This is a genomic window from Halobellus ruber, from assembly GCF_014212355.1.
Classification (GTDB): Archaea; Halobacteriota; Halobacteria; order Halobacteriales; family Haloferacaceae; genus Haloquadratum; species Haloquadratum rubrum.
This window is the reverse complement of the sequence record NZ_JACKXD010000001.1, coordinates 448,275-502,274: the sequence shown is the minus strand read 5'-3', so window position 1 is coordinate 502,274 and position 54,000 is coordinate 448,275. Positions and strand designations below refer to the sequence as shown.

60 protein-coding genes and 2 pseudogenes (2 of these 62 running past the window's edge) are annotated in these 54,000 nt (G+C 67.8%); 37 read left to right on the top strand and 25 right to left on the bottom strand.

Annotation, left to right across the window (positions count from 1 at the left end):
* The 3 genes in view from H5V44_RS02610 to rpl12p are tightly spaced (at most 16 nt apart) and all read left to right on the top strand, a layout consistent with a single transcriptional unit that may run on beyond the window.
* Positions 1-246 carry the final stretch of a 50S ribosomal protein L1 gene (locus H5V44_RS02610; RefSeq protein ID WP_185191571.1) on the top strand. Its footprint begins 393 nt before the window's first position, so only the last 246 of its 639 coding nucleotides appear in the window; its start codon lies beyond the left edge, outside the window; its stop codon occupies positions 244-246.
* The gene (locus tag H5V44_RS02605; RefSeq protein ID WP_185191570.1) at positions 243-1,289 is read left to right on the top strand and encodes a 50S ribosomal protein L10; all 1,047 of its coding nucleotides are present in this window, start codon (positions 243-245) and stop codon (positions 1,287-1,289) included. The genes H5V44_RS02610 and H5V44_RS02605 overlap by 4 nt, the downstream gene beginning before the upstream one ends.
* Before the next feature lie 16 nt (positions 1,290-1,305).
* Positions 1,306-1,650: a 50S ribosomal protein P1 gene (gene rpl12p / locus H5V44_RS02600; RefSeq protein WP_185191569.1), complete on the top strand. Its 345-nt coding sequence runs from the start codon at positions 1,306-1,308 to the stop codon at positions 1,648-1,650.
* Between the two features lie 89 nt (positions 1,651-1,739).
* On the opposite strand, the gene H5V44_RS02595 is transcribed toward rpl12p, so the two are convergent.
* Positions 1,740-2,537 carry a hypothetical protein gene (locus tag H5V44_RS02595; protein ID WP_185191568.1) on the bottom strand — a complete coding sequence of 266 codons (798 nt, stop codon included), beginning with the start codon at positions 2,535-2,537 and terminating at the stop codon, positions 1,740-1,742.
* Between the two features lie 190 nt (positions 2,538-2,727).
* Between H5V44_RS02595 and phnD the strand changes: the two genes are divergently transcribed.
* The 8 genes from phnD to H5V44_RS02555 all read left to right on the top strand — a co-directional run bounded on the left by phnD (position 2,728) and on the right by H5V44_RS02555 (position 8,977).
* Positions 2,728-3,972: a phosphate/phosphite/phosphonate ABC transporter substrate-binding protein gene (gene phnD / locus H5V44_RS02590; protein ID WP_246403627.1), complete on the top strand. Its 1,245-nt coding sequence runs from the start codon at positions 2,728-2,730 to the stop codon at positions 3,970-3,972.
* Positions 3,973-4,803: a phosphonate ABC transporter ATP-binding protein gene (phnC, locus tag H5V44_RS02585; RefSeq protein WP_185191567.1), complete on the top strand. Its 831-nt coding sequence runs from the start codon at positions 3,973-3,975 to the stop codon at positions 4,801-4,803. It abuts the gene before it with no gap.
* Positions 4,804-5,604, top strand: coding sequence for a phosphonate ABC transporter, permease protein PhnE (phnE, locus tag H5V44_RS02580; RefSeq protein ID WP_185191566.1), 801 nt, complete (start codon positions 4,804-4,806; stop codon positions 5,602-5,604). It abuts the gene before it with no gap.
* Complete coding sequence (gene phnE / locus H5V44_RS02575; RefSeq protein ID WP_185191565.1) at positions 5,605-6,399, top strand: phosphonate ABC transporter, permease protein PhnE; 795 nt, start codon at positions 5,605-5,607, stop codon at positions 6,397-6,399. It abuts the gene before it with no gap.
* Positions 6,396-7,136, top strand: coding sequence for an HAD family hydrolase (locus tag H5V44_RS02570; RefSeq protein WP_343067670.1), 741 nt, complete (start codon positions 6,396-6,398; stop codon positions 7,134-7,136). Before phnE (H5V44_RS02575) ends, H5V44_RS02570 begins: the two co-directional genes overlap by 4 nt.
* 78 nt (positions 7,137-7,214) lie before the next feature.
* Positions 7,215-8,477, top strand: a complete 1,263-nt coding sequence (locus H5V44_RS02565) for a tripartite tricarboxylate transporter permease (protein WP_185191564.1) — start codon at positions 7,215-7,217, stop codon at positions 8,475-8,477.
* A gap of 51 nt (positions 8,478-8,528) precedes the next feature.
* Positions 8,529-8,708: an HVO_2753 family zinc finger protein gene (locus H5V44_RS02560; RefSeq protein WP_185191563.1), complete on the top strand. Its 180-nt coding sequence runs from the start codon at positions 8,529-8,531 to the stop codon at positions 8,706-8,708.
* Positions 8,709-8,710: 2 nt separating this feature from the next.
* A complete protein-coding gene (locus H5V44_RS02555; RefSeq protein ID WP_185191562.1) occupies positions 8,711-8,977 on the top strand; it encodes an elongation factor 1-beta in 267 nt (88 codons plus the stop codon).
* A gap of 49 nt (positions 8,978-9,026) precedes the next feature.
* On the opposite strand, the gene H5V44_RS02550 is transcribed toward H5V44_RS02555, so the two are convergent.
* Positions 9,027-9,293 carry a hypothetical protein gene (locus H5V44_RS02550; RefSeq protein WP_185191561.1) on the bottom strand — a complete coding sequence of 89 codons (267 nt, stop codon included), beginning with the start codon at positions 9,291-9,293 and terminating at the stop codon, positions 9,027-9,029.
* Between the two features lie 108 nt (positions 9,294-9,401).
* Here H5V44_RS02550 and H5V44_RS02545 point away from each other — a divergent pair, with 108 nt between their 5' ends.
* The 8 genes from H5V44_RS02545 (at position 9,402) to H5V44_RS02510 (ending at position 15,632) form a co-directional block, all read left to right on the top strand.
* Positions 9,402-9,692 (top strand): 50S ribosomal protein L21e, encoded by a 291-nt coding sequence (locus H5V44_RS02545; RefSeq protein WP_185191560.1) that lies wholly within the window; start codon positions 9,402-9,404, stop codon positions 9,690-9,692.
* 12 nt (positions 9,693-9,704) lie between these two features.
* Complete coding sequence (locus tag H5V44_RS02540) at positions 9,705-10,061, top strand: RNA polymerase Rpb4 family protein (RefSeq protein WP_185191559.1); 357 nt, start codon at positions 9,705-9,707, stop codon at positions 10,059-10,061.
* Positions 10,062-10,129: 68 nt separating this feature from the next.
* Positions 10,130-10,729: a DUF655 domain-containing protein gene (locus H5V44_RS02535; protein ID WP_185191558.1), complete on the top strand. Its 600-nt coding sequence runs from the start codon at positions 10,130-10,132 to the stop codon at positions 10,727-10,729.
* Positions 10,730-10,844: 115 nt separating this feature from the next.
* On the top strand, positions 10,845-11,711 hold the full coding sequence (locus H5V44_RS02530; RefSeq protein WP_185191557.1) for a 16S ribosomal RNA methyltransferase A: 867 nt from the start codon (positions 10,845-10,847) through the stop codon (positions 11,709-11,711).
* 10 nt (positions 11,712-11,721) lie between these two features.
* Positions 11,722-12,870: a mechanosensitive ion channel family protein gene (locus tag H5V44_RS02525; protein ID WP_343067669.1), complete on the top strand. Its 1,149-nt coding sequence runs from the start codon at positions 11,722-11,724 to the stop codon at positions 12,868-12,870.
* A complete protein-coding gene (locus tag H5V44_RS02520; protein WP_185191556.1) occupies positions 12,867-13,493 on the top strand; it encodes a HemK2/MTQ2 family protein methyltransferase in 627 nt (208 codons plus the stop codon). The genes H5V44_RS02525 and H5V44_RS02520 overlap by 4 nt, the downstream gene beginning before the upstream one ends.
* A 64-nt stretch (positions 13,494-13,557) precedes the next feature.
* Positions 13,558-14,568: a 5-methyltetrahydropteroyltriglutamate--homocysteine methyltransferase gene (locus H5V44_RS02515; protein WP_185191555.1), complete on the top strand. Its 1,011-nt coding sequence runs from the start codon at positions 13,558-13,560 to the stop codon at positions 14,566-14,568.
* Positions 14,568-15,632, top strand: coding sequence for a methionine synthase (locus H5V44_RS02510; RefSeq protein ID WP_185191554.1), 1,065 nt, complete (start codon positions 14,568-14,570; stop codon positions 15,630-15,632). Before H5V44_RS02515 ends, H5V44_RS02510 begins: the two co-directional genes overlap by 1 nt.
* Positions 15,633-15,640: 8 nt before the next feature.
* Here the strand turns inward: H5V44_RS02510 and H5V44_RS02505 are convergent, their stop codons facing one another.
* The 5 genes and pseudogenes from H5V44_RS02505 to rpl7ae form a co-directional block, all read right to left on the bottom strand.
* On the bottom strand, positions 15,641-15,922 hold the full coding sequence (locus H5V44_RS02505) for a hypothetical protein (RefSeq protein ID WP_185191553.1): 282 nt from the start codon (positions 15,920-15,922) through the stop codon (positions 15,641-15,643).
* Between the two features lie 68 nt (positions 15,923-15,990).
* Positions 15,991-16,461: a nucleoside-diphosphate kinase gene (gene ndk / locus H5V44_RS02500; RefSeq protein WP_185191552.1), complete on the bottom strand. Its 471-nt coding sequence runs from the start codon at positions 16,459-16,461 to the stop codon at positions 15,991-15,993.
* Positions 16,462-16,552: 91 nt separating this feature from the next.
* Positions 16,553-16,726, bottom strand: a pseudogene (locus H5V44_RS02495) (50S ribosomal protein L24e); the annotation flags it as partial.
* Between the two features lies 1 nt (position 16,727).
* Positions 16,728-16,952 (bottom strand): 30S ribosomal protein S28e, encoded by a 225-nt coding sequence (locus H5V44_RS02490; protein WP_185191550.1) that lies wholly within the window; start codon positions 16,950-16,952, stop codon positions 16,728-16,730.
* A gap of 6 nt (positions 16,953-16,958) precedes the next feature.
* Positions 16,959-17,321, bottom strand: coding sequence for a 50S ribosomal protein L7Ae (rpl7ae, locus tag H5V44_RS02485; RefSeq protein WP_185191549.1), 363 nt, complete (start codon positions 17,319-17,321; stop codon positions 16,959-16,961).
* 281 nt (positions 17,322-17,602) lie between these two features.
* On the opposite strand from rpl7ae, the gene tmcA reads away from it, so the two are divergent.
* Positions 17,603-19,879, top strand: coding sequence for a tRNA(Met) cytidine acetyltransferase TmcA (tmcA, locus tag H5V44_RS02480; RefSeq protein ID WP_185191548.1), 2,277 nt, complete (start codon positions 17,603-17,605; stop codon positions 19,877-19,879).
* 194 nt (positions 19,880-20,073) lie between these two features.
* A complete protein-coding gene (locus tag H5V44_RS02475) occupies positions 20,074-20,553 on the top strand; it encodes a DUF456 domain-containing protein (protein ID WP_185191547.1) in 480 nt (159 codons plus the stop codon).
* 163 nt (positions 20,554-20,716) lie between these two features.
* Here the strand turns inward: H5V44_RS02475 and H5V44_RS02470 are convergent, their stop codons facing one another.
* Entirely contained in the window at positions 20,717-21,175 is a 459-nt protein-coding gene (locus H5V44_RS02470; RefSeq protein ID WP_185191546.1) for a universal stress protein, read from the bottom strand.
* A 137-nt stretch (positions 21,176-21,312) separates the two neighbouring features.
* Between H5V44_RS02470 and H5V44_RS02465 the strand changes: the two genes are divergently transcribed.
* From H5V44_RS02465 to H5V44_RS18050, 3 genes and pseudogenes are all read left to right on the top strand, one after another.
* The gene (locus H5V44_RS02465) at positions 21,313-21,804 is read left to right on the top strand and encodes a GNAT family N-acetyltransferase (RefSeq protein ID WP_185191545.1); all 492 of its coding nucleotides are present in this window, start codon (positions 21,313-21,315) and stop codon (positions 21,802-21,804) included.
* A 38-nt stretch (positions 21,805-21,842) separates the two neighbouring features.
* Positions 21,843-22,025, top strand: a pseudogene (locus H5V44_RS02460) (Gfo/Idh/MocA family oxidoreductase); the annotation flags it as partial.
* A gap of 158 nt (positions 22,026-22,183) precedes the next feature.
* Entirely contained in the window at positions 22,184-22,729 is a 546-nt protein-coding gene (locus H5V44_RS18050; RefSeq protein ID WP_185191544.1) for an AN1-type zinc finger domain-containing protein, read from the top strand.
* A gap of 120 nt (positions 22,730-22,849) precedes the next feature.
* Here the strand turns inward: H5V44_RS18050 and H5V44_RS02450 are convergent, their stop codons facing one another.
* The 3 genes from H5V44_RS02450 to H5V44_RS02440 all read right to left on the bottom strand — a co-directional run bounded on the left by H5V44_RS02450 (position 22,850) and on the right by H5V44_RS02440 (position 25,012).
* A complete protein-coding gene (locus tag H5V44_RS02450; protein ID WP_185191543.1) occupies positions 22,850-23,698 on the bottom strand; it encodes a translation initiation factor eIF-2B in 849 nt (282 codons plus the stop codon).
* A gap of 195 nt (positions 23,699-23,893) precedes the next feature.
* Positions 23,894-24,196 carry a DUF5822 domain-containing protein gene (locus H5V44_RS02445; RefSeq protein WP_185191542.1) on the bottom strand — a complete coding sequence of 101 codons (303 nt, stop codon included), beginning with the start codon at positions 24,194-24,196 and terminating at the stop codon, positions 23,894-23,896.
* A 45-nt stretch (positions 24,197-24,241) separates the two neighbouring features.
* Positions 24,242-25,012, bottom strand: a complete 771-nt coding sequence (locus tag H5V44_RS02440; protein WP_185191541.1) for an alpha/beta fold hydrolase — start codon at positions 25,010-25,012, stop codon at positions 24,242-24,244.
* A gap of 168 nt (positions 25,013-25,180) precedes the next feature.
* On the opposite strand from H5V44_RS02440, the gene H5V44_RS02435 reads away from it, so the two are divergent.
* Positions 25,181-25,429, top strand: a complete 249-nt coding sequence (locus tag H5V44_RS02435; protein ID WP_185191540.1) for a DUF7127 family protein — start codon at positions 25,181-25,183, stop codon at positions 25,427-25,429.
* Positions 25,426-27,687 carry a CDC48 family AAA ATPase gene (locus tag H5V44_RS02430; RefSeq protein WP_185191539.1) on the top strand — a complete coding sequence of 754 codons (2,262 nt, stop codon included), beginning with the start codon at positions 25,426-25,428 and terminating at the stop codon, positions 27,685-27,687. The genes H5V44_RS02435 and H5V44_RS02430 overlap by 4 nt, the downstream gene beginning before the upstream one ends.
* Positions 27,688-27,793: 106 nt before the next feature.
* Here the strand turns inward: H5V44_RS02430 and bcp are convergent, their stop codons facing one another.
* Positions 27,794-28,270, bottom strand: a complete 477-nt coding sequence (bcp, locus tag H5V44_RS02425; protein ID WP_185191538.1) for a thioredoxin-dependent thiol peroxidase — start codon at positions 28,268-28,270, stop codon at positions 27,794-27,796.
* A 163-nt stretch (positions 28,271-28,433) separates the two neighbouring features.
* Between bcp and H5V44_RS02420 the strand changes: the two genes are divergently transcribed.
* Positions 28,434-28,775 (top strand): winged helix-turn-helix transcriptional regulator, encoded by a 342-nt coding sequence (locus H5V44_RS02420; protein WP_185192006.1) that lies wholly within the window; start codon positions 28,434-28,436, stop codon positions 28,773-28,775.
* A gap of 19 nt (positions 28,776-28,794) precedes the next feature.
* Here H5V44_RS02420 and H5V44_RS02415 read toward each other — a convergent pair whose 3' ends face one another.
* A complete protein-coding gene (locus tag H5V44_RS02415; protein WP_185191537.1) occupies positions 28,795-29,241 on the bottom strand; it encodes a DUF371 domain-containing protein in 447 nt (148 codons plus the stop codon).
* Positions 29,242-29,584: 343 nt separating this feature from the next.
* On the opposite strand from H5V44_RS02415, the gene H5V44_RS02410 reads away from it, so the two are divergent.
* On the top strand, positions 29,585-30,508 hold the full coding sequence (locus H5V44_RS02410; RefSeq protein WP_185191536.1) for a coiled-coil protein: 924 nt from the start codon (positions 29,585-29,587) through the stop codon (positions 30,506-30,508).
* Between the two features lie 125 nt (positions 30,509-30,633).
* Entirely contained in the window at positions 30,634-31,746 is a 1,113-nt protein-coding gene (locus H5V44_RS02405) for a DUF373 family protein (RefSeq protein ID WP_185191535.1), read from the top strand.
* 20 nt (positions 31,747-31,766) lie between these two features.
* On the opposite strand, the gene H5V44_RS02400 is transcribed toward H5V44_RS02405, so the two are convergent.
* Positions 31,767-31,961, bottom strand: a complete 195-nt coding sequence (locus H5V44_RS02400) for a DUF7333 family protein (RefSeq protein ID WP_185191534.1) — start codon at positions 31,959-31,961, stop codon at positions 31,767-31,769.
* A gap of 301 nt (positions 31,962-32,262) precedes the next feature.
* Between H5V44_RS02400 and H5V44_RS02395 the strand changes: the two genes are divergently transcribed.
* The 4 genes from H5V44_RS02395 to H5V44_RS02380 are packed head-to-tail and all read left to right on the top strand — an operon-like array spanning position 32,263 to position 40,009.
* Positions 32,263-34,332, top strand: a complete 2,070-nt coding sequence (locus H5V44_RS02395) for a PrkA family serine protein kinase (RefSeq protein ID WP_185191533.1) — start codon at positions 32,263-32,265, stop codon at positions 34,330-34,332.
* 7 nt (positions 34,333-34,339) lie between these two features.
* On the top strand, positions 34,340-36,634 hold the full coding sequence (locus H5V44_RS02390; RefSeq protein ID WP_185191532.1) for a PrkA family serine protein kinase: 2,295 nt from the start codon (positions 34,340-34,342) through the stop codon (positions 36,632-36,634).
* A complete protein-coding gene (locus H5V44_RS02385; RefSeq protein ID WP_185191531.1) occupies positions 36,625-37,974 on the top strand; it encodes a YeaH/YhbH family protein in 1,350 nt (449 codons plus the stop codon). Before H5V44_RS02390 ends, H5V44_RS02385 begins: the two co-directional genes overlap by 10 nt.
* A gap of 19 nt (positions 37,975-37,993) precedes the next feature.
* Positions 37,994-40,009 carry a SpoVR family protein gene (locus H5V44_RS02380; RefSeq protein WP_185191530.1) on the top strand — a complete coding sequence of 672 codons (2,016 nt, stop codon included), beginning with the start codon at positions 37,994-37,996 and terminating at the stop codon, positions 40,007-40,009.
* A 36-nt stretch (positions 40,010-40,045) separates the two neighbouring features.
* Here H5V44_RS02380 and H5V44_RS02375 read toward each other — a convergent pair whose 3' ends face one another.
* A complete protein-coding gene (locus tag H5V44_RS02375; protein ID WP_185191529.1) occupies positions 40,046-40,318 on the bottom strand; it encodes a ubiquitin-like small modifier protein 1 in 273 nt (90 codons plus the stop codon).
* A 38-nt stretch (positions 40,319-40,356) separates the two neighbouring features.
* Positions 40,357-40,491, bottom strand: a complete 135-nt coding sequence (locus tag H5V44_RS17745) for a hypothetical protein (RefSeq protein WP_281381239.1) — start codon at positions 40,489-40,491, stop codon at positions 40,357-40,359.
* A 251-nt stretch (positions 40,492-40,742) separates the two neighbouring features.
* On the opposite strand from H5V44_RS17745, the gene H5V44_RS02370 reads away from it, so the two are divergent.
* Positions 40,743-41,429 (top strand): metallophosphoesterase, encoded by a 687-nt coding sequence (locus H5V44_RS02370; protein WP_185191528.1) that lies wholly within the window; start codon positions 40,743-40,745, stop codon positions 41,427-41,429.
* Between the two features lie 36 nt (positions 41,430-41,465).
* Here the strand turns inward: H5V44_RS02370 and ppk1 are convergent, their stop codons facing one another.
* The 6 genes from ppk1 to H5V44_RS02340 all read right to left on the bottom strand — a co-directional run bounded on the left by ppk1 (position 41,466) and on the right by H5V44_RS02340 (position 49,410).
* Complete coding sequence (ppk1, locus tag H5V44_RS02365; protein ID WP_185191527.1) at positions 41,466-43,781, bottom strand: polyphosphate kinase 1; 2,316 nt, start codon at positions 43,779-43,781, stop codon at positions 41,466-41,468.
* 82 nt (positions 43,782-43,863) lie between these two features.
* On the bottom strand, positions 43,864-44,550 hold the full coding sequence (phoU, locus tag H5V44_RS02360) for a phosphate signaling complex protein PhoU (protein ID WP_185191526.1): 687 nt from the start codon (positions 44,548-44,550) through the stop codon (positions 43,864-43,866).
* A gap of 3 nt (positions 44,551-44,553) precedes the next feature.
* Positions 44,554-45,486 carry a phosphate ABC transporter ATP-binding protein PstB gene (gene pstB / locus H5V44_RS02355; RefSeq protein ID WP_185191525.1) on the bottom strand — a complete coding sequence of 311 codons (933 nt, stop codon included), beginning with the start codon at positions 45,484-45,486 and terminating at the stop codon, positions 44,554-44,556.
* Positions 45,479-47,089 (bottom strand): phosphate ABC transporter permease PstA, encoded by a 1,611-nt coding sequence (pstA, locus tag H5V44_RS02350; protein ID WP_185191524.1) that lies wholly within the window; start codon positions 47,087-47,089, stop codon positions 45,479-45,481. Before pstA ends, pstB begins: the two co-directional genes overlap by 8 nt.
* Complete coding sequence (gene pstC / locus H5V44_RS02345; protein ID WP_185191523.1) at positions 47,089-48,213, bottom strand: phosphate ABC transporter permease subunit PstC; 1,125 nt, start codon at positions 48,211-48,213, stop codon at positions 47,089-47,091. Before pstC ends, pstA begins: the two co-directional genes overlap by 1 nt.
* 63 nt (positions 48,214-48,276) lie before the next feature.
* Positions 48,277-49,410, bottom strand: a complete 1,134-nt coding sequence (locus tag H5V44_RS02340; RefSeq protein WP_185191522.1) for a phosphate ABC transporter substrate-binding protein — start codon at positions 49,408-49,410, stop codon at positions 48,277-48,279.
* A gap of 197 nt (positions 49,411-49,607) precedes the next feature.
* Here H5V44_RS02340 and H5V44_RS02335 point away from each other — a divergent pair, with 197 nt between their 5' ends.
* The gene (locus tag H5V44_RS02335; protein WP_185191521.1) at positions 49,608-50,534 is read left to right on the top strand and encodes a halo transducer protein; all 927 of its coding nucleotides are present in this window, start codon (positions 49,608-49,610) and stop codon (positions 50,532-50,534) included.
* 13 nt (positions 50,535-50,547) lie between these two features.
* Here the strand turns inward: H5V44_RS02335 and H5V44_RS02330 are convergent, their stop codons facing one another.
* The 3 genes from H5V44_RS02330 to H5V44_RS02320 are packed head-to-tail and all read right to left on the bottom strand — an operon-like array spanning position 50,548 to position 52,543.
* Positions 50,548-50,985 (bottom strand): arsenate-mycothiol transferase ArsC, encoded by a 438-nt coding sequence (locus tag H5V44_RS02330; protein WP_185191520.1) that lies wholly within the window; start codon positions 50,983-50,985, stop codon positions 50,548-50,550.
* Between the two features lie 9 nt (positions 50,986-50,994).
* Positions 50,995-52,149, bottom strand: a complete 1,155-nt coding sequence (gene arsB, locus H5V44_RS02325; RefSeq protein WP_185191519.1) for an ACR3 family arsenite efflux transporter — start codon at positions 52,147-52,149, stop codon at positions 50,995-50,997.
* Positions 52,142-52,543 carry an ArsR/SmtB family transcription factor gene (locus H5V44_RS02320; RefSeq protein ID WP_185191518.1) on the bottom strand — a complete coding sequence of 134 codons (402 nt, stop codon included), beginning with the start codon at positions 52,541-52,543 and terminating at the stop codon, positions 52,142-52,144. Before H5V44_RS02320 ends, arsB begins: the two co-directional genes overlap by 8 nt.
* A gap of 245 nt (positions 52,544-52,788) precedes the next feature.
* Here H5V44_RS02320 and H5V44_RS02315 point away from each other — a divergent pair, with 245 nt between their 5' ends.
* Positions 52,789-53,016, top strand: a complete 228-nt coding sequence (locus tag H5V44_RS02315) for a DUF7511 domain-containing protein (RefSeq protein ID WP_185191517.1) — start codon at positions 52,789-52,791, stop codon at positions 53,014-53,016.
* Between the two features lie 50 nt (positions 53,017-53,066).
* A protein-coding gene (locus H5V44_RS02310; RefSeq protein ID WP_185191516.1) for an NAD-binding protein crosses the window boundary here: on the top strand, positions 53,067-54,000 show its 5' portion. Its footprint extends 380 nt past the window's final position; only the first 934 of its 1,314 coding nucleotides appear in the window; its start codon is at positions 53,067-53,069; its stop codon lies off the right edge, out of view.

Below are 54,000 nucleotides of genomic sequence, written 5' to 3'. Positions count from 1 at the left end.
CTGCAGCCCGACGACGACGTGGTCGAGACGGTGAACAGGATGAAGAACACGGTGCAACTCCGTTCCCGCGATCGCCGGACCTTCCACACCCGCGTGGGTGCTCAGGACATGGACTCCGAGGAGATCGCGGACAACATCGACGTCATCATCCGTCGACTCGAGGCGGACCTGGAGAAGGGTCCCCTCAACATCGATTCGATGTACGTCAAGACCACGATGGGACCGGCCGTGGAGGTGCCCGCATGAGCGACAGCGCGGCCGCGCGTCGTACGGACACCATCCCCGAGTGGAAGCGCGAGGAGGTCGCCGAACTGGTCGAGTTCCTCGAACGCTACCAGTCGGTCGGCATCGTCGACGTGGCCGGCATCCCGAGCCGCCAGCTGCAGAGTATGCGTCGGGACCTCCACGGCAGCGCGGAGATCCGGATGAGCCGCAACACGCTCACCGTCCGCGCCCTGAAGGAGGTCGACGACGGGCTGGAGGAGCTCACCGACTACGTGTCGGGACAGGTGGCGTTCGTCGGCACCAACGACAACCCCTTCGGGCTGTACAAGCAGCTCGAAGCCTCGAAGACGCCCGCGCCGATCAGCGCGGGGGAGATCGCCCCCAACGACATCGTCATCCCCGAGGGTGACACCGGGGTCGACCCCGGGCCGTTCGTGGGCGAACTCCAGCAGGTCGGCGCGGCCGCCCGGATTATGGACGGGTCGATCCACGTCACCGAGGACTCGAAGGTCCTCGAGGCGGGCGAGCCCGTCTCCGAGGAGCTCGAGGGCGTGCTCTCGGAGCTCGGCATCGAACCCAAGGAGGTCGGACTCGACCTCCGCGGCGTCTTCTCCGAAGGCGTGCGGTTCGAGCCCGACGAGCTCGCGATCGACGTAGAGGAGTACCGCTCGGACGTCGCCGCCGCGGCGTCGGCCGCGCGGAACCTCTCGGTCAACGCGGCGTTCCCGACGGCCGGGACGACGCCGACGCTGCTCGCGACCGCCGCGGGCGACGCAAAGGCGCTCGGCGTCTTCGCCGCGATCGAGGACCCCGACGTCCTGCCCGACCTGATCGGGAAAGCGGACGCACAGGTCCGTTCGATCGCCGCACAGATCGACGACGAGGAGGCGCTCCCCGAGGAACTTCGGGGCGTCGAGGCGCCGGCCGAACCCGCCACGGAGGCGGACGACGCCGACGAGGAACCGACTGACGAAGACGACACGACAGAGGCCGAGACCGAGACCGACACCGACGACGACGATGACGACGACGGTGCGGAGGGGCTCGGCGCGATGTTCGGATAATCAGAGGTACACGACAATGGAATACGTTTACGCTGCGCTCATCCTGAACGAATCGGGCGAGGAGATCAACGAGGACAACGTCACCGCGGTACTGGACGCCGCCGGCGTCGACGTCGAGGAGTCCCGCGTGAAGGCGCTCGTCGCCGCACTCGAGGACGTCGACATCGAGGAGGCCGTCGACACGGCCGCCGCCGCACCCGCGCCCGCCGCGGGCGGTGGCGCCGCCGAGGCCGAGATCGAGGAGGCCGACGACGCCGACGAAGAGGAGGCCGACGAGGGCGACGACGAGGAAGAAGCCGCTGACGACGGCGACGACGACGAGGAAGCCTCCGGCGAGGGGCTCGGCAACCTCTTCGGCTGAGTTCGACGCTCGAACTCGCGCCGACCCGCGAAGCGACCCGATCTTTTATTCGGACACGCGTCCCGCGGAGCCGTGCGGCCGGTTCGCCGTCACCGCCCGGGGGCGAACGTCGCCGGCGACGGGTCGAACTCCGCGAGCCGCGCCGAGCAGTCCGGGCAGGTGACGGCCACGACCTCGGCCGAGCCACAGCAGGAGTCGACGGTGTCCTCGGAAACGGTCGTGGCGGCGTCACAGACGGGGCAGGTCGCCGCCAGCGCCCGGATCCGCGCCGCGAGGTCCGCCCGCTCGGTCCGTTCCAGCCCGGTCCACCCCGAGTCCGAGAGGGTCAGTTCGGTGGCGAGGTCGGCCGCGAGCGCCGTCCGCGAGGGCCACTGTCCGGTCCACTCGCCGCCGACGGTGAGGGTGACGCCGTCGCCGTCGTCGTCGAGTGCGACCTCTGCCGACGGCGACGAGAGGGTTTCCGCGGCCGCCCGCCGGATCGCCCGGTCGTCGCCCGCTAAGGCGGCGGCGGTGGTCGCCCAGGGGTCGCGAAACCCCGGCGCCAATTGCGGGTCGTCGGAGCGGAGCACACCCAGTTGAGCCAGGCGGTCGGCCGGAGCTGCGGCGTCGGGGGAACGCCGGCTCGGCGCCTTCCCGAACCACCCCCGAACCGACGCCGGGAGATACCGGCGGGTCAGCGTCGGCGTCCCGGGGACGACGTAGCCGCGGAGCCAGACCGCCGCGAGCCCGATGACGCCGACGGCGACCCCGGCGGCCGGCGCCACGACGTCCGCAGTGACCGCCCCGAGCGCGACGAGAACGAGGTTCGCAACCGAGCACGGCCAACACCGGTTGGGGCCGGTGTAGACGGGGTCACGGAGCCGCGTGATGAACGAACTGAGAGCCATACGCTACTCCCCGTCCGACGGCGTGAAATTTCTATCGGAAATTCGAAACTACCACGGTCTCTGCATCCGTAGTTTTACTATATATCGATATTTACCCGTCTAAAACGTACCATTCAGGGCGGAGTGGTACTGTGGGGTAAATATAAATTTCTCGATAGTTTCAAGTGAAAAGAAACGGTTGATACCAGTGATGTCTGACAAAGACAGATCGCGACGACGTGTGTTTCTGAAGGGGTCGGCGGCTGCGCTGGCTGCGGGGCTAGCCGGCTGCACCGGCGGCGGAAGCAGCGGTTCGGGCGGCTCCGACGGCTCCGGCGGTTCTGAGGGCTCCGACGGCTCCGGCGGTTCCGAGGGCTCCGACAGCTCGGGCGACTCGAGCGGCTCGACGACATCCGGCTCGGAAGGCGATCCGAAACTGGCGCCAAACAGCGAGTTCGACCCTGCGAGCCCGGCCTGGGAGGAGAACAACTACCTGTCGACGGCGCTGACCGACGCGGGCTACCAGCGCGGGTCGACGACGGACCTGAAGAACATGCGGAACAGGGAGGTCGAGGAGGTCCCCCACGGCGATCCCGTCCAAGAGACCCCCGACGACGAGAGCGAACTGCTCGATCCCGACACCCTCGTGTTCACCGAGAGCCCCAGCGAGGACGTCCAGGGCCGGTTCGAGGAGGACTTCAAGGCCGTCTTCGACCGCATCGAGGAGGAGACCGGGAAGCCGGTCGAGTTCAGCAAGGTCGACAGCTACGCGGCGTCCGTCGAGGCGATGCGCTCGGAGCGGGCTCACATCGCGAACTTCTCGACCGGGACGACCGCGTTCGCGGTCAACCTCGGCGGCGCGGTCCCGTTCGGGGTCGGGCTCACCCCCGAGGAGGAGTTCGGCTACCGCCTGTTCGCGACCACGCGGGCCGACGCCGACAGCATTCAGAGCGTCAACGACTTCGCCCGTGAGGACGTGAAGATCGGCCACTCCGAGCCCGCGTCGAACTCCGGCCACCAGGCCCCCTCGGCGCTGTTCGATCAGTACTTCGACGTGACCGCCGGGGAGGACTACGAGGTCAACTTCTCGGGCGGCCACGGCAACACGACCCGCGGGATCGCCGCGGGCGACTACGACGCCGGCCCGATCTGTTCGACCTGTTTCGTCGACACCGTCGAGGCCCAAAGCGACCTCAGCTTCGACGACTTCAAAGTGGTGTGGGCGTCGGCGCCGTTCCCGAGTGGCCCGGTCGCCTACCGGTACAACCTGAAGCCCGAGATCCAGGAGGGCATCAAGCGTGCATACCTCGACTCGGACTTCTCGGACACGGCCTACCAGGAGCGGACGGGGTACAACAAGTTCGTCCCGATCGACTACAAGACCGTCTGGAAGGACATTATGATCATCCAGCGGTACAACGGCGTCAAGTACGAACGGAGCGCGCTCGGGTCGTAGATGCTGCGAGTCACCGACCTGCGGAAGACCTACCCGACCGGCGACGAGGCCCTGAAGGGCGTCACGATGTCGGTCGAGGGCAGCGAGACCGTCGCGATGATCGGCCCCAGCGGGGCCGGCAAGTCCACGTTCATCCGGTGTGTCAACCGGCTGACCGAGCCCAGCGGCGGCGAGGTCTCCCTCGACGACACGGAGCTAACCGGGCTCGGTAACGACGCGCTGCGGTCGGCCCGCCGCGACATCGGGATGATCTTCCAGGAGTACAACCTGGTCGAGCGGCTGACCGTGATGGAGAACGTCCTCACGGGCCGGCTGGGGTACGTCTCCGCGTGGCAGGCGTTCCGGCGGTCGTTCCCTCCCGAGGACGTCGAGCGGGCCTACGAGATCCTCGATCGGGTCGGCTTAGACGAGATGGAGAACAAACGGGTCGACGAGCTCTCCGGCGGCCAGCGCCAGCGGGTCGGGATCGCTCGGGCGGTGATCCAGCAGCCGAAGATCCTGCTTGTCGACGAGCCCACGTCGAGCCTGGATCCGGAGACCTCGAACACGGTGATGCGGCTCCTGACCGACATCGCCGCCGAGCGCGAGGTGCCGGTGTTGATCAACATCCACGAGGTCGACCTCGCGATGGAACACGCCGACCGGATCGTCGGCCTCCACGACGGCGAACTCGTGTTCGAGGGGCCGCCCTCTGAGCTCGACCAACGGGGGCTCGATCAGGTGTACCGCGGCGCGGAGATCCCCGAGAACACCGACACGGAGCAGCCGAAACGGGAGTCCAACGGTGACGTGCTGGCGGATACGGACCGGCCGCTCGCGGGGGAGACGTAGATGGCTGCCGGCAACCGCACCTGGGAACGGCCGACCGTCTTCCCGCGCCGTGGGGTGAAGTGGGCGGTGTACGCCGGCATCGTCGGGTTCTTCGTCTGGTCGGGGTTCGGCGTCGGCGCCGACCCCGGACGGATCGCCCAAGGGCTCGGGAGCGCCGCCTCGCTCGTCGGTGACTTCCTGCCGCCGACGGCGACCCCGCGGCAGGCCCAGCGGATCCTCGACAAGATGCTCGAAAGCGTCGCGATGGCGATGGTCTCGACGCTCACCGGCATCGTGCTCAGCGTTCCGATCGCGTTTATGGCCGCCGAGAACCTCTCGCCGAAGCCCCTGTACGCGATAAACAGGGGATTCATCTCCATCTCACGGGCGTTCAACGCGATCATCGTCGGCATCATCGCGGTCAAGGCCATCGGGTTCGGGCCGCTCGCCGGCATCCTCACGATCACGTTCAAGACGGTCGGCTTCTTCTCGAAGCTCCTGGCCGAGGACATCGAGGACATCGATATGGGATCCGTCGACGCGGTCCGGGCCGTCGGCGCGTCGCCGCTACAGACGCTCCTGTACGGGGTGGTCCCGCAGATCATCCCGCGGTTCGCCGGGCTCTCGGTGTACCGGTGGGACATCAACATCCGCACCTCGACCATCATCGGCATCGTGGGTGCGGGCGGGATCGGATCGGTGCTCCTGACCGCGTTCAACCGCTACGACTACCAGTACGTCACGGCCATCCTGCTCGCGATCATCGCGGTCGTGCTGGTGGCCGAGGGCGTGAGCGCAGTCGTCCGACGGAGGTACAACTGAATGGCGACCGAACAACGGAGTTGGGAACGGTTCGACCGACGGCGGCGGATCAGCCGGTTCGCTCTCCTCTTGATCGCCGGCGTCACCGTGATCGCGTCGTGGCGGTTCATGGACACGGGGATCGTGCGGCCGGAGACGATCCCGCGGGAGGTTGGCGACCTCCTGACGCGGATGTACCCGCCGGACGTGGCGTACACCACGCAGATCGTCCAGCCGCTGATCGAGACGATCCAGATTGCCGCTCTGGGCACGCTCGGCGCGTTGGTGCTCGCGATCCCCGTGGCGCTTCTGGCCGCCGAGAACACCACGCCCAACGCCGCGACCTTCTGGCTCGGGAAGTTCATCGTGACCACGAGCCGGTCGGTCAACACCATCATCTGGGCGCTGTTCTTCGTCGTGCTGTTCGGGTCGGGGCCGCTCGCCGGCGCCGTCGCCATCGTGTTCCGCTCGGTCGGCTTCCTCGGGAAGCTGCTCGGCGAGGAGATCGAGGAGATCGACTTCGGCCAGGTGGAGGCGGTGCGGGCCTCCGGCGCCTCACAGGCGCAGGTGCTGCTCTACGGCATCCTCCCGCAGGTGAAGCCCGCCGTAGTCGGGTTGTCGATCTATCGGTGGGACATCAACATCCGGGACTCGACGGTGCTCGGGTTCGTCGGCGCGGGCGGCATCGGCGTCGAACTGTTCCGCGCGGTCAACGCCTTTGCCTGGCAGTCGGTCGCGATGGTGCTGATCGTGATACTGGGAGTCGTTGTCGTCACCGAGAGCCTGTCGGCGTACACCCGGGGGCTGGTTCGGTGACCGCAGCCGACTCCGGCACCGATCCGTGGAGCGACGTCGGGCGGGTCGCGGTGCTCTTCGATATGGACGGCGTGCTCCTCGCCGGCCGCGGGACCGACGAGTCGATCCACGAGCGTGCGCTCGACGGGGCGCTCTCCGAACGCGGCCGCAGTCCCGACCCCGAGACCCGGTCCCTGCTCGCCGGGCACGAGTACGACGTCAACTTCGTTCGCGGGTGTCGCCAGTTGGGCCTCGATCCGGTGTCGTTCTACGGTCTCCGGGAGCGGTACGCCGCACGGCTTGCGATCGACCGTCTCGCCGCCGGGTCGCGGACCCTCCACGACGTGACGGCGCTCGAAGCGCTCGCGGACCGCTACCCCCTCGGCGTTGTCAGCAACAACTACCAGGGCGTCGTCCGGTTCGTGGTCGACCACCACAGGCTCGACCTCTTCGATCACGTTCGGGGACGGGAGACGGGCGTCGGCGGGTTCTACAACCGGAAACCGAACCCCCACTACCTGCTCGAAGCGATGGCCGAACTGGACGCCGTCGACGGGATCTACGTCGGCGACCGGGCGACCGACGTGCTCGCGGCGACCCGGGCCGGGCTGGATTCCGCGTTCGTCGACCGCTCGCACAACGGCGACGAAACCTTCCCCGTGGAGCCGACCCTGCGCGTCGGGTCGCTCGCGGAACTCGTCAACCGGCTCCGCGGGGATCGGAACCCGGCGTCGCGGACACGCGCCGACGGCTCCTGACCGGCCACCCGGCGCCGCGACCGGGGTACCGTTCGGGGTGCGAACGTTCAAATACCGAACCGGGACCACTCCGTCGCGATGGCGTCGCCGCTCGCGGTCGTCGGCTACGCGTGTCTCGGCGTCGGTCTCGGCACAGTAACGGGGCTGGTGCCGGGACTGCACGTCAACAGCGTCGCGTTCATCCTCGTCGGGATCGCCCCGGGGCTCGACGGGCCGGCAGCGGCGGTCGCCGCGGCGATCCTCGCCGCCGGGGTGGTGCATACGTTCCTCTCGATCGTCCCGGGACTGGTGCTCGGGGTCCCCGAGGCCGCGACCGCGCCGGGTGCGCTTCCGGGGCATCGGCTCGTCCTCGCCGGGCGGGGTCGGGAGGCGATCCGGCTCTCCGCGCTCGGAAGCGGAATCGCGCTGGCCGGGTCGGTGGCGGTTGCGCTCCCGCTGTCACGCTTGGTCGCCGCCGGGCGCGAGTGGCTGTTGGCTGCGCTGCCCGTGCTGCTGGCGGCGATCGCCGGCCTGCTGATCCTCGCGGAGCCGACCCGCCGGGGGAAGGTCGGCGGCGCGGTCTGTCTCGCGGTTGCGACTGGGTTGGGGCTCCTCGCGCTCGATCTCCCCGCGTCCGGACCGCTGAGCCCCGAGGGGGCGGCGTCGATGCTCGCGCCGATCTTCGGCGGGCTGTTCGGCGCGCCGATCCTGCTGGACGCGCTCGACGCCCGCGGGGCGATCCCGCCGCAGGACGGGACCGGCCTCGGGCTTTCGCCGCTCGGGGTGGCGCGGGCCGCGCTCTCGGGCGTCGCCGGCGGGACGCTCGTAGGGTACCTTCCCGGCGTCTCCGCGGGGGTGGCCGCGGTGCTCGCGCTCGGGGGCGCGGGCGGGAGCGGACCCGCCGGGGAGGGGTCCGACCGGGCGTACGTCGTGGCAACGAGCGGCGCCGACACCGCGACTGCGGTGTTCGCGGTCGCGTCGCTCGCGGTGCTCGGCGCGCCCCGGAGCGGCGTGACCGTCGCCGTCGCCGAACTCGGCGGCGGGAGCGGGCCGGGCGCCGCGTCGGCACCGGGCATCGGCCTCGCCGGGATGCTCCTCGTGGTCGTGTTCGCCGCCGGGCTGGGGATCTGTCTCCTGGTCACGGTCGGCGACCGGTATCTCTCCGTGGTTCGTCGGCTCCCGCGCCGCCCGCTCGTGGCCGGGGTGTTCGGCCTCCTGTTCGCCCTGTCCGTGGGGTTCGCCGGCATCCTCGGGGGGGCGGTGTTCTGCATCGCCGCGGTCGTCGGGCTGGTGCCGCCGCGGGTCGGCGCCCGGCGGGTGCATCTTATGGGCGTGTTGATCGGGCCGGTGGCGCTGGGGTGAGGAGGGATCGGAAAGACAACCGTTAAACCTCGCGCCCGGATCCGATACGGTATGAGTCAGTCCGAACAGCGACGCACCAGACAGTGTGTGTCCTGTGGCATCAACATCTCCGGCATCAGCGCGGCGACCTTCGACTGCCCGGACTGCGGTCACGAGATCTCCCGTTGTGCGAACTGCCGGAAGCAGAGCAACCTGTATGAGTGCCCCGATTGCGGGTTCACGGGACCGTAACGATGGGGAAGGTAGCCGCCAAGATCAAGGTGATGCCGAGCGGGACCGAGATCGACCTCGACGAACTCCAAGAGCGGCTCGAACAGTCGCTGCCCGAGGGTGCGAAGATCAACGGGTTCGAGCGCGACGACGTCGCGTTCGGCCTGGTTGCGCTCCTGCCGACGGTGATCGTCCCCGACGACGCCGGCGGGACCGAGGCGGTCGAAGAGGCGTTCACCGACGTCGAGGGCGTCGAGAGCGTCGCGGTCGAGAACGTCGGCCGGATCTGACGGCGGCGACGGCCGGTTGAGGTCGCCCTTTCGGAAGGGGAGCCGGTGGTTACCCGCGCCACCACAGGATGACCAGTCCGACGACCGGCGAGAGCAGGAACCCGAGCCCCAGGGCGACGAGCAGGGGGGTTGCGCCGGCGCTGAGCGACCACGTCGCCGCGACGCCGACGACGGCACCGAGGAGGATGCTGGCGGAGACGCCGAGCCCGAAGCGTTCGAGCCGCGAACTGGAGTCCTCGTGTTGCGAGCCGCCGTCGCCGATCACGGCGTCGGCCTCGTCGGGAACCTGCCCGCCGGAAGCGTGCGTGCCTGCCATACGGTGCGATACACGACCCCGGGGTTTCAATTTTGTCGAGTCCGACCACGGCGGCGATCCCGGAGCGTGCGTTTTATAACCGCGTCAGGTGTAAGCCGGATAACGACTATGCCTAGCTCCAACGGTCCACTCAAGGGAACGCGGAAGAAGCTCTCGAACGATCCACGCGACCGTGGCACCTCGCCGCCGCAGCGGTCGATCGCGGAGTTCGACGAGGGACAGAAGGTCCACCTGGCGATCGACCCGAGCGTGCGGGAGGGTCGGTTCCACCCCCGGTTCAACGGGCAGACCGGCGAGGTCACCGGCAAACAGGGCCGGGCGTTCACGGTGCAGATCGTCGACGGCGGCAAGGAGAAGACGATCATCGCCAACCCCGCTCACCTCCGCGCCCAGGAGTAACCCCCGCCCCCGATGACCATCTTCAAGCAGAAGGAAAGCGAGGAGTATCTGACCGTCTCGGAGGTCAAAGCGTTCCTGGAGGACGTCGAGGCCGAGCGCGCAGCCGACGAGGACCGCGAACTCCGGTACGAGCTGGCCCGCGCGATCGAGCACGTCAACCGCTTTGCCCACCTCGACCCCGAGGAGTCCCGGGAACTGGTCGAGAAACTCCTCGAACTGGAGAAGGTCGACGCGCCGACCGCGATCAAGATCGCCGACCTCCTGCCGCAGAGCAGGGACGAACTCCGCGCGGTCTACGCCCAGGAGCGGTACGCCTTAGACGGCGACGAACTCGACGAGGTCCTGAACGTCGTCGCGAAGTACGTGTGACTCCTCGCGGGGGACCGGTCGGCCACCGCGGCCAACTGTTTAAATAGAGCCTGGTCGTAGGTCGTGGTATGACTACGACCGAGAGCGGAGACGTCGACGGCGACGACTCCGAAGACCTGCGTCGGGCGGTCGTCCTGGATCACCTCCCGCACGGCCGCGCCGACGACGATCGGCCCCGACACCGGAAGTCGCCGCTGGCGTACGCCTTGGGCGAGCGGGACTTCCGGCTGTTCGAGCTCACGCTGGCCGACGACGCCGACGTCTCGATCGGCGACCGCGTCGTGATCGGCCCGACCGGGAAGCGCGTTGCCGTCGACGGGTTCAAACAGGTGACCTACGACGACCTCTCGAACACCGCCGTAGGGGAACTCGAGTACGCGGTCGAGGCGATCGTCGACGCCGACGAGAAGCGGTTCGTGGACTTCTACAACGACGCCCAGCCGATCACGCTCCGACTCCACCAGCTGAACCTGCTGCCCGGCATCGGGAAGAAGCTCCGGAACAACGTCTTAGACCAGCGGAAGCGCGGCCCCTTCGAGAGCTTCGAGGAGGTCGAGGAGCGCGTCTCGGGGCTTCACAACCCGAAGGAGGTCCTCGTCGAGCGGATCCTGGAGGAACTCCGCGACGACGACCTGAAGTACAAGACCTTCGTGGGCCGGAACGGGTGAGCGGCGCCGGCGGCAGAGACAGGGGTGAGAAAGGCGGTATCGGCCCGTGATCCGTGCGTACCGCCCGCGTCGACGAGTCGAGATGTTTACACGGGCGCGGCTACAACCGCCGTCGATGACCGATTCGACGCCCGACTCGGCGGCCGGGTCCCGCGATCCCGACGCCCTCCGTCGGCGGGCAGGGGTCCGGGGGGACCCCGACCGCGACCAGCATTTCCTGGTCGACGACCGCATCATAGACCGGATTCCGGGGTATCTGCCGCCCGGGACCGACACCGCCCACATCCTGGAGATCGGCGGCGGCACCGGCGGACTCACAGACCGCCTCCTCCGGACCGGAGAGCGGGTGACCGCGATCGAACGCGACCCCTCGCTCGCGGCGTTCCTCCGCGAGGAGTTCAGCGACGAGGTCGAGGCGGGCCGCCTCCACGTGGTCGAGGGCGACGCGGTCGAGGTCGACCTCCCGGAGTTCTCGGCGTGCGTCTCGAACCTGCCGTACGGGGTCTCCTCGCCGATCGCGTTCCGACTGCTCCCCCGGTCGCGACCGCTCGTCCTGACGTTCCAGCGGGAGTTCGCCGAGCGAATGGCGGCCGACCCCGACACCGACGACTACGGTCGGCTGTCGGTCACCGCCGGCCACTACGCCGACGTCGAGATCGTAGAGGTGATCCCGCCGTCGGCGTTCGACCCCCAGCCGGAGGTCGAGAGCGCGGTCGTCCGCGTGAGGCCCCGCGACCCCGACTACGAGGTCGGAGACGAGGGGTTCTTCTTCGACTTCGTGAAGGCGCTTTTCACCCAGCGCCGGAAGACCGTCAGGAACGGGATCCGGAACACGGCGCACATCTCGGGGCTCTCGGACCCCGAGGCCGTCGTCGACGCGGTCGCCGCCGAGGACGAGGACTTGCTACGCGCCCGGCCCGGGTCGCTGGCGCCGTCGGAGTTCGCGGCGTTGACCACCATCGCGGCCGACCACGGCCGGTGAGGTGACACGGGTGTTCTCCACAGTGGTGCTCCAGGGCGTCCTCGCCCGGGTCGAGACCGCGCTGTCGTCGCTGTCGCAGGTGATCCCCTCGACCACCGGTCGGGCGGTCGTCACCTTCGGCATCGCGGTCGCGGTCACGGCGATCCTGAGCCGCACCGACCGGCTCCACGCAATCGACCCCGACCGACTCCCCCAGACCGGCTGGCACCTCCTCGTAACGCTCGGGACGATGTTCGTCGCCGCAGTCGGCGGTCTGGTGATCGTGGCTGTGTGGGGGCTCTCGAGCCAGCTTCTGGGCGTGTTTACAGCCAACCTCGGGCCCGAGACGCTGGTGCGGTTCGGGATCTCGATCCTGTTTCTGATCGGCGCGTACACGATGACCGGGCTGATCAGACAGTTGGTCGAGGAGGTCGCCCGGGCGCGGGGGTCGCTGGGGGAGCACGAACGCGAGATCGCGTTCCGCGTCGGGCAGGTCTCGCTGTACGTGATCTCCTTCCTACTGATCCTCACGCTGTGGCAGGTCAACATCGGCGGGATCCTGGTCGGGGCAGGCTTCCTGGGGATCGTGGTCGGGATGGCGGCCAGACAGACCCTCGGCGCCCTGCTCGCGGGGTTCGTGCTGATGTTCTCCCGGCCCTTCGAGATCGGCGACTGGATCGAGGTCGGGGACAACGAGGGGATCGTGACAGACATCACGATCGTCAACACCCGGATCCAGACGTTCGACGGCGAGTACGTGATGATCCCCAACGACGTGGTCTCCTCACGGAGCCTGATCAACCGCAGCCGGAAGGGGCGGCTCCGGATCGAGGTGGAGGTCGGCGTCGACTACGACACCGACGCCGAACGGGCCGCCGAGGTGGCACGGGACGCGGTGAAGGCGCTGGACGAGCCGATGACAGTGCCGACCCCGCAGGTCGTCCTCAAGCGGTTCGACGACTCCGCAGTGATCCTGGGCGTCAGATACTGGATCGACAACCCCAGCGCACGCCGTCGGTGGCGGTCGCGGACCGCGGTGCTCGGCGCGGTCAAGAGCGCCTTCGAGGCCGAGGGGATCAAGATCCCGTTCCCGCAGCGCGAACTGATGGGTCGCGAGGAGGCCGAGGGGTTCGTGCTCGCCGGTGCGGACGGCGACGCCACCGAGGCACGGGAGTCGTGACCGACGGATCGCGGGACGACCTCGCCGCCCGGCGGGGGATGTCGCGGAAGGTCTACGAACCGGCGGAGGACTCCGGACTGCTCGCGTCGGCGATCGAGAAGCGCGGCCACGGCCGGCTGCTGGAGGTGGGGACCGGTTCGGGGTGGGTCGCCGAACGGGCCGCCGCGACCGACGGCGTGACCGAGGTGGTCGCCAGCGACCGCAGTCCGCACGCCTGTCGGGCGGCACAGGACCGGACGGGAGCCGACGGGGGACCGGCGTTTGCGGTCGTCCGGGCCGACCTGGTCGCCGCCTTCACCCACGACGCCTTCGACACTGTGGCGTTCAATCCGCCGTACTTGCCGACGGATCCCGAAAACGAGTGGGACGACTGGATGGAGCGGGCGCTGTCCGGCGGGGAGTCCGGCCGCGAACTGATCGAGCCGTTCTTGGAGTCGGTCCCACGCGTGCTTCGGCCCGACGGGATCGTGCTCCTGCTCGTGAGTTCGCTTGCGGGGTACGACGCGGTACTCGACTACGCGACCGACCGGGGATTCGACATCGACGACGGGGCGGTCGTCGAGGAGTCGTACCCGTTCGAGACCCTCTCAGTCGTTGCGTTGCGCCCGTCGAACGCCCCGTAAAATAACTTACAAGCATACTACGGTTTAGTAAATATTAAGCGACGGCATTTCCTACTGGTTCACGATGACGGAATTCGTCGCGACGACACCCAGCTTGTTCCCGCTGCCGGATCCCGCGAAGTCCGAGTTGGCGGATCTGAAAGGCCACCAGAAGGGCGACCTGATCTCCGGCGACGAGTCCGAGGCGGTCGTAGACGTCTACGACGACGCCCGGTCGACGGTCGTCGACGAACAGCTCGACGCCGGCCTCGACCGCGTCGTCGAGGGGAGCCTCCGGTGGGACGACATGCTCGCACACCCGCTTGCGGTCCACGACAACGTCGAGACCGGCGGGATCGTGCGGTACTACGACAACAACAACTTCTACCGCGATCCCCGCGTCACCGGGGAGCTGACGTCCTCCGGCGACGTGCCGGCCGACCTCGCGGCCGCCGCCGACCTGCTTGACGACGAGGCCCCGCTGCAGGCGGTCCTCCCGGGGCCATACTCGCTTGCGGACCTCGCGACCGACGAGTTCTACGGCGACGAGCGGGAGTTCCTCGACGCGGTGGCGTCGTTTCTCGCCGGCGAGGTCGAATCGTTCCCGGCCCACGAGACGCTGTTCCTGCTGGATCCCTCCCTCGTGGCGGCCCCGCCCGACGACGACCTCGCGGGGGTCGTCCCCGAGGCGATCGACACCGTCGCGGGCGCGACCGACGCCGACGTGGTCGTCTACACCTACTTCGGCGCGCTCGACGAGAAGACCTACGCCCACCTGCTGGACGCCGACATCGACGCCGTGGGGCTGGACGTCGTCGCCGCCGACAGGGAGGGGACGGTCTACAACGCCGTCGAATACGGGATCACCGACGACGTCGCGCTCGGCGTGGCCGACGGCCAGAACACCCTGGTCGAATCGCCCGAGACCCTCCGGGAGCGCGCGGCGTGGTTCACCGAGCAGGTCCCGGCGACCGACTTCGAGCGGGTCTACCTGAGCACCAACACCGAGCCGTTCTACCTGCCCGTGAACAAACACCGGGCGAAACTCGACGGGGTGGGAGCCGCGGCCGACCTCGAACGGGAGGTGCACGCATAATGGCTCGCGAGGCCGACAACCGCGCGCAGTTCCGGCCCGACGACCACGACGCCGATCACTTCCTTCTGACCACCGTGGTCGGGAGCTACCCCAAGCCCACGTGGCTCAACCGCGCGACGGAGCTCGCGGCGGACGACGACGCCAGGTTCGACGACGACGACCTCCAGGAAGCCCACGACGACGCCGCCCGACTGATCACCGAGGAACACGAGCGGGCGGGGCTGGACACGGTCGTCGACGGCGAGATGCGCCGCGAGGAGATGGTGGAGTACTTCGCCCACCGGATTCCGGGCTACGAGTTCAACGGGCCCGTGAAGGTGTGGGGCCACAACTACTTCGACAAGCCCTCCGTGGTCTCGGAGGTCGCCTACGACGAGCCGTGGCTGGTCGAGGAGTTCGAGTTCACACAGGGCGTCGCCACCAAGCCGGTGAAAGTACCGATTACGGGGCCGTACACCCTGGCCCGGTGGTCGTTCAACGAGGCGTACGACGACGAGGAGTCGCTGGCGTACGACCTCGCGGATCTGGTGAACCAGGAGATCGGCAAGCTGGTGGATGCGGGCGCCCGGTACATCCAGATCGACGAGCCCGCCCTCGCGACGACGCCGGACGATCACGCGATCGTCGGGGAATCGCTGGAACGCATCGTCGACGGGATCGCCGACGAGGTCCGGATCGGGCTCCACGTCTGCTACGGCGATTACTCCCGGATCTACCCCGAGATCAACGACTTCCCGATCGACGAGTTCGACGTGGAGTTGTGCAACGACGGCTACGAGCAGATCGAGGTCTTCCGGGATCCGGCGTTCGAGCCGGACCTCGGACTCGGCGTCGTCGACGTCCACGACGCGGAGGTCGAGACCGTCGAGGAGATCAAGCGCAACATCCGCCAGGGGCTGAAGGTCGTCCCGCCGGAGAAGCTCACCGTCTCCCCGGACTGCGGCGTGAAGCTGTTGCCCCGCGAGGTTGCCTACCGGAAGACCGAGAACTTAGTCCGGGCCGCCCGCGAGGTCGAGACCGAACTCGACGCCGGCGAACTCGACGTGCGGGTGCCTGAAGCGTAACGCTGCCGTTAGGCGTCGGTCGCCTCCGGGTTCTCCGGTCCGTTCGCGTCACCATCTCCGAAATCAGCGTACTCCAGCGCCAATACCACCGCACCCGTGACCGCGACCAGCCCGAACTTCGCCCGCACGGCGGCGACGTACCACTCGCTGGGTTCCAACTCCTCGGGGTTCTCGTAGCCGACGAGCACGAGCCGTTCGGCGACGTCGATCACGCGCCGCGGAACGGCCGCGCCGGCGAGGCCGAACACGACCGCCGCCGCGCCCCAGACCCGCGCCATCCACTCGAACATACCCGACGGTAGCGGGCGGGGGGCAAAGAGGAGTTCGGTGACTCCCGTCGGGCGGGATCCGCGGGAACTTACTCCTCGTAGAGCCAGGCCGCGTCGATCCGCTCGTAGTCGAGCAGCTCGTCGTCGTCGAAGAAGAGGTCGATCTCGCGTTCGTTTGCGCCCTCGTCCTCGTGGTCGGAGGCGTGAACGACGTTGCGGCCGAGATCCAGCCCGAAGTCCCCGCGGATCGTGCCGGGATCCGATTCCGCGGGGTCGGTCTCGCCGACCATCGATCGGACCTGCCGGGTCGCATCGGCGCCCTCCCAGACCATCGCGAAGACGGGTCCGGAGGTGATGAACTCGACGAGGTCCTCGAAGAACGGCTTCTCGGCGTGTTCGCCGTAGTGGTCGTGGGCGAGATCCTGATCGATCCGGATGAACTTCCCGCCGACGAGTTTCAGGCCGCGCTCCTCGAACCGGGAGACGATCTCGCCGATAAGGCCGCGCTGGACGCCGTCGGGTTTGACCATCACGAAGGTTCGTTCGTCGTGGTGGCTCACGCGAACCACCCGGTGAGCGTGGCGTCGATAGTCGCAGCCCGCGAGCGAAGCGAGCCGGAACGTCTATCGGAACTCATTCGCTATCCTCGTCGGCGCCGCCGGACTGTGTCCACTCCAGATCGCGGGGCTCACGCCCCAGCCGGTAGTTCTTCTCGGCCTTCGAGTCCTTGAAGTGGAGGATCGTTCCGTCGTTCTTCACGAGCATCGTCCCCGTGCCGGGTTCGATCTCCTCGCCGGTGAAATCGCAGGTTCGTGTTTCGACCATACTATCTGCCTCCGATGGAGTCGGCGTCGCGCTGGGTCTCCCGCAACTGGAGGACGTCGCCCTGCCGGACCGGCCCCAGGACGTTCCGGGTGATGATCCGGCCCTGATCCGAGCCCTCGCGGATGCGACATTTGACCTGCATCGCTTCGCCGTGCATCCCCGTCTTGCCAACGACCTCGATGACCTCGGCGGACGTGGAGTCGCTGGCGGTCTCTTCTGCGCTCATCGTGGCTTACCGGAGTTCCTCGACCTTGCCGGCGATGTCCTCGACGTCGGCCTCGGCGTCGCCGGCGTCGACGATGGCGGCGGCCGCCGAGCCGACTTCGAGGCCCGCGGCGCGGCCGACCTCGTCTTGGGTCTCGATGAAGACGTACGGGATGCCCTTCTCGTCTGCGAGTTCTGGCAGGTGCATCACGATCTCCTCGGGGGAGACGTCCTCCGCGATCAGGAGGAGTTCGGCGGTGCCGCGCTCGACGGCCTTGGTCGTCTCGTTGGTTCCCTTCTTTACTGTACCTGTGTCTCTGGCGACCTCGAGCGCCTCGAGGGCGTCCTCAGCGAGGTCGGCCGGAACGTCGAATTCTACGTAGACTGACATTGGTGGATCTCCTCTCCTGCTCGCGGGCTCGACCGCCCCGCCGGAACCGCACCGCGTCCCTGACGGCGGGGAGCATCATCAACCCCGGGCAGGCTGTAGAGAAGAGTTGCTCGGGATTGCATAAAAGCGCTTTCAATGGCGGTCTACCGTGGGACATCGACACACGGGGGCGGCCGCCGCAAACACCGGGAGCGGGACCCGAGGGCTTCCCAGTTCAGGCCGGCGGCCCACGGCCCCGGGCCGAACACAACCCCCTTACTCCGGGCGGCCGACTGACCGATATGAACGTCGCCGCAGTGGCCGCGGAACTCCGGGCGGCGGCCGAGCGGGCCGACCACCGACGGATGCTGGTGCTCGCCGGCGGCCGCGACGCCGGCATCGACGCCGCGTTCGACGCCGTCGAGGGCGCCGACGTCCCGAACGAGGAGGTCACGGTCGTCACGGCTCGGGAGGGGTTCCGGTTCGAGCGGGTGCCGCCTGAGCAATCCGACCGGTTGCTCGGGTCGACCCGAACGGTCGTCGTCTGCGACGCCCACGAGGGGTTCTCGCCGAACGTGCTCGGCCGGCTGGTGGGCGTCGTCGACGGCGGCGGGCTGTTCGTGGTGTTGACGCCCCCGCTCGACTCGTGGCCGGCGGGCTCGTTCGCCGAGTCGCTCGCGGTGCCGCCCTTCGGCGTCGACGCGGTCGGCGACCGGTTCCGGACGCGCGTGATCGAGACGATCCGGAGCCATCCCGGCATCGCCGTCGTCGACGTCGACGCGGGCGAAATCGAACGCCGTGGTGCGGCCGACGACTCCCCGCCGACCCGCTCGTCGCCGACGACGCCGGCCGCGACCGTGCGGCGGTTCCCCGCCGCCGCGTACGAGGCGTGTCTGACGGGTGACCAGTCGCGGACGCTCCACGCGCTGGAGGCGTTGTCGGTCGGTAGGTCCGGTCCGGCCGCGGTCGTCGTCGAGGCAGACCGAGGACGGGGAAAATCCAGCGCCGCAGGGTTGGCCGCGGGGTCGCTCGCGGCCGCGGGGTGCGATGTCCTGGTCACTGCGCCGGAACGCCGGAGCGCAGCCGAGGTGTTCGACCGTGCCGACGAACTGCTGTCGGGGCTCGGAGGGCTCGACCGGTGCGAGGAGGGGACGATCACGACCGACGCCGGCGGCCGGATCCGGTTTCGGGAGCCGGGGGCGGCCGCAGACCTCCCGGGGGATCCGGACGCGGTGCTCGTCGACGAGGCTGCGGCGCTGCCGGTTCGGCGGCTCTCGGCGTTCCTCGACGCCGACGCGGTCGGCTTCTTCACGACGGTCCACGGCTACGAGGGAGCCGGGCGGGGGTTTTCGGTCCGGTTCGCCGAGCGGCTGGCCGACGCCCACCACGACCTGACCGAGGTGTCGCTGTCGGAGCCGATCCGGTACGCCCCGGACGACCCGGTGGAGTCGTGGGCGTTCCGCGCGCTGCTTTTGGACGCCCGGCCCGCGGTCGACCCGCTCGTCGCCGACGCGTCGCCGTCGTCAGTAGCCTACTGTGCACCCACTGCAGCCGACCTCGCGGCGGACGAGCACCGCCTCCGGGAGGTGTTCGGGTTGCTGGTGCTGGCCCACTACCGCACCGAGCCGGACGACCTGGCGCGACTGCTCGACGCGCCCAACCTCCGGGTCCGGACGCTCGAACACGACGGTCACGTGGTGAGCGTCGCGCTGCTCGCCCGCGAGGGCGGGCTCGACGCGGAGACGCGGGCGGCCATGTACGAGGGCGAGCGGGTTCGTGGGAACATGCTCCCCGACGTGTTCACGAGCCAGCTCCGCGACGAGGCCGCCGGCGTTCCGGTTGGCTACCGCGTCGTTCGGATCGCGACCCACCACGCTGCCCGGTCACGGGGGTTGGGGTCGGCGCTGCTCGCCCGGATCCGGGCGGAGTTCGACGGCGAGGTCGACTACCTCGGGGTCGGGTACGGCGCGACGCCGGAGCTGCTCGATTTCTGGGCGGCGAACGGCTACCGGACGGTCCACGTCTCGACCACCAGAAACGACGCGAGCGGCGAGTACTCCGCGCTGATGGTTGACCCGCTGTCGCCGGCGGGGGAGGCGCTCGCCCGGCGGCACGCCCGGTGGGTCCGCGAGCGGATACCCGACCAACTGTCCGACCAGCTCCGCGACGCCGACCCCGACGTAGTCCGGGGGGTGCTGTCAGCGTGCCCTCCTGGCGACGCGCCCGACCTCAGCGACCGGGAGTGGCGGATCGTCGTCGGTGTCGCCGCCGGCCCCGGCCAGTACGCCACCGCTCCGGCGCCGTTCCGGCGGCTCGCGCTCGCGGCGCTGACGGGAGCTCCGGCCGAAGACGACGGCGACGGCCCGTCGGTCGGGGACGCCTTGGAGCCGCGTGCGGAACGCCTCCTGATCCGGAAGGTGCTCCAGGGGCGTCCCGTCGGCGAGGTCGCCGCGGAACTCGGCTACGCCTCCGAGCGGACCTGTCTGCGGGCGCTCGGGTCGGCGTACGCCGCACTCACGGACCACTACGGCGACGGGCTCGACGTGGTGAGTCGGGAGCGCGACCGGTTCGAGGGGTGATCGCACCGGCGTGCGGACCCGCGGGGGGCGCACGAAGGTTTATACCAGAGTCCGCGACCACTGCGCCCGTGACGTAGCCACCGCCTCGCATCGTCTCGCGGGTGTCCGGCACGTCGATGCGGGGGCCGGAATGCCGGCTGTTCGCTCTCTCCGTCGTCCGGCGGCTTCATCCGCACGGCCGCCTTCGCTCAACTATGGAACTGTTCGTCTGGGTCAGCCTCGCGCTGGTCGCCGGCGGGGTGATTGGGTCGGTCCTCCCGCTGGTGCCCGGCGGGTTGCTCTCCGTCGGCGGTGTCCTCGTCTACTGGTGGGCGACCGGGTACGCCGAGCCGTCGATCCTTCTCGTCGCGGCGCTCGTGGTCGTCGGGCTGCTGGCGACGCTCGTCGACTACGCCGGGGGCGCGATCGCCGCCCGTGCCGGGGGGGCGTCGCTCGCGACGACCGCCGTCGCAGTCCTCGTCGGGCTGGTCTTGCTCCTGGTCGCCGGCCCGATCGGGTTCGTCGTGGGGCTGGCTGCGACCGTCTTCGTCGTCGAGTTCGCACAACACGCCGACGCCGAGGCGGGGCTCCGGGTCGCACTGTACGCCACGGTCGGCGTGCTGGCGTCGACGGCGGTGCAGGTGCTTCTGACGGGCTCGATCCTGGTCGTGGTGCTCCTCGTTGCGGTCGTCTGAGGGGACATATAGCAGCGTTTGCAAGTCTTCGCTCACTCGATCGCACGGACGGCGTGCGATCGGATGTGCAACCAGTTGCAAACGCTACTACAGGCGGGTGGTGGCCGTCGGTAATGACAGCGAAGAATCACGCCGGGAGCGACGCGGGTCGGTCGACGCCGGTTTATGCGGCCCGGACGAACGTTACCGGGCAGGAGGATTCGAGCATAACCTCCTGGGCGGTCGACCCGAAGAGCGCCTTGCCCGCGGGCGAGCGGCCCCGGCCGCCGAGGACGACCAGATCCGCGTCAACCTCCTCGGCGAGTTCTGCCAGCCGTTGGCCCCGTGAGGCGCCGTTGGTGAGTCGGCCGTACGCCGTGACGTCGATGCCGTTGTCCGAGAGTGCGTCGCCGAGGTCACGGACTGCGGCGTTCCGCTCGACGATGTCGCTCGGCGTCACCTCGCTGCCGCGGGCGAAATTCAACCGGTTGCACGCGGTCTCGTACTCCGTCTCGTCGAGGACGTGCGCGAGCACGACCTCCGCGTCAGACGGCCCAGCGATGTCTGCGGTCGTGGCTGCGAGTCGGTCCGCTACGTCGTCGATTTCGCCGGCAGCGACGAGAACGATGGTTTCTACGCTCATATTCGAACCGTTGGCCCCGGGAGATCTTAACCTTTCCGAAAACTTACTCAGTTCTTAGTAATTATTTGTTCGTGGCGGCCGCCTCCCCCTCCCTCGACGACGGTGGAATTATATTATTCCTGATCGTACACAGGTTCGTGAGCGTCAACGTCGAGACACGGGTGGACGCCCCGGGGTCCGCGGAGTACGCCTCCGAAGCGTGGGACCTGAAGGAGCGGATCCGAGCCGAGGAGGGGGTGCTCAAGCAGCGCCGGGCGTTCTTCGTCGACGCCTACCGCCGGGCGCGGGACCACCTCCTCTTCGTCGAGGACGACCTCGTCGGGTTCGCGTCGGTCCGCCGGGACGGCTACATCCTCTTTCTCGGCGTTGCGCCGGAGTACCGCGGCGAGGGGCACGGAAAGCGCCTCGTCGCCGCCGCGCTCCAGGAGCACGACTCGGTCTCGTGTCACGCCCGGGCGACGAACGAGTCTGCGCTGTCGTTCTACGAACACCTCGGGTTCGAGGTCGAACGCCGGATCACCGGCTACTACGAGGACGGGGGCGACGCCTACTACCTCCGCTTAGGCGACGGGTCGTCGCTCCGCGGACGGTTCGCGGACTTCTTCCGTCGGTCGATGGTTGGCGAGTGACGACGGTGGCGTCGGGCGCCGACCCCTGAAGCGGGTCGTGGTGGCCGCCCGACCACGTCCTGGGGTGGGAACACACCGTGGTTCACGAGAACGAGGCGTTCCTCTCGGCCGTCGCGGGCGGGGCGGAGTTCCGGCCGGACTTCGAGGACGCCTACGCCGTCCAGCGGATCCTCGACGCGATCGAGCGCTCCGACGAGACCGGCGAGTGGATAAACGTATAATGGCAGTGTCCCGGTCCGTCGTTTCGTGTAATCTCCCTGCGCCCGACGTTGATCACTCAGACAGAAACGGGTAGTCCAGCGGACTTACGCTCAAGAATAAAAACGTCTGAAACGGGACTAGGGTGTCTTTTTTGTAATCAGCCCAATGTGATAGCAGTATGGGCAGCGATGAATGTGCAGTCTGCGGCGACGCTGCCGATCAAGGGTTTGAATGTTCGTACTGTGGTGCAGTGCACTGTACTGCGCATCGCCTCCCTGAATCACATAGCTGCCCAGGTGATCCAAAGAGTCCTACGACCGCGACACGTGAGAACGAGCCTGACTCTGACTCTAACACTCAACGGGGGACGACGTTCAACCGAGAGGATCCCGCAAAGAAGATTGAACGCGTAACGACCGCGTCTCCAGCATCGAGGAGAGACGCCGACCCTGACGAGGACATCTCTGACCCACGCGAACCAACGTTTGAGGCGTCCTCTCCCGGCCTCAACCCGGACGGGTCGCTTGCTGCCGATGACACGGCTGACAGCAACGAACCCGACCGACCTCATCCCTCGAACCAGTCGTCTACTACTCGTCGCCTGTATCATAAGCTGCGTGCGACCGTTCGTGCGCCGTTTGGACTGCTTCGAGAGTACACGATGCCACTACTCGTGGTCGTTGTACTGTTAGCTGTCGTCGTTGGACTCCTGATATCAACGTGACGAAGGCGACGGTGGGAAGCCACGGATTCGACGTTTACCGCCGGCCGATCCTCAACGCGACCCCAGTGTGGTCGAACGGGACAACCGCACCGGCGGATGAGTGGCGGTGAATCCGGGCAGTCAGATGTTCTCGACGCCGTTGTCCGTGATCACTTGATCGACGAGATCCATCGGCGTCGCGTCGTAGGCGGGGTTCTCGATGACGACGTCCTCGATGGGTTCCAGCGAGACCTCCCCGGGCGGTCGGAGTTCGTTCTCGAAGACGAACCCGTCGTCGACGATCTTCGCGGCCGACCCGACGACCGTCACCGGCACGTCGAGGTGGGCGGCGGTGGCGGCGATCGGATACGTGCCCACGCGGTTGTAGAGCGTGTCCTCGACGATGCAGTCCATCCCGATCACGACGCGATCACACTCCGCGAGGAACGACCCCGCCGCGCCGTCGACCAGCAGGTGGGGCTCGACCCCGTCGATCCCGGCGAGTTGGCGTGCGCACTTCCGCCCCAGATACCGGGGCCGGGCCTCGGTCACGTAGGCGGTGAGGTCGGCGCCGTCGTCGACGGCCCCCTCGACCGCCTCGAGCACCGTCGAGGAGAAGTCGTGAGTCAGGAACGTCTCGCCGTCCCCGAAGGTCGGGGTGGCCCGCTCGGCCGCCCGGGATTTGCCCTGCCGGACGTCCTCGACGACGCGATCGATGACCTGCTCTAGGAGCGCCTTCGACTCGTCGACGTCGTCCTTCCGATCGACGACGTTGACGAGGACGGTCTGCATCGCGTTGAACAGCGACGCGTGGGAGGGGTTCGCCCGCTTCAGCGCGCTGGCGTTGCGTTCGAGGTCGCGCTCGAACTCCTCGACGGTCGCGTGGTCGCGTTCGAGAAGCTCCGAGAGCGCCCGCGTCGCTTTGACCGCGACGACCGAGGAACTGTGCGTCTGCATCTCCCGGATCTCCGCGATCGTCTCGTCGATCATACCGGAGGGTCGGCGAGTCGGGTGAAAGTCCTTCCGACGATTATGGACGTGCAACGCGAGAGAAAATGAACGGTGGCGTGAACACCTCGGAAGCCCCCGCGTTCCAGTCCCACCCAACAGTGGATGGTTGATCCACCACCGCACGTTCAAATGTCGCCGGCCGTTCGATGTCGGAGCCTCTCCGTCGCCGCCGACTCACTCCTCGGCGGGCGCGTCGGAGCCGTCGTCGCTCCCATCAGCGACGGCATCCGGATCCTCGCCGCCGTCGCCGGCGTCGGTCCGGCGGGCGTAGAGGAACACGACGACCGCGATCAGGAACCAGACCACCGCACCGACGCGGATCGCGAACTCGACGCGGGCACCCCACGTCGGGAGGGGCGTCCGGAGGGACAGCAGGGCGACAATGGGCGCACCCACGACGATGGTGAGCACGAACGTGGTCTGCATCACCCACCCGTAGTCGACCCCTTCGGGGTCTGACGTCTCGACCGGTTGCACGCCTCCTCCTTTGCCGGCGGGCACAAATCGATGCCGGTCGACGCCTCACACAACCGAGAGGAACGCGGCGAGTTCGTCGTTGAACGCCGCGGGGGCTTCGAGCATCGTCAGGTGGGCGGCGTCGTCGATCACGACCACCTCGCAGTCGGGGAGCTCATCGCGGAGTCTCCCGTGGAAGTACGGCGGCGTGAGGCGGTCGTATTCGCCGACGACCCCGAGCGTCGGCGCGTCGATCTCCGAGAGCTGCCCCCTGAGGTCGACCGTGTGGGCGGTCCGGAGGTCACGATTGAGGATCGCCGATCCGGTCTCCCGGAGCGCCGCCTCCGAGACCTCGATCGTCCCCTCGTCGGCGTCGTGGAACAGGTGATCGGGCTCGTGGAGGTACTCGACGGCCCGCGGGAAGTCCGCCGCGGCCAGTTCCAGGAGGTCCTCCGGAACCGGGAGTCGGGGGCCGGTCCCGGCCAGCACGGCCCCCGAAGCGTCGAGTTCGCGCTCCACCAGGGCCGTGAGGACGACCGCACCGCCCAGGGAGTTCCCGAGCAGGACGTCGGCGTCGACGGCGTCGGCGACCGCGACGAGGTCGTCGACGTACGCCGACAGCGTCTCGTAGCCCGGGCGCGCGGAGACGTCGTCGCTCTCGCCGTGGCCGCTCAGGTCGAGCGCGACGAACGGGTAGTCGGTCGCCACCCGCGACTGCGGCGTCCAGACGCGGCGGGACCCGCCGCTGCCGTGGACCGCGAGCACGGTGGGACCCTCGCCTCCGCAATCGAACGTCCGGTAGGCCGTGGTCCGGCCGTGGTGTGTGACGCGCTGCATAACGGAACATTGGCGGAGCGATCGCTTAAACCCCCGACGCCGGCGCCGTCGGTCGATCGGGCCTCGAATCGCAATTCGACCGTTCAGTTCTCCGATCCAACGCTGTCCTGCGATTAGCTGTCGAAATATTTTTATAGTAGTACAACTAACGTGGAGTTAGGAGTACCAATGAACACCTCACAAGAAGCCGGGAACAACGGACGGATCGTCCGCCGGTACGAGTACGACGACAGCTGGGTTCTCGCGGCGGACATCGGCGCGGCGGCGGGCGACGTCGACGTCGACGTCGTCGGGCGGACCGCGATCGTCGTGGCCGGCCACGGCGACGAGGTCACCGAGGTGGAGTTCGAGCTCCCCGCCGACGACGCGACCGTCGAGACTCGGAACGGCGTGGTAACGATCGAGGTGGGCGTATGAAGCTCACAGTCAAGCCCCTCAAGCAGAAGGACGCCGGCCGCGGGCTCGCCGCGCTCGACCGCGAGGCGATCGAGGAACTCGGGCTGGAGGGCGGCGACTACATCCGGATCGACGGGAAAAGCGGCACCGCCATCGCGCGGGTGTGGCCCGGCTACCCCGAGGACACCGGCTCGGGCGTGATCCGGATCGACGGCCGGCTCCGCCAGCAGGCGGGCGTCGGGATCGACGACACGGTCGACGTCGAGGCCGCGGACATCAAGCCCGCAAAGTCGGTGTCGGTCGCGCTCCCGCAGAACCTCCGGATCAGCGGGAACATCGGCGGCCACCTCCGCGACAAGCTCGCCGGCCAGCCCGTCACCCAGGGCCAGAACATCCGGGTGCCCTTCGGGTTCGGCTTCATAAGTTCGTCGAACCAGCCGATCCCGATGAAGATCGCCGCAACGGAGCCCGACGGCACCGTCGTCGTCACTGACTCCACCGAGGTGACGATCAGCCAGACGCCCGCCGAGGAGATCGCCTCCGACGCCGACGCCGCCGAGGACACCCCCTCGGTCACCTACGAGGACATCGGCGGCCTGGATCGGGAGCTCGAACGGGTCCGGGAGATGATCGAACTCCCGATGCGACACCCCGAGCTGTTCCAGCGGCTCGGCATCGAGCCGCCGAAGGGGGTCCTCCTCCACGGCCCGCCGGGGACCGGCAAGACCCTGATCGCGAAGGCGGTCGCAAACGAGATCGACGCCTCGTTCCACACGATCTCCGGGCCGGAGATCATGTCGAAGTACTACGGCGAAAGCGAGGAACAGTTGCGGGAGATCTTCGAGGAGGCCGAGGAGGCCGCCCCGGCGATCGTCTTCGTCGACGAGATCGACTCCATCGCGCCGAAGCGCGGCGAGGCCGGCGGCGACGTGGAACGCCGGGTGGTCGCGCAACTGCTCTCGCTGATGGACGGGCTCGACGAGCGCGGCGAGGTGGTCGTGATCGGCGCGACCAACCGCGTCGACGCCATAGACCCCGCACTCCGCCGCGGCGGCCGGTTCGACCGCGAGATCGAGATCGGCGTCCCGGACCGGGACGGCCGCAAGGAGATCCTCCAGGTCCACACCCGAAACATGCCCTTGACCGACGGCGTCGACCTCGACGCCTACGCCGAGAACACCCACGGGTTCGTCGGCGCCGACATCGCGAGCCTCGCGAAGGAGGCCGCCATGAACGCGCTCCGGCGGATCCGTCCGGAACTCGACCTCGAAGCCGACGAGATCGACGCCGAGGTGTTGGAGTCGCTGTCGGTCACCGAGTCGGACTTCAAGGAGGCGATCAAGGGCATCGAACCCTCGGCGCTCCGGGAGGTCTTCGTGGAGGTCCCCGACGTCACGTGGGGTGACGTCGGCGGCCTCGAAGACACCAAAGAGCGGCTCCGGGAGACCATCCAGTGGCCGCTGGAGTACCCCGAGGTCTTCGAGACGCTGGACATGCAGTCCGCGAAGGGCGTCCTGATGTACGGCCCGCCGGGGACCGGCAAGACCCTGCTCGCGAAGGCCGTCGCCAACGAGGCGGAGTCGAACTTCATCTCCGTGAAGGGGCCGGAGCTGCTGGACAAGTACGTCGGCGAGTCCGAGAAGGGCGTCCGCGAGATCTTCAAGAAGGCCCGCGAGAACGCCCCGACGGTGGTGTTCTTCGACGAGATCGACTCCATCGCCACCGAGCGCGGGAGCAACACGGGCGATTCGGGCGTCTCCGAGCGCGTCGTCTCCCAACTCCTGACCGAACTCGACGGGCTCGAAACCTTAGAGGACGTGGTCGTGATCGCGACCACCAACCGCCCGGACCTGATCGACTCGGCGCTGCTCCGGCCGGGCCGGCTGGACCGTCACGTCCACGTGCCGGTCCCCGACGAGGAGAGCCGCCGGGCGATCTTCGGGGTCCACACCCAGCACAAGCCGCTGGCCGACGGCGTCGACCTCGACGACCTCGCAGCCAGAACCGAGGGCTACGTCGGCGCCGACATCGAGGCGGTCTGCCGCGAGGCGTCGATGGCCGCAAGCCGGGAGTTCATCAACAGCGTCTCCCGCGAGGAGGTCGCCGAATCGGTCGGGAACGTCCGCGTGACGATGGCCCACTTCGAGCAGGCGCTCGAGGAGGTCAGCCCCAGCGTTACCGACGAGGCCAGAGAGCAGTACGAGCGGATCGAAGAGCGGTTCGACACCGGCGAACCCGACCGCGCGCCCGAAGCCGGCGTGAGCCGGACGTTCCAGTAGTCCGGCGGCTCGCGGGCCGACAGTACGGCCGCACGGGTGCGGGCCGTCGAGGCGGCCTCGAACGGTCGCAGGACCTCCCGACCGACGGCGGGGTCTCGCGCCGCAGTTACGCCGCGTCCACCCCGAGATCGTCGAGATCATCCAGGATCGCCTCGGCGTGCCCGTCGGGGGAGACGCCCTCGTACGCGAGGACGACCGTCCCGTCGGGGCCGACGACGTAGGTGTTGCGGAAGACGCCGTCGAACGTGTTGCCGAACATGTTCTTTTCGCCGTAGGAGTCGTACGCCGACGCGACGCTGCCGTCCTCGTCGGACAGCAGCCGGAACGGGAGGTCGTACTCCGCGGCGAACGGGGCGAGGTCCTCGACCGGGTCGTCGCTGATCCCGAGGACGGCGACGCCGCGCTCCTCGAACGCCCCGTAGGCGTCGCGGAAGCCGCACGCCTCGGTCGTACAGCCGGGCGTGTCCGCCCGCGGGTAGAAGTAGACGACGACGTAGTCGCCGCGGTACGACGACAGCGACACGGGGTCGCCGCAGTGGTCGGACAGCTCGAAGTCGGGCGCGGGATCGCCGGGGGCAAGCATCGGCGTTACTTTCGGCGTCGGAAGTTTGAGTGTACCGTTCGCCGCCGGTCGTCACCTTGGATACCGGTGGTCCGGGCCGGCGGGTCCCCGGACGCTCCGCGGCGCTGTGCGCGGTCCGCAGCCGTTCGACAGTATGAATATCCTCCTCCGAAACCGGGCACACGTGATCGAACGAATCGACAACGAGGTCGAGATGCTGGAGCGGCACCTGCGGGTCCTTCGGCTGGTGATCCGTGGCGAGCCGATCGGGATCGTCCAGCTCGCCGAGGAGCTCTCGATCCCGGACCACAAGGTCCGGTACTCGCTGCGAGTGCTCGAAGAGGAGGGACTGATCGAACCCACGGACCAGGGAGCCACGACGACCCAGGACCTCAAGGGGTACGTCGGGCGGTCGAACGGTCGGATCGACGACCTCCGCGAGCGGGTCGCGGCGCTGGCGGTCGATCGGGGGCAGGACGCCGAGGGCGACGCGGCAGCCGCCGACGCGCACGCCTCCGAGCCGTAGCACAGCGGGAGGCAGCTGGCTACGGGACGGCGTCGGCGGTCTCGACGGTCAACTCGAATCGGAGGTCGGCGCCGGCCGCCAGGGCATCGACCAGCGCCCCGTCCAGGTCGGCGGCGGCGGCGTCGGCGCCGACGAGCACCGTTCGATCGTCCACGTACTCGCTGGTCCGGCCCACGTGGCTCCGCTCGTTATCGAAGGAGAGCTCCGGGTGGCCGCGGCCCGTCACCGTGTCAGTAACGGTGGTCCCGTCGTCGGTGGTCGCAGTGAACGTCGCCCGAATCGCCGCCGCGGGGTCCCGGCAGGCGTCCACGAACGCGTCGTCGAAGTCGGCCGGGACCCGGTCGGCGTCGACAGCGAGAATGCAGTCGCCGGCCGGGGTGAGCCAGTCGTCGCTCGTCACCTCGAAGGTACTCGTGTGCGCGGCCGAGACGTGCTCGTGACCGCGTGCGTGGACGACCTCCCGCATAGGTCGGCGTGGGCGTCGGCGCGGTAAATCCCACACGGTTCCGGGCGAACGGCGTGCGTCGTCGCAGCCGGTGTGGGTGACAGTCGCATCCACATTTATAAGCACGTCTACGATCCCTGGGAACGACTCACACCCCCTCTGTCCGGCGTGTGAGGGGTGTACAGCCGGTCAGCGTTCCGGCAATTTTATATACCGTAGTGTCGAACGTTTAGTCACCAGAACGCCTCCGGCGTTCCGGCGGCACAGCACGCAGAATGATCGGGAACTCTTATCCACGGTTGGTAGTACTGGACAAGCGGCCGCCACGGTCCGGAGCGGTGATGGTATCGAGGTTTGATCACGTATGGTAACGAAACAGGACGTTCTTCAGAATCACGACGTAGAACCGCTAGACGAATCGAACAACATCGAGCTCACCGAGGACAAGCTCGAAAACGACTCCAAAGGCCAGCTCATCAAGGTCGCCGGCCAGCTCCGGGATCGACGGAACGATCTCAACCAGATGGCCTCCGAGCGGGCGTCGGCCCGCGACGACCTCAACGCGAAGACCCGCGAGAAGGTCGACGAGGCCCAGGAGCACCGCGAGAAGCGCGACGAGCTCAACGAGCAGGTCCAAGAGCACAAGGAGAAGCGCAACGAGCTCAACGCGGAGGCCAACGAGCTCTTCGACAAGGTCGAGCAGATGAAGGAGGACCTCGAGCTCGACGACGGCAAGAACATCGAGGAGCTCGAAGAGGAGATCGAGCAGCTCGAGTTCCGCCAGCAGACCGAGGTCCTCTCCACCGAGGACGAACGGGAGCTCATCGAGAAGATCGAGGACAAGCGCGACGAACTCCGGGAGAAAAAGGAGAAAGTCGAGGACAGCGGCGAACTCGAGGCGCTGATCGAGGAGGCCGAGGAGGTCCGCTCGGAGGCCTCGAAGCACCACCAGAAGGTGACCGAACTCGCCGACAAGGCCCAGGAGCACCACAACCGGATGATCGAGGCCTACCGGGAGGCCGACGACATCCGCGACGAGGCCGACGAGATGCACGAACTGTTCGTGGAGGCCCAGGAGGCCGCCGACCGCCACCACGAGGACTTCGTCCGCGTTCAAAAGCGGCTCCGCGAACTCGACAAGCAGGAAGAGGAAGAGCGGAAGGACGAACGCGAGGACGAGCGCGAGGCCGCCAAAGAGGAAGCCGAGGAGATCTACCAGAAGTTCAAGGAAGGCGAGACCCTCGACACCGAGGACCTAATGAAGCTCCAGAAGACGGGGCTGCTGTAGTCGCCGGAGTATCGTAGCCGGGAGACGGGGGTTTCGTCGACGCGTCGCTCGCTGCCGCCGGCGGCGGCACAGGTTGACGTCCGTCCACCGAGGGTTCTTTATCGACGTGCCCCGTGACATCACCCGTGACGACCCTGGTCCTCTGTGTCGACCGATCCGACGACATCGGTCGAACCGCGGGGCTCGAGAGCCCGATCGTGGGGTGGGAGGCCGTCCAGTCGCTGGTCACCGACGTCGGCCTCGACGATCCCGAGGACTCGCAGGTCAACTGTTTGCTGGAGGCGCTCCGGGTAGCCCGGGATCTCCACGACGACCGCGAGGACTCGGTGGTGGCTGTGGTTTCCGGCGGAAGCGGCTCCCTGGTGGGTGCAGACCGGGCGCTGTCGGCGCAGGTCGACGACCTCATCGCGGAGTACGACCCGGATTCCGCGGTCGTCGTCATCGACTCCGCGGACGACGAACGGGTGGTCCCGGTGATCGAGAGCCGGGTCCGGGTCGACTCCGTCGACCGTGTGGTCGTCCGCCAGGCACACGACATCGAGTCGACCTACTACCTCCTGAAGCAGTTCCTGGCCGACGAGGAACTCAGGAGTACGGTACTCGTCCCGCTCGGCGCGACGCTGCTCCTGTTGCCGATCCTCCTGACCCAGTTTTCGACCGCGGTCGCGCTGGCGGGGCTGGCCGGACTTCTCGGCGCCGCCCTGCTGTACAAGGGGCTGGCGGTCGACGAGTTCCTCTCGGAGGTCCCCGAACGCGTCCGGTCGGCGCTGTACTCCGGCCGCGTGTCGGTTGTGACCTACGCCGTCAGCTTCGGGTTGGCGCTGGTCGGGGCGTTTCTGGGCGCGCTCGCGGTCAGCCCGCGGGCGGGCCCGGAGTCGGCGGTCGTCGGCGCGATGCAGTTCGTCTACAGCGCGGTGCCGTGGCTGGCGTTGGCCGCCCTGACAGCGAGCGCCGGCCGGCTGCTCGACGAGCTCATCGGGAGCGACGGGGTGAGCACCCCGTATCTGAACCTCCCGTTCGGCGTGGTCGCGCTGGGGCTCGTGGTCCGCGGCTTCGCCGGGTGGTTCCTCCAGCGGGAGTCGCTGCTCGCCGACCCGCAGGTCCTGAGCTACGCGGTGACGCCCCAACAGCGGCTCGCGGCGTTCATCGTGGCGGGGATCGTGGTGAGCCTCGTCGGCGTCAGGGTCGCCGCGAGCGTGAGCGGCGAGGCCCTGGAGGACACGGTCCAGAAGCAGTAGCCCGGCAGGTCGGGAGGCCGCTACGGCGTTCCGGCCCGGTACTCGCCGTGTTTGACGCCGATCGCGGCACAGATCGCCCCGAACACGAGCATCGACGGGGTCACCATCATCAGTACGACGGTCGTCGGCATAACGCTCGATGCGATCAGAGCAGCCGTCCCGACGGCGACCAACGCGATCAGGACGCCGGCGGTCGCTGGCAGCGTGAAGTCCATACATCCCCCGTACGGCCCGGGAGGACAAATCGGTTGTTGCCGACACCGACGCGCCGGCGATCGGGTGGGGTCGCCTCCCCCGGTACCGCAAGAAGGCTTATGTGTGCTCATCACCCACACACTTCCAGTCTCGGTCAATCGGATCGAGCGACCGTCCGCGCGCATCGTTCGCCGGGCTTCGATGTTCTGTTGGGCCGCGCCGTGTCGTCGCCGTCGTCCCGTGCGCCGCACCCCGTCCGTCACGCTGCGGTGGACGGGTACCCCACCGTCGGTGGGGGGTCGCTCCCCGAGACCCACAACAATGAACGGTGACAGAGCAACCCTCGAATCACTCAGTCGGCAGTACAAGGAGTCGGTGCCCGAAGACCTCCGGGAGGCGAAGTCCTTCGAGTGGTATCTGGACGCGGTGCACGAGGACCCCAGAATCGCCCGGAACGCCCACCAGCGCGTCGCGGACATGTTCGACCACTACGGAACGGACTACGACGAGGACGCCGGCGTGGTCGAGTACCGGATGGCGTCGGAGGACCCGCTCCACGACGGCGAAAACACCTTCTACGGACGGGAGGTCCACGAGTCGATCCACGAGTTCGTGAACAAGGTGAAGTCTGGCGCCCGGGGGCTCGGCCCCGAAAAACGGATCAAACTCCTCTTGGGTCCGGTGGGCTCCGGGAAGTCCCACTTCGATTGGATGGTGCGCCGGTATTTCGAGGACTACACCGCAACCGACGCCGGGCGCATGTACACCTTCCGGTGGACGGGCCTCGGCGACGTCATCCGGGGGCAGGACCCCGAGGACGACGTCGTGGTCTCGCCGATGAACCAGGATCCGCTGGTGTTGCTACCACAAGAGCAGCGCGACGGGGTCATCGAACGGCTCAACGAGCAGTTGGACGCCCCGTACACCATCCGGAACGACCAGACGCTGGACCCCGCCTCGGAGTTCTACCTCGACTCCCTGCTTGCCCACTACGACGACGACCTCCAGGCCGTCCTGGAGAACCACGTCGAGGTGGTACGGCTCGTCGCCTCCGAGAACAAGCGGCAGTGCGTCGAGACCTTCGAGCCGAAGGACAAGAAGAACCAAGACGAGACCGAACTCACCGGCGACGTCAACTACTCGAAGCTGGCGATCTACGGGGAGTCCGATCCCCGCGCGTTCGACTACGCCGGCGCGTTCTGCAACGCCAACCGCGGGCTGTTCTCCGGCGAGGAGCTGTTGAAGCTCCAGCGGGAGTTCCTCTATGACTTCCTGCACGCCTCCCAGGAGCAGACGATCAAGCCCAAGAACAACCCCCGGATCGACATCGACCAGGTGATCGTCGGGCGGACGAACATGCCCGAATACCGGGAGAAGAAGGGCGACGAGAAGATGGAGGCGTTCAACGACCGCACCAAGCGGATCGACTTCCCCTATGTGTTAGAGTACGACGAGGAAGCCGAGATCTACCGGAAGATGCTGCGGAACGCCGACGTCCCCGATATGCACATCGAACCCCACGCCTTGGAGATGGCGGGGCTGTTCGGCGTGCTCACCCGGATCACCGAGCCCGACGGCTCGGTCTCGCTGGTCCAGAAGGCGAAGGCGTATAACGGGGAAATCGACGAGAGCGACGACATCGACACCCGGAAACTCCGGGAGAACGGCGAGGAGTCCGCCGACATCGGCGAGGGGATGGACGGCGTCTCCGCGCGGTTCATCGGCGACGAGATCGCCGAGGCGATCATGGACTCCACGCACCGCGACCGGTCGTACCTCTCGCCGCTGTCGGTGTTCTCGCATTTCGAGGCCAACCTGGAGAACCACGGCGCGATCCCCGAGGACAACCTCGACCGGTACTACCGCTACCTCGAACTCGTCCGCGAGGAGTACAAGCAGCGCGCCATCGAGGACGTGCGGCACGCGCTGGCGTACGACTTAGAGGAGATCCAGCGGCAGGGCGAGAAGTACATGGACCACGTGATGGCGTACATCGACGACGACACCGTCGAGGACGAACTCACCGGCCGCGAACAGGAGCCCGACGAGACGTTCCTCCGGTCGGTCGAGGAGAAGTTGGAGATCCCCGAGGACCGGAAGGACGACTTCCGGCAGGAAGTCTCGAACTGGGTCTCCCGGCGCGCCCGCGACGGCACCTCCTTCGACCCGCAGGACAACGACCGGCTGCGGCGGGCGCTCGAACGGAAGCTCTGGGAGGACAAAAAGCACAACATCAACTTCTCGGCGCTCGTGAGCGCGAACGAACTCGACGACGACGAGCGAAGCGCGTGGATCGACGCCTTAGTCGACCAGGGCTACTCCCCGGAGGGCGCACGGGAGGTGCTCGAGTTTGCGGGCGCCGAGGTCGCAAAAAGCGAGCTCGAAGGGTGATGTGCCGATGACTTCCACCCCGGCACACCCCGCCCGCGAGTACGTCGATGCCGCCGACGAGCACCTCCGCGGCACCTACGAGGAGCCGATGAGCCTCGCGGAGTACGTCGACGCGGCGTTCGAGCGGCCGTCGATCGCGGCCCACGCCTCGAAGTACCTCCTCGATGCCATCGAGTCGAAAGGGACCCGAACGGTACTGGAGGAGGGCGAAACCAGGGAACGGTACCGGTTCTTCGACGACCCCGAGAACGACGGGGAACACGCCGTCCTCGGCAACACCGAGGTCCTGAACCGGTTCGTCGACGACCTCCGGACGATCGCGGCCGAGCGCGGCAAATCCGAGAAGATCCTGTGGTTCGACGGCCCCACGGCCACCGGCAAGTCCGAACTCAAGCGGTGTCTCGTCAACGGCCTGCGGGCGTACTCGAAGACCGACGCGGGGCGGCGCTACACCGTCGAGTGGAACGTCGCCGCCGCCAACGACACCCGGGGGCTGTCCTACGGCGGGGAGACCACCGGGACCGACCGCGAGTCGGACTGGTACGAAAGCCCCGTCCAGTCGCATCCGCTGTCGGTGTTCCCACCGGACGTGCGCGAGGACCTGCTCGACGCGCTCAACGACGGCTCCGACGACCACGTGCCGGTGTCTGTGACCGAGGAGCTCGACCCCTTCTCCCGGGAGGCGTACGACCACCTCGAGGAACTGTACCGCCGGAACGGCACCCACGACCTGTTCTCTGCGGTCACCGATCCCTCCCACCTCAGAGTGAAGAACTACGTCGTCGACGTCGGCCGGGGGATCGGGATCCTCCACTCCGAGGACGACGGTACTCCGAAGGAGCGGCTCGTCGGCTCGTGGATGCCGGGGATGCTGCGGGAACTCGACTCCCGCGGCCGCAAGAACCCCCAGGCGTTCAGCTACGACGGCGTGCTCTCGCAGGGCAACGGCCTGCTTACTATCGTCGAGGACGCCGCCCAGCACGCCGACCTGCTCCAGAAGCTGCTGAACGTCCCCGACGAGGGGCGGGTGAAGCTCGACAAGGGGATCGGGATGGACGTCGACACCCAGTTGCTCATCATCTCGAACCCCGACCTCGACGCCGAACTCGATCAGTACGCCGACCGCAACGGCCGCGACCCGCTGAAGGCGCTGAAGCGCCGGCTCGACAAACACGAGTTCCGGTATCTCACCAACGTCTCCCTGGAAGCGCAGCTGATCCGCCGGGAGCTCACCGACGAGACCGCGGTCTGGGACGTCGAAAGCGAGGAGGAACTCGGCGAACGGGTCCGCGCCCCGCTCGTCGTCGACGTCCGCGGCAGCGACGGGACGGTCCGGACCCGGGAGCTCGCGCCGCACACCGTCGAGGCCGCCGCGATGTACAGCGTCCTCACCAGGCTCGACGGCGAGGACGTGCCCGCCGGCTACGACCTCCTCGACAAGGCGCTTCTGTTCGATTACGGCTACATCCAGGAGGGCGACACCCGGACCACCATCGACGACGTCGGGTTCGACGCCGTCGACGAGGGGCTCCACGGCATCCCGGTGACGTACACTCGCGACATCATCGCGGACCTGTTGCACGCCGAGACCGACCGGTGGCACCCCGACCTCGACGTCGGCGGCGTGGTGCTCCCCGGCGACGTGCTCGACGCGATGGCCGAGGGGCTGACCGACGCGCCGGTGTTCTCCCGCTCGGAACGGGCGGAGTACGAGGACCGGGTGACGCTCGCAAAGGAACACGTCCTCGACAGACAGGAGGCCGACGTGTTGGCGGCGCTGCTCGCAGAGCGGTCGGTCGAACGCGAGACCGTCGCCGAGTACGTCGAACACGTCTACGCGTGGGACTTCGACGAGCAGGTCGAGACCGAACGGGGGCCGGTCGACCCCGATCCGCTGTTGATGAAGCTGTTCGAGACCGAACAGCTCGGGCGGTTCGACGAGACGGACTACCTGGAGAACCAGCCCACCGAGGCGGTCAAGACGTTCCGGCGGGAGAAGGTCATCACCGCGCTGAACCGCTACGCGTGGCGCAACCGCGACGAGGGGTTCACCGTCGACGACGTCGACCTCTCGGCGATCCCGGTGATCCGGTCGGTGCTGGACACCCACGACTGGGACGACGTCCGGCGGCTCTACGAGGACTTCGACCCCGCACAGTGGGACGACCCGCCGGAGAACACCGAAACCGAGCGGCTGAAGGAACAGACCATCGACGAGCTCGTCGATCGGGGGTACACCCCCGCCTCGGCGGAGCTCACCAGCCGAACGGTGATGCGGGAGGTGCGCCACCGATGGGACTGAGAGAGGACCTCGAACGGTTCCGGGAGATCGGCGAGGAGCGCCGCCAGGACCTCCAGGACTTCATCCGGTACGGCGACCTCAGCGGCTCCGACTCCGATCGGGTCGAGATCCCGATCAAGGTGGTCGACCTGCCGGAGTTCACCTACGACCGCCTCGACCGCGGCGGGGTCGGGCAGGGCCAGGGCGACACCCCCGACGTGGGCCAGCCCATCGGCGAGCCCGAACCCGGCGACGGCGACGACGGTGACGACGGCGACGAGGAGGGCGAGCCCGGCGAGGAGGGCGGCGAGCACGGCCACTACGAGATGGACCCCGAGGAGTTCGCCGAGGAACTCGACGAGGCGCTGGGGTTAGATCTCGAACCGAAGGGCAAGGAGGTCGTCGAGGAGATCGAGGGCGACTTCACCGACGTCACCCGCACCGGGCCCAACTCCACGTTGGACTTCGAGCGGCTGTTCAAACAGGGGCTCAAGCGGAAGCTCGCCACCGACTTCGACGAGAGGTTCGTCCGCGAGGCGATGCGGGTCGACGGCGAGACACCGCAGTCGGTCTACCGGTGGTGTCGCGAGAAGCGGATCCTCGTGTCGCTGTCGTGGATCGAGTCCGAGTGGGACGAGATCCCCGACGACGAGCGCGGCCGGTGGGACTCGTTCGCGGAGATGGAGGAGAGCGTCGACCGCGACAACGCGGCCCAGCGGATCAGGCGGGAGGGGATCGAGCAGATCCCGTTCCGACGGGACGACGAGCGGTACCGCCACCCCGAGATCGAGGAGAAAAAGCGGAAGAACGTGGTCGTGGTCAACATCCGCGACGTGTCGGGGTCGATGCGGGAGACGAAACGCGAACTCGTCGAGCGGACGTTCACGCCACTGGATTGGTATCTCCAGGGGAAGTACGACAACGCGGAGTTCGTCTACATCGCCCACGACGCCGACGCCTGGGAGGTCGACCGCGAGGAGTTCTTCGGCATCCGCTCGGGCGGCGGCACCCGGATCTCCAGCGCCTACGAACTCGCCCAGGAGATCCTCGAGGAGGCGTATCCCTGGTCGGAGTGGAACCGCTATGTCTTCGCCGCGGGCGACTCCGAGAACTCCTCGAACGACACCACGGAGAACGTGATCCCCCTAATGAGAGGGATCGACGCCAACCGTCACGCCTACGTCGAGACCCAACCCGGCGGCACCGCGATCAACGCCACGCACGCCGAGGAGGTCGAGCGTGCCTTCAACGACACCGACGACGTCGTCGTCGCGTCGGTCGGCGCGCCCGAGGACGTGACCGACGCCATCTACGAGATCCTCCGGTCGCGGTCGACGGCGACGCCCGCGGGAGGATCCTAACCATCGCATACCACAGACTATGACCAACAGACTACGACGTTTCAGGCGCGCGGCACGAACCGAGGCCGACCGGCTGGAGGAGCCGGTGACTGAGGCCGCCGCGCTCGCCCGGAAGCTCGGACTCGACCCGTACCCGGTGAACTACTGGGTGGTCGATCACGACGAGATGAACCAGCTCATCGCCTACGGCGGGTTCCAGCGCCGCTACCCCCACTGGCGGTGGGGAATGGCCTACGACCGCCAGCAGAAGCAAGACCAGTTCGGAATGGGGAAGGCCTTCGAGATCGTCAACAACGACGACCCGAGCCACGCGTTCCTCCAGGAGTCGAACACGCTGGCCGACCAGAAGGCGGTCATCACCCACGTCGAGGCCCACGCCGACTTCTTCCGGAACAACGAGTGGTTCAGCCGCTTTGCGGGCGACGGCGAGTTGGACGCCGCCGCGATGTTGGAACGCCACGCCGAGACCATCCAGCGGTACATCGACGACGCCGACATCGACCGCGAGGACGTCGAACGGTTCGTCGACGCCGTCACGTGTCTGGAGGACACGATCGACCAGCACCGGCCGCTCTCCGACGATCCCGACACCGAACGGGCCGAGCCGGAGGACCTCCGGGACCGACTCGACGGGATGGACCTCTCGGCGGACGTGCAAAGCGAGGTCTTCGACGACGAGTGGCTCGACGAACTCGCGGAGGCGGAGGCGGCCGCAGCCGATCTCGACCGCCCGCGGACCGACGTCTTGGGGTTCCTCCAGGAGCACGGGATGGTCTACGACGAGGAGGCCGGCGAGGCCGTCGAGATGGAATCCTGGCAGCAGGACGTCCTCGACTTGCTCCGACGGGAGGCGTACTACTTCGCCCCACAGAAGATGACCAAGACGATGAACGAGGGGTGGGCGGCCTACTGGGAGTCGCTGATGATGGGCGAGGAGCGCTTCGCGGGCACCGACGAGTTCCTCACCTACGCCGACCACCAGGCGCGGGTGCTCGGGTCGCCCGGGATGAACCCCTACAAGCTCGGGAAGGAGCTGTGGGAGTACGTCGAAAACACCGAGAACCGCCGGGAGGTGGCGGACAAGCTCCTCCGCGTCGAGGGGATCACCTGGCGGAACTTCCACGACGCCGTCGACTTCGAGCGGGTCCAGTCGCTGCTCGAACCCGCACCCGAGATCGATACGGTCCGGAGCGACACCCTGGAGGAACTCGCCGCGCTGCCCGAGGGCGACCCGCGGGTCGACTGGGAGACGCTCGACCGGGTGCTGTCGGACCCGGCGGCCGTCGACGTCGACCGCTATCCCTGGAAGGTGCTGACCTACGAGGGGCTGGCCGAGCGGCATTTCTCCCTGGTGAAACCCCAGAACCGTGGGTTCCTCCGGGCGATCCAGCGGTCGGAACTCGAAGGGCTCTCCAGGTATATGTTCGACGACGACAAGTACGCGGACGTCGAGGCCGCGATCGCCGACGTCGACCGCGCGGCCGGCTGGGATCGGATGCGCGAGGTCCGGGAGAGTCACAACGACGTGACGTTCGTCGACGCGTTCCTCTCCCGGGAGTTCGTGACGGACAACGACTACTTCACCTACGAGTACACCCGGTCGACCGGCGACTTCCGCGTGGCGTCGGTCGACCCCGACGACGTGAAAAAGAAGCTGCTGTTGCAGTTCACCAACTTCGGGAAGCCCACGATCGCGGTGTTCGACGGCAACTTCGAGAACCGGGGCGAACTCCTCCTCGGCCACCGCTACAACGGGGTGATGCTCGACATCGACGAGGCTCGCGACGTCTTAGAGCGGGTTCACGAGCTGTGGGGCCGCCCGGTGAACCTGATGACGATCCGGAAGGAGTACGACGACCACGACGTCGAGGTGGCGCGGCGCCGCAACCGCGAACCCGAGCCGACCGAGCGCGGCGTCCGGATCCGGTACGACGGCGACTCCTTCTCGGAGTTCGACCTCGATTCCGACTTGGAGGAGCGGATCCAGGCGACGGACGTGGACTACGACACGAAGCCCGACGAGTGGCTGTCGTAGCCGGCGGATCGTCCCGCGGCCGCTGACGGCCGGCCGTTATCGGCCGCCGGTCACGGGCGGGAACATCGCGAGTTCGTCGCCGTCCTCGATCGGCTCCGTCGGGGCGGTCGGCGAGCCGTTCCGCATCAGATTGACGTCGTCAGCGAGGGCGTCGCCGTCGAATACGCGCCCTCTGAGCCCCGTCGATTCCGCGAGCAGCGCGTCGATCGCGTCGCCGACGGTGCCGTCGGCCTCGACGGAGACGGTGTGTTCCCGTCCCTCCGCGACCTCGGCGAGATCAGCGAACAGCCGCCAGGTGACCGTCTTCATGTTCAACGGTCGCACACCGGCGGAGTTGATACTGTCGGTTACGGGCGTCGCGGGAGTCGACGCCCGGGGATGGAGATCCCGGTGAAGTATTTGAACGCGATCAGCGCGGGCACCAACCCGGTGAGGACGCCCAGGGAGATCCCGTAGAGGATCTCGACGGGGAGTGCAGCCATCGGCGTGCCGTCTCGGGGCGCCGCTTACCGTTGTCCCTGTGGGACGGCCCGTGGTCGTTTCCGCCGGACGTTGATCGGTGGGGACCGCAGCAGTCGTTCCGTCCCCGCCGGAGGCAGCGCCACTCGGGCCGTGGGTCGTCTCCCGAGGGATATATATCCGTACCGTCCGGTATTAGCAAGCCATTAATCCGGCAGGAGGCATAGACCTGATGAGAGCGCGGACGGCTGGCGGCGTCCGTACGACACGCAAGATGGTTCCGAAACCCGAATTCAGCGCGGCAGTAGAGCAGGCTCATACCCGGATCGACAGCACGGCGTACGACGACATCTACATCGTCGGCGACGTACACGGGAGCCGGACCGCCCTGGAGTCGCTGCTCTCGACGCTCGAACTCGGCGCCGCCGACCTCGTTATCCTCGTCGGGGACCTCGTCCGTAAGGGCCCCGACAGCCCTGGCGTGATCGATCTGGTTCGTGACGACGACCGGCTGGTGAGCGTCCGCGGGAACAACGAGGCGAAGATCCTCCGGGGAGAGAAGGAACCGGGGTGGCTCCGTGACGGCGACACGGCGTATCTCGCGTCGTTACCGGTGGTCGTGTCCTTCGACGACGCCGTCGTCGTTCACGGCGGGATCGATCCCACCCGTACGCTGTCGGATCACACTGTCGAGGAGCTCCTGACGATGCGCTCGCCGCTGGGATCGGGGTACGACGGCCCGTTCTGGTACGAGGATTACAGCGGACCGTACCGCGTTTTCTTCGGCCACACCGTCCACGAGCGTCCCGTCGACCGCGAGTACGCTGTCGGCCTCGATACGGGATGCGTGTACGGCGGCCAGCTTACGGCCTACGACTACCGCCGCGGGCGGTTCGTCACGACAGACCCGACGGCGACACATCAGGACCGGAGCGACGACAAGATCGCGGCGGTACAGTAGTCGGTGGCAGGGTTCCGTACGGGATGTCGGGTCGACCTACGCGTCCGTCGCGTCTGTGTCGTCTGCCCCGTCCGTCCCGCTCGGTCCCTCGACACCCTCATCGGGAGCCGGATCGGCGTCGGTCGGGTCAGTGGCGTCGCCCGAATCGGCGTCAGGACTGGTATCAGAGGAACCTGCCGCGTCCGTGGCTGGCCCCGCCCGTGCCTCTGTTGGTTCGATCAGGAGCTCCTCGTCGATCTGATCGGCGTCGACGACCATCCCCGGGCCGTACCCCCGGTCGAGCGCGGCGTCGGCCGCCCGCATCAGGATCTCCTGGACGTCCCGGACCGGCTCCTCGCCCGGCGTGACCTGCTCGTAGCTCCCGTCGGACTGCATCTCCCACCGCCGCCGGTTGTCCGACAGCGACGCTTCGAGCACGAACCGGAGCTGTTCTCTGAGCTCCACGGTTTCGACGGGCGTGACTGCCTCGACCCGGTTGTCGAGGTTGCGCGTCATCCAGTCGGCCGAGCCGAGGAGCCACTCGGGGTCGCCGGCGTTCTCGAAGTAGAAGATCCGAGCGTGTTCGAGGAACCGGCCCACGATCGAGTGGACCCGGACCGTCTCGCTCAGTCCCTCGATCCCGGGGCGGAGCCGGCAGATGTCCCGGACGATCAGATCGATCTCGACGCCCGCCATCGACGCCCGGTACAGCTCCTCGACCATCTTCGGGTCCTCGAGCCCGTTGACCTTCACCACGATCCGGGCCCGCCGGCCGTTGCGGGCGTGCTCGGCCTCGCGTCGCACCATCCGGGTGAACCGCTCGCGCATCGTGACCGGGGCGATCAGCAGCTTCCGGAACCGGTCGTCGAGCGTCGGCCCGGTGAAGAAGTTGAACACCTTGGTGAGATCCTGGCCGATGTCGCGGTCGGCGGTCAAAAGCCCCAGGTCTGCGTACCCCTTCGCGGTCTCGGAGTGGTAGTTGCCGGTCCCGACGTGGGAGTACAGTTCCACGCCGTTTTCCTCCTGGCGGACGACCAGGGCGGTCTTGGTGTGGGTCTTCAATCCGACGGTGCCGTAGGCGACGTGGATCCCCTCCTCTTCGAGTTGGCGGACCCACTCCAGGTTGTTCCGCTCGTCGAACCGGGCTTTGAGTTCGACCATCACCGCCACCTGCTTGCCGGCGTCGGCGGCGTCGATGAGGCTCCCGATCACCTTCGAGTCGCTGGCGGTCCGGTAGATCGCCGCCTTCACCGCGAGCACGTCGGGATCGTTCGCGGCCGCGTCGAGGAACCGCTGGACGGTCCCCTCGAAGGAGTGATACGGATGGTGCGCCAGGATGTCCCCCTCGCGGATCTCGTCGAAGATGTCCGTCCCGTTGGCGTCGCCCGCGGAGGGTTTCAGCCGCGGGTGTGGGCGCGGGGTCCACGGCCGAAGCTTCAGCTCCGGCCGGTCGAGGTCGACCAGCGCGAAGAAGTCCTCGAAGTCGATCGGCCCCTCCCGGTAGAAGACCTCGCGGTCGTCCACGTCGAGGTGTTCCTTCAGGATCGACACCGACCGCTCCGGCATATCCGCATCGACTTCGAGCCGGACGACCGTGGCGAACCGGCGCTGTTCGAGCACCTCCTCCACCATCTCGATGAGGTCCTCGGCGACCTCCTGGTTCCGGCGGACCTCGGCGTTCCGGGTCACCCTGAACTTCGAGACGTCGACGATGTCGATGTCCGGGAGGAGCATATCGAGGTTGGCCTCGATCAGGTCCTCCAGCAGGACGTACTCCTCGGTCCGGCCGGGTACCCCGACCAGCCGCGGCTGGTTCGGCGGGATCTTGATTCGAGTGAACGTGGGCTCGCCGCTGCCGTCCTCCGAGAGTACCGCCAGCGACAGCGAGAGGTTCGAGATGAACGGAAACGGGTGTGCGGGGTCGAACGCCAGCGGCGTGAGCGTCGGTAACACCGACTCCTCGAACTGCTCCCGGAGTCGCAAGCGGACGTCCTCCGGCAGGTCCTCGGGGTTCTGGATCCGGATTCCCGCTTCCGCGAGCGTCGGCCTCAGCGTCGTCTCCCAGTACTCCGATTGCTTCCGGAACAGCGGTCGCACGGCGTCGAGCACCTCGCGCCACTGCTCTTTGGGGGTCCGACCGTCCGGCGTCCGGTCGGTGATCCCCGCGTCGATCTGCTGTTTCAGCCCGCCCACGCGTTTCATGAAGAACTCGTCGGTGTTCTTGGTGAAGTACGCGAGAAACCGCAGCCGCTCCAGGGGTGGATTGCGGTCGTCCATCCCCTCGTGGAGCACCCGCTCTTGGAGGGCAAGCTCCGAGAGCTCGCGGTTGAGGTAGTACTCGGAGTCCGTTGGGTCGGGATCGGAGTCGGTCATACGCGCGTCCCCACTCGGTTCGGTGTCGTCGAGTCCGTCGCAGTCATACCTAACTGTGACGGGCGGGGGCCAAGCGGCTGCATCAGTAGATCAGCTCCGGGTCGCTGTCGACCGCATAGAGGGTTCTGGCGGCGATGTTGACGCCGTGGTCGGCGATCCGTTCGAGATCCCGGACCGTGAGGAGAACGCGGGAGACATCGTTGAGGACCGCCTCGACGTCCCAGGCGCCGCCGTCGTCGCCGTCGGCCGACCGCTCCCGGATGAGTTCCCGGACCACCCGCTGGCCCGCGGTGTGACACAGCGTGTCGATCTCGTCGTCGCGGGTGGCGATCTCCCGGCACGCCGCGGCGTCGCTCTCGACGTACGCGTCGATTGCGTCGGCGACGAGGTCGGATGCGCGCCGTCCGATGTGTGTCAGATCCATATCCGGGAGGTACCGGTCGTCGGCATCGCGGACGTAGCCCGCCAGGTTCGCGGCTAGGTCGCCGACGCGTTCGAGATCGGTGAGGATCTTGAACGACGCCGCAACGAACCGGAGGTCGCTCGCGACCGGCTGCTGGAGCGCGAAGAGATCGATGCACGCGGATTCGAGTTCGAGATACAGCTGATTGACGTCGTCATCACCGCCGGCCACCGCCGCGGCGGCGTCGGCGTCGCCGGAATCGAGCGCCGCGAGCGCCTGGTCAAGCCGGTCTACCACCAGCTCGCCCATCTCCGCGACGTCGGAACGCAGCGCGTTGAGGGACGCCTGGAAGTCACGCCGCGTCATCCGCTACCCGAACTTCCCGGTGATGTAATCCTCGACCCGCTCGCTCCGTGGGTTCTCGAACACCTGGTCGGTGTCGCCGTACTCCACGAGTTCGCCGCCGGTGAGGAACACGGCCGTCTGGTCGGAGATCCGTGCGGCCTGCTGCATATTGTGGGTGACGATGACGACCGTGTACTCCTGGCTGAGGTCGTCGATGAGATCCTCGATCTTCGCGGTCGCGATCGGATCCAGCGCCGACGCCGGCTCGTCCATCAGGATGACCTCCGGGTCGACGGAGAGACACCGGGCAATGCAGAGCCGCTGTTGTTGGCCGCCCGAAAGCCCGAGGGCGTTGTCGTCGAGCCGGTCGTGGACCTCGTCCCACAGCGCCGCGTCGCGGAGACACCGCTCGACCAGTTCCTCGCGGGCCTCCTCGTCGCTGCGACCGAGCAGCCGGGCTAAGAGTCCGGTGTTGATGTCGCCGTGCTTCTCCGGGCCGTAGGCGACGTTCTCGCGGATCGACTTCGGGAACGGGTTCGGCGACTGGAACACCATCCCGACCCGCTTGCGGAGCTCCACGAGGTTGACGCCGTCCTGGTAGATCTCCTCGCCGTCGAGCGTCACCGACCCGTCGATCCGGGCGCTGCTCACCCGGTCGTTCATCCGGTTGAGACACCGGAGGAACGTCGATTTGCCGCAGCCCGACGGCCCGATCAGTGCGGTCACGCTCTTCTCGGGGATCTCCATCGAGACGCCGTCGAGCGCGTGGTCGTCCCCGTAGTAGACGTCGAGATCCTCGACGCCGAGCTTCGTCGGGCCCGCGAAGGAGTACTCGCGCCACTCCTCGCGAACCAGTTCGTCGGTCTCGCCGGTCGTCGTCTCCACGGCGTCTGCGGTTTCGGTTGTTGTCTCCACGGTGTCTTCTGTCTCACTCGACATTTGTGTGGTCTCACTCATAGTTGAGTCGCCTCCGGAAATAGTACCGTGCTCCGATCCCGATCGCGTAGAACGACAGCACGACCAGGAGCAGCACGAACGCGGTCGCCCACTGGAACTGCTCCGGCGAACTGACGGTGTCGCCCAGCCCGACGCCCGCAGTGATCAGGGCGTACAGTTGGAACGGCAGCGCGGTCGTCGCCTGGAGGAGTTCGGGGTTGGCGACGAACGGCGGGCTCGAAACGAACTCGAAGCCGCCGATGACGTCCGCGGTCTGTCCGCCGGGGACGAACGTACCGCCGGTCATCGTCAGCAGGATCGGGGCCGTCTCGCCGGCGATCCGGCCGACGCCGAGGATGACGCCGGTCACGACGCCGGGCAGCGCGGCCGGGACCACCACGCTCCGGATGGTCTGCCACTTCGAGACCCCCAGCGCCGCACTCGCGTCGCGGTACTCGTCGGGGACAGCCAACATCGCCTCGCGGCTCGTGATCAACACCAGCGGGAGTAACATAAACCCGAGCGTCAGCATCCCGGAGATCAGCGACTTGTTGCCGCCGAACCGCGGCACCAGGAAGGCGAACCCGAACAGCCCGAACACGATGCTCGGCGTGCTCCACAGTCCGTTCGTCGCCACCTCGACGACCTGCGTGAACCGGCCGCGTTCGGCGTACTCGGTGAGGAAGATCGCCGCGCCGACGCCCAGCGGGACCGCGAACAGCACCGCGCCGATCACCAGCCAGATCGTCCCCGCGATCGCGGGCAGGACGCCCTGGAAGTCGTTGAGTAGCGCCACGCCGTTCATCACGAACGGGAGCGAAACGGGAAGCGACACGCCGAAGACCGCCGGGCCGACCCCGGGACCGACCTCGGCGCCGGTGAACAGCCCCGGCAGCCCTTTGAACGTGGTAAACGCCAACAGCAGGAACAGCACGCCGACGATCGAGCCGGCGTTCAGGTAGATCAGCAGGTACGCCCCCATCCGCCGGCCGCGGGCGCCGAAGCCGCCGTAGGCCTTCGCCGCCGCCCACCCGGTGAGGAGCGCACAGAACAGCGTTCCGACGGGGATCACGAACTCCGCGGTCAGCGACGCCTGCTGCTCGAAGTTCAGGTTCCAGACCCAGGCGGGGCCGATGGCGCCGGTGAGGTAGGCCGCGCCGGTCAGGAGGCTGACTGCGCCAGCGGGGACTGTCGAGCCGATGTCCTCGCGCGGAACGGCCGTGATGGCGAAGGCCGCGCCGCCGACGAGGAGGGCCGCGACGGCCGAGCCGATACCGCCGAGTCCGAGCACCTGGGCCGCAACGGACCCGCCGATCACGACCCAGACGACCGAGAATGCCGCCGCCGCGACGAGGCCGGCGCTCTCGCTTGGCTGCGTTTCGACGATGCCCAGATACGAGCCGACGCCGAAAACGACCACGGCACCGCCGAGGAGGAGCAACACGCCGCCGAGCAGCGCCACGACCGGGACGCCGCCGATCGGGTCGCTGATCGTGACGACCTCGAAGAGGGCCGTAAGCGCGAGCACAAAGAGCAGCGCCGCGAGCCCGACAGCGACCGCCGCGACCGCGTTCGCCCGGGAGGTATCGCGGCTGACGAGCCGGGTCTCGGCTGCACCCGCCATCAGTTCTCACCCCCGAGCTTGCGGCGCATCCGCCACTCGATGTACTGCGATCCGATCGAGATGACGAGGACGGTGATGAAGAGGATCACGCCCGCCGCGAACAGCGCGTCCATCTGGAGCCCGTCGGCCTCGCCGTAGTTGTTCGCGATGAGCGAGGTGAGAGTCGCTTGGCCGTAGAAGGCGTTGTACAGCGGCTTGGTCAGCTGCGGAACCCCGCGGAGCATCACCGTCGCTGCCATCGTCTCGCCGATCGCGCGGCCGACACCCAGCAGAACCGCGGCGGAGACCCCCGAGAACGCCGCCGGGATCGTGATCGACGTCATCGTCTGCCAGTCTGTGGTCCCCATCGCCAGCGACCCGCTTTTCATCGACTCCGGAACGCTACTCAGCGCGTCCTCGGCGACCGAAACGACCGTCGGCAGCGCCATCAGCCCGACGATGATCCCGACGAACAGGTACGAGCCCTGGCCCGTCGTCCGGAACTGGTCGGCCGCCCACGGGCCAAGGATCGTGAACCCGATGAAGCCGTAGACGATCGACGGAATCCCGGCGAGGATCTCCACGCCCGGTTTGACGATCTCACGGACCGTCGAGGGCGCGATCTCCGAGAGGAACAGCGCCGCCGACACCCCGAGCGGCGCCGCGACTGCGGTCGCGATGGTCGTCACCATCACCGTGCCGTGGATCATCGGCACCATCGAGTACCGGATGGGCGGCGACACCGCGTCCCAGTTCGGCTGGATGAACATCCGGAGCCCCGGGACGGTCACGCCGAAGACGGTGGCGCTCTCGTAGACGAACACCGGGATCGCCTCCACGAAGATGAACAGCGTGATCAAAAGCAGAATGAGGATCGTCGAGACCGTCATCGAGAGGGTCAGCATCCGCGCGGTCAGCCCTTGGTAGCTCAGCCACCCGTACCCGGCCGCGACGATGAACACGGCGAAGGGGACGACCGTGAGCGGCGAGACGAGCAGGAAGCCGACGAGCGCCGACACCAGCGCGACCGTCATCACGCCGACCGTCGCCACCGCAGCGGACTCCTGATCGCTGACGAAGCCCGACAGTCGCCGCCACCGTCGCGTGAGCGCGTTGCGCGCGGCGAGCATCCGTGTGCCGATCATCGTGTGCGTGTCTCCGTGTTTGGTGTATGTATCAACAAAGTGAATACGAGCCCGGGAGTGGAGTTACGCCTGGTCCGGCAGCTTCCCCGATTCGGCCTCGATGTCCTTCGTTGGCAGCGGAATGTAGTTGTTCTGCTCAACGAACACCTGCTGGCCGAACGTGGTCAGGAACATGTTCAGGAATGCGCCTTCACGCATATCGGTCCCGCTCGGGGTGTCCTCCGTGATCAGCGTGTACATGTGGAGGTCGCGGTTGAGCGGGTAGGCGCTGTCGAAGATGGTGTTCTCGGCGTCCTTGTCGGGTTCGTAAACCGTGCCGTCGAAGTCGATCGCGATCGGCTGGACGGTGTCACTCGTGAACGCCAGCGCCATATACGCGATCGCGCCGTCGTTGTTCGAGACGGCCTCGGCGACCTGCTGGTTCTGGCCGAACCGCGAGTCGACGCCCGACATCGACGCCTCGGCGTCGCCCAGCATGTTCAGCCGGAAGGCGGTGTCCGTCCCGGACCCCTCGGCGCGGCCGATGACGAAGATCTCCTGGTCGGGACCGCCGACCTCCGACCAGTTTGTGATCTCGTCCTGGTAGATCGCCCGGATCTGCTCGCCGGTGAGCTGTGTGACGCCGGCGTCGTAGATGTCGCTGCTCACGACGACCGGCTGGCCGTCGCGGCCGACGACGTGGTCGACGTACTGCTCCGACGCCTCCTCCTCGCTGATTCCGAGTTCCGCAGTGATCGGCCCCGAGGAGTTGCCGATGTCGACGAGCCCGTCACGAACCGCCTTACACCCGGTCCCGGAGTGGCTCAGGCTCACGGTCGTCGGGTACGGGGGATCCGAGCGCTGGTTCGTGGGCTCGAACCCGTACAGCCCCGCGAAGTAGTCCGCGAGGTTCTGGTCGGTGTCGAGTTCGTCCCAGCCCGGGACGGTGCTCTCGTCGTTCGAGCCCCAGTACTCGCCGTCGCTCGGCGGCGCGTTCGCGTTCCAGTAGGAACTCCCCTTGTTCGAGATGGGGTAGACCGTCGAGGACCCCTCCGCTGTGAGGAGACTCGAACTGCTCCCACCGGAGTCGTCGCCACCCGAACTGTCCCCGCCGTCCCCCGACGAACAGCCCGCCAGTCCGGCGGCGCCGATCGCTCCCGACGTGACGAGGAACTTCCGCCGTGTTACGCGCGTTCCGTCCGCGTTAGCCTCAGACATCACCTGCGGATACCCCGGAATCGATTAAATCGGTTTATATTACCCCTATCGTCTGCTCCGGCGTCCCGCATAGCGGTCCCGAGTTGTTCGGTGGGTACCGGGGACCCACATAGTGCTATATACCGCTCGGGATGACACTCGTCTCCGAGGGACGCCACTTACCAAGAGCTACAGTGGGGAGGCGCGGACCACGGGGTATGAACACCGAACGGACCGGGGGCGTCACCGTCGCCGACGTGGTCGAGGCCGTCGACGGAGCCGACCCGGCCACCGTCCGGGACGCGCTCGAACCGGTGACCGACGACGGGGCGGTCAGTCGCGACGCGGTCGAGGCGACCGTCTCCGACGTCTCGAAGCTCCTCGCCACGGCCGAGACGCGGATCGAACTCGCCGGGGACGCCTACGCCGACGCCGTCGCGGCCGCCGACCCGGTGGCGGACGTGCCGACGGTCCGGGCGCGGCTGGACGCGCTGGGCGAGCGGCTGTCGGAAGTCGAATCACGGGTCCCCGACCTCCGCCCGAACCTGTCGGTCCCCGAGGACGTACAGCAGCGGTCCGTTGCCGCCTACGAACTGGCCGTGGAGATCAGGGAGATCGTGGTGACCGCACGGGAGGCAATCGAGGCGGCCGACGACCTCTCGTTCGACGCCGAGCAGTTCGAGTCGTGGGCCACCCGACCCGACCGCCGATACGACGAGTTCGCCGACGACGTGGAGGTGGTGACGGAGTCGGCGGCGGAGCTCGAAACGGCAGCGGTCGGGCTCGATGACGCCGACGCCCCCGCGGTTCGGTGGGCGGACGCGACGATGCGAGCCCGGGTCGTGTCGCTTCTGGCTGCGGACCTCCGTTCGGAACTTCGGGATCTCCGGGCGATCGCCGACCGCACGGACGACCCGTTCCGTGCCGGCCTCGATTCGGACCTCCGGGCGGCCGAGGAGCAAATCGCCGAGGCCGAATCGCTGCTGGCGACGCGGGCCGACCCGGCGTGGCAGGCCGAGTTCGGGGACGAAATCGCCGCCGTCGAGGCCGCCCTCGACGCGTTCGAGCCCCCCGTCGAGTGGGGCGCCGTCGACCGGCTGCTGGCGGACCACAGACCCCAGCGGGCGGGCGAGGGCGCAGAATAGCGACGGACGCGGGTTACGCCGTCAACTCGTCGAACAGCGCGACCACCCGCTCCTCGATGTCGTCGCGGATCGGACGCACCGCCTCGAGGTCCCGCTCGCCGGGGTCCTCGAGCGCCCAGTCCCGGACGTCGACGTCGTCGCCGACGGTCCCCACGTCGAGGGTCGAACAGCCCATCGTGGCCACGACGTCACAGGAGCGAAGCTCCCGTTCGGTGATCGCCCGCGGGGTGCGGTCGGCGAGGTCGATCCCGACCTCCTGCATCGCCTCGACCACGACGTCGTGGACGGCGTCGGCGGGGTCGGTGCCGCCGGTCAGGATCGTTACGTCGTCGAGCCCCCGTCGGCGAACCTCGCGCTCGGCGAACGCTGTGGACATCTGGGAACGCCCGGCGTTCCGGACGCAGATAAACGCGATACGGGTCGGGGTTGGTGAGTCAGTATCGTGTGTCATCCGTGTGGATCAGTCGTCGGTCGTCGGATCGGGAGCCGGTGTGGAGCCGTCGCCGCGGCCGGCCCAGTCGTACCGCCGCTGGAAGTACAGCGCCACGTTCACCAAGGCGAGCAGCACGGGCACCTCGATCAGCGGCCCGACCACGGTGGTAAAGGCGACCCCGGAGCCGACCCCGAACACCGCGACCGCGACCGCGATCGCGAGTTCGAAGTTGTTCGACGCCGCAGTGAACCCGATCGCGGTCGTCGTGGAGTAGTCCGCGCCGATGCCCCGTCCCATCCCGAAGCTCACCAGGAACATCACCACGAAGTAGATCGTGAGTGGGACGGCGATCAGGAGTACGTCGCCCGGGGAAGCGAGGATGCGGCCGCCCTGGGTGGCAAACATCACGATCACGGTAAACAGCAGCGCGACGAGGGTGAGGGGGTCGATCCGCGGGACGAACGCCTCGTCGTACCAGGTCTCGCTTTTCACGCGTGTGCCGACGTATCGGCTCAGGAACCCGGCGGCGAAGGGGATGCCGAGGAAGATCACGATCGCCTCGAACACCTGCGTCGGCGTGATATCGAAGGTAGTGATCCCCGCAACGAGCGACTCCATCCCCAGAAGCGGGGGCAAAAACAGCGCGAAGAACCAGACGTACACGCCGTAGGTGACGATCTGAAACAGGCTGTTGAACGCCACCAACCCGGTGACGTACTCCGTGGAGCCCTCCGCGAGTTCGTTCCACACGAGCACCATCGCGATGCACCGCGCCATCCCGATGAAGACGAGGCCGAGGAAGTACTCCGGCCGGGCGGGCAAGCCGGGAACCAGCCCGCTGAAGAAGACCACAGCCAGCCCGAACATCAGCGTCGGCCCGATGAGCCAGTTCTGGACGAGGCTCAACCCGAGCACCCGCCAGTTCGAGAAGACCGCCCGGAGTTGTGAGTAATCGGCTTTCGCCAGCGGCGGGTACATCATCAGGATCAGGCCGATCTCGACGAGGTGGAAGTCACGGATCGGCCCCGTCACGGCGGGCGCGAGGAAGCCGAGGCCCACCCCCACCGCCATCGCGCCGACGATCCAGACGGTGAGATACTTGTCGAGGAAATCCATCGACCGGGGGTCGCCGCAGGTCTCACACCCGCAGTCGGGGCCGTGGTCGTGAACGGCGCTACTCACCGACCGTCACGCTCCCCTCGAGGACGGTCACGAGCGCCACCGCGCGGTTGGTCGCGCGGTACATCTTCCAGCGGCCGTCCTTCCGGCCCTCGACGAGGCCCGCGTCGGCGAGCGTCGAGAGCGCGTGGCTGAGGCCGCTCTCGCTCACGTCGACGACGGCGTCGAGTTCGCAGACGCAGAGCTCCTCGCCGGCGGCGACGAGTACCCGGGCCAGCGTGTATCGCGTCCGGTTTGCGAGCGCCGAGACGACGTCGAGTTCGGCGTCAACCCGTTCGGTTCCGAGCGCCGCTTCGAGCGTCCCCAGCTCGTCGAGGCGGTTCTCGACGTCCTCGTCCCGACACTCCCCGAGTTCGTCGTCGAGGTAGCGGCGGAGCCTGTCCGTGGATTGTGCCATCACCCTACAGTTGAGGGAATATTCAATTAATACTTTCGAATTCTCGCCTCAAATTCGCACATAGCCCTTCAATTGCCATCTGTGCCGATTCGATCTATACAGTCGATTCAAACTTCCTGCAAGTATAGAATCACGCCAAAGGGTCAGTTCCGTCCGGCACAACGGTCGGATATGTAGCGTGTATAGCGGTATGGAGCACAATTAGCAGCGATTATGCCGTCTTCGCGGGATGGACACAACAAGTTATGAGCGAGTCCCCACCGGACCACGGCGCAGACACCGCCGCGCGTCCGCCCACCGGACGGCCCTCGCGGGGCGAGCCGCTACCGACGCTCGACCTCGTCGTGGTTCGTCGCACCGACGGTCCCGACCGCGCGACGATCCACCCGCGGGGGTTGACCGGCATCGCCCGGATGGAGACGTGGCTGTCGACGGACCGCTCCGCCGTGGTCGACCTGGCGGCGTGGCAATAAGCCCCCCGCAGCACGGGACTTTTTACTCTAGTGCGGTGGGAAACCCGTGTATGGCGATCTCGCGGGACTGGGTCGGGGCACGCGCGTCCGTGGTGGTGACGCTCCTCGTCGGCGTCCTCTCGGTCGTGACCGGGATCGCCAACATCGGGACCGGGGGCGGCGCGGACTTTCAGGTGCTGGGGGTTGTGGTGCCCGGCGTCGTCCGGCAGGCGACCGCGTTCACCGGGACGCTGACCGGGTTCGTCCTGCTGGTCAACGCGTTCGGACTCCAGCGCCGGCTCCGTGTCGCGTGGTACGCCGCGATGGTGCTGTTTCCGGTTACCGCCACACAGGGGGTGCTCCAGACCTCACAGCTGTCGCTGCCGCTCATCGGCCTCTCGGTGGTCGCCGCGGTCGTCGTCGGCCTGAACGTCCGGATCTTCGACCGAAAGGCGTCGCTGACGACGGCGCAGATCGCCTCACTGTCGGCGCTGGCGGGCGCACAGGCCTACGGAACCGCGGGGGCGTTCGCGCTCCGGGACGACTTCGAGGGCGTTTCGACCCTGCTTGACGCCTTCTACTTCTCGCTCGTTACCGGCAGCACCGTCGGCTACGGCGACGTGACCCCGACCTCGCCGGTCGGAAAGCTGTTTGCGTTGTCGGTGCTGCTTGTGACGGTCTCCTCGTTTGCGGTGGTGCTCGGGGTCGTCTTCACCCCGCTGATCGAAGCGCGGCTGTCGAAAGCACTCGGACATATGACCGAAGAACAACTCGACATCCTGGAAGATCACGTCCTCGTGCTCGGGTTCGGGGACCTGACGGAACCGATTCTCGAAGAGCTCGCAGACCAGACCGACGTGCTCGTCGTCGTGCCCGACGAGGAACGCGCGCGTCGGCTCACCGAGCGGGGCTACACCGTCCTCACGGACGACCCGAGCGACGAGGGCGCACAGCACCGCGGCCGGATCGAAGCCGCCCGTGCCGTCATCACGGCCACGAGCGACG

What these genes read in the sequence shown, in the direction of transcription:
- H5V44_RS02605 (WP_185191570.1), top strand. Translation starts at nt 243, where the DNA reads ATGAGCGACAGCGCGGCCGCGCGTCGTACGGACACCATCCCCGAGTGG.
- rpl12p (WP_185191569.1), top strand. Translation starts at nt 1,306, where the DNA reads ATGGAATACGTTTACGCTGCGCTCATCCTGAACGAATCGGGCGAGGAG.
- H5V44_RS02595 (WP_185191568.1), bottom strand. Translation starts at nt 2,537, where the DNA reads ATGGCTCTCAGTTCGTTCATCACGCGGCTCCGTGACCCCGTCTACACC.
- phnD (WP_246403627.1), top strand. Translation starts at nt 2,728, where the DNA reads ATGTCTGACAAAGACAGATCGCGACGACGTGTGTTTCTGAAGGGGTCG.
- phnC (WP_185191567.1), top strand. Translation starts at nt 3,973, where the DNA reads ATGCTGCGAGTCACCGACCTGCGGAAGACCTACCCGACCGGCGACGAG.
- phnE (WP_185191566.1), top strand. Translation starts at nt 4,804, where the DNA reads ATGGCTGCCGGCAACCGCACCTGGGAACGGCCGACCGTCTTCCCGCGC.
- phnE (WP_185191565.1), top strand. Translation starts at nt 5,605, where the DNA reads ATGGCGACCGAACAACGGAGTTGGGAACGGTTCGACCGACGGCGGCGG.
- H5V44_RS02565 (WP_185191564.1), top strand. Translation starts at nt 7,215, where the DNA reads ATGGCGTCGCCGCTCGCGGTCGTCGGCTACGCGTGTCTCGGCGTCGGT.
- H5V44_RS02560 (WP_185191563.1), top strand. Translation starts at nt 8,529, where the DNA reads ATGAGTCAGTCCGAACAGCGACGCACCAGACAGTGTGTGTCCTGTGGC.
- H5V44_RS02555 (WP_185191562.1), top strand. Translation starts at nt 8,711, where the DNA reads ATGGGGAAGGTAGCCGCCAAGATCAAGGTGATGCCGAGCGGGACCGAG.
- H5V44_RS02550 (WP_185191561.1), bottom strand. Translation starts at nt 9,293, where the DNA reads ATGGCAGGCACGCACGCTTCCGGCGGGCAGGTTCCCGACGAGGCCGAC.
- H5V44_RS02545 (WP_185191560.1), top strand. Translation starts at nt 9,402, where the DNA reads ATGCCTAGCTCCAACGGTCCACTCAAGGGAACGCGGAAGAAGCTCTCG.
- H5V44_RS02540 (WP_185191559.1), top strand. Translation starts at nt 9,705, where the DNA reads ATGACCATCTTCAAGCAGAAGGAAAGCGAGGAGTATCTGACCGTCTCG.
- H5V44_RS02535 (WP_185191558.1), top strand. Translation starts at nt 10,130, where the DNA reads ATGACTACGACCGAGAGCGGAGACGTCGACGGCGACGACTCCGAAGAC.
- H5V44_RS02530 (WP_185191557.1), top strand. Translation starts at nt 10,845, where the DNA reads ATGACCGATTCGACGCCCGACTCGGCGGCCGGGTCCCGCGATCCCGAC.
- H5V44_RS02515 (WP_185191555.1), top strand. Translation starts at nt 13,558, where the DNA reads ATGACGGAATTCGTCGCGACGACACCCAGCTTGTTCCCGCTGCCGGAT.
- H5V44_RS02510 (WP_185191554.1), top strand. Translation starts at nt 14,568, where the DNA reads ATGGCTCGCGAGGCCGACAACCGCGCGCAGTTCCGGCCCGACGACCAC.
- H5V44_RS02505 (WP_185191553.1), bottom strand. Translation starts at nt 15,922, where the DNA reads ATGTTCGAGTGGATGGCGCGGGTCTGGGGCGCGGCGGCGGTCGTGTTC.
- H5V44_RS02490 (WP_185191550.1), bottom strand. Translation starts at nt 16,952, where the DNA reads ATGAGCGCAGAAGAGACCGCCAGCGACTCCACGTCCGCCGAGGTCATC.
- rpl7ae (WP_185191549.1), bottom strand. Translation starts at nt 17,321, where the DNA reads ATGTCAGTCTACGTAGAATTCGACGTTCCGGCCGACCTCGCTGAGGAC.
- tmcA (WP_185191548.1), top strand. Translation starts at nt 17,603, where the DNA reads ATGAACGTCGCCGCAGTGGCCGCGGAACTCCGGGCGGCGGCCGAGCGG.
- H5V44_RS02475 (WP_185191547.1), top strand. Translation starts at nt 20,074, where the DNA reads ATGGAACTGTTCGTCTGGGTCAGCCTCGCGCTGGTCGCCGGCGGGGTG.
- H5V44_RS02470 (WP_185191546.1), bottom strand. Translation starts at nt 21,175, where the DNA reads ATGAGCGTAGAAACCATCGTTCTCGTCGCTGCCGGCGAAATCGACGAC.
- H5V44_RS18050 (WP_185191544.1), top strand. Translation starts at nt 22,184, where the DNA reads ATGGGCAGCGATGAATGTGCAGTCTGCGGCGACGCTGCCGATCAAGGG.
- H5V44_RS02450 (WP_185191543.1), bottom strand. Translation starts at nt 23,698, where the DNA reads ATGATCGACGAGACGATCGCGGAGATCCGGGAGATGCAGACGCACAGT.
- H5V44_RS02440 (WP_185191541.1), bottom strand. Translation starts at nt 25,012, where the DNA reads ATGCAGCGCGTCACACACCACGGCCGGACCACGGCCTACCGGACGTTC.
- H5V44_RS02435 (WP_185191540.1), top strand. Translation starts at nt 25,181, where the DNA reads ATGAACACCTCACAAGAAGCCGGGAACAACGGACGGATCGTCCGCCGG.
- H5V44_RS02430 (WP_185191539.1), top strand. Translation starts at nt 25,426, where the DNA reads ATGAAGCTCACAGTCAAGCCCCTCAAGCAGAAGGACGCCGGCCGCGGG.
- bcp (WP_185191538.1), bottom strand. Translation starts at nt 28,270, where the DNA reads ATGCTTGCCCCCGGCGATCCCGCGCCCGACTTCGAGCTGTCCGACCAC.
- H5V44_RS02415 (WP_185191537.1), bottom strand. Translation starts at nt 29,241, where the DNA reads ATGCGGGAGGTCGTCCACGCACGCGGTCACGAGCACGTCTCGGCCGCG.
- H5V44_RS02410 (WP_185191536.1), top strand. Translation starts at nt 29,585, where the DNA reads ATGGTAACGAAACAGGACGTTCTTCAGAATCACGACGTAGAACCGCTA.
- H5V44_RS02400 (WP_185191534.1), bottom strand. Translation starts at nt 31,961, where the DNA reads ATGGACTTCACGCTGCCAGCGACCGCCGGCGTCCTGATCGCGTTGGTC.
- H5V44_RS02395 (WP_185191533.1), top strand. Translation starts at nt 32,263, where the DNA reads ATGAACGGTGACAGAGCAACCCTCGAATCACTCAGTCGGCAGTACAAG.
- H5V44_RS02390 (WP_185191532.1), top strand. Translation starts at nt 34,340, where the DNA reads ATGACTTCCACCCCGGCACACCCCGCCCGCGAGTACGTCGATGCCGCC.
- H5V44_RS02385 (WP_185191531.1), top strand. Translation starts at nt 36,625, where the DNA reads ATGGGACTGAGAGAGGACCTCGAACGGTTCCGGGAGATCGGCGAGGAG.
- H5V44_RS02380 (WP_185191530.1), top strand. Translation starts at nt 37,994, where the DNA reads ATGACCAACAGACTACGACGTTTCAGGCGCGCGGCACGAACCGAGGCC.
- H5V44_RS02375 (WP_185191529.1), bottom strand. Translation starts at nt 40,318, where the DNA reads ATGAAGACGGTCACCTGGCGGCTGTTCGCTGATCTCGCCGAGGTCGCG.
- H5V44_RS17745 (WP_281381239.1), bottom strand. Translation starts at nt 40,491, where the DNA reads ATGGCTGCACTCCCCGTCGAGATCCTCTACGGGATCTCCCTGGGCGTC.
- H5V44_RS02370 (WP_185191528.1), top strand. Translation starts at nt 40,743, where the DNA reads ATGGTTCCGAAACCCGAATTCAGCGCGGCAGTAGAGCAGGCTCATACC.
- ppk1 (WP_185191527.1), bottom strand. Translation starts at nt 43,781, where the DNA reads ATGACCGACTCCGATCCCGACCCAACGGACTCCGAGTACTACCTCAAC.
- phoU (WP_185191526.1), bottom strand. Translation starts at nt 44,550, where the DNA reads ATGACGCGGCGTGACTTCCAGGCGTCCCTCAACGCGCTGCGTTCCGAC.
- pstB (WP_185191525.1), bottom strand. Translation starts at nt 45,486, where the DNA reads ATGAGTGAGACCACACAAATGTCGAGTGAGACAGAAGACACCGTGGAG.
- pstA (WP_185191524.1), bottom strand. Translation starts at nt 47,089, where the DNA reads ATGGCGGGTGCAGCCGAGACCCGGCTCGTCAGCCGCGATACCTCCCGG.
- pstC (WP_185191523.1), bottom strand. Translation starts at nt 48,213, where the DNA reads ATGATCGGCACACGGATGCTCGCCGCGCGCAACGCGCTCACGCGACGG.
- H5V44_RS02340 (WP_185191522.1), bottom strand. Translation starts at nt 49,410, where the DNA reads ATGTCTGAGGCTAACGCGGACGGAACGCGCGTAACACGGCGGAAGTTC.
- H5V44_RS02335 (WP_185191521.1), top strand. Translation starts at nt 49,608, where the DNA reads ATGAACACCGAACGGACCGGGGGCGTCACCGTCGCCGACGTGGTCGAG.
- H5V44_RS02330 (WP_185191520.1), bottom strand. Translation starts at nt 50,985, where the DNA reads ATGACACACGATACTGACTCACCAACCCCGACCCGTATCGCGTTTATC.
- H5V44_RS02320 (WP_185191518.1), bottom strand. Translation starts at nt 52,543, where the DNA reads ATGGCACAATCCACGGACAGGCTCCGCCGCTACCTCGACGACGAACTC.
- H5V44_RS02315 (WP_185191517.1), top strand. Translation starts at nt 52,789, where the DNA reads ATGAGCGAGTCCCCACCGGACCACGGCGCAGACACCGCCGCGCGTCCG.